Source organism: Ammoniphilus soli, from assembly GCF_040813775.1.
In genome coordinates this window covers 796,569-846,245 of the sequence record NZ_JBEGDL010000001.1, presented here as the reverse complement: position 1 = coordinate 846,245, position 49,677 = coordinate 796,569, and the positions used below count along the sequence as shown (strand labels likewise).

Sequence of the window (49,677 nt, the reverse complement as noted above, 5' to 3'; positions counted from 1 at the left end):
AAAGACTGGGCACTTTTTTCATTAGATTGATATCAGGTTACTTTCGAAATTCGGGATTAAGTAATTTTCGAGAGATTGAACATGGCCGACGAACGATTAGTAAGCATGATCCCAATGAGTTAAAGACCGTTTATCAGTCCTTAATTTTAGAGAAAGAGCAGCAAGAAATTCGACGTTGGGTTAAAGCTGCGGATTTAATCGATGCTTATTTGAAATGTGTGACAGAGGAATCCGCGGGAAATCGTGAATTTTCGATAGCAAAAGAACAGATTAAGAAAACCATCCAAGAATTAAATATCCGGGAAGTTTATTGCTTCCTTACTTCTTAGTTTACTTAAGGTACTTTCTCTCATTGATCATCCTATTTAGCAATATTCTCTTCAACCTCCAACCCTAAACTTATATGACGAGTTAAATCAGTAAAAATCAGGTTAAAAATCTATCAAAATTTAATATTATATGTCGAGTATATAACTGTTTTCCTCTTATTTAAGACATATAATGTAAATTATACGCTTAGTTTGTATGAACCTTTTGTCAATACATTATCATTAATTTATCTTCAAAATTCAAAATAAAACTAAAGCAATACTCCAGTCTTATTGTTCACTACCTCCATTTGTTCAACTTAAGTTTTTAATATGATTATTTATAAAAAAAAGATCTCTTTTAAAGAGATCTTTTTGGAAGGTAATGCAATCGTAGACTTTTCTAGTGATTTATTCCAAGGATACATCGTTTCTATGGATAGACTGCTGTGATTATTGAAATGGATAAACCAAAAATCAGCTCATTTTCTCACTGACTAAAGCGGTTTCAAAAGAAGCTTGTTGAGAATTTATACTATGTTTATCAGACTTAGCCAAAAACAAGAAGAAGAGACCAAAACCACCTAATAAAAGGGCACTGAGTAAGATGGATTGATTAAAACCAAGAGTGATGTTATTACCCGCAGAATTTGACTTTCTTGACCACCTGTTTTTTGTTTGTATTGCTTGATCCAGCCATGAAGAGTATTGGCAGAGATACCTAATTCTCGGGCCACCTGGGCTACGGATTTCCTCTGCTCAAGGATGTATTCGACGGTTTGGCGTTTATATTCTGCGTCGTAATTTTGCTTTTTCATGTAGACACCTCGATTTTAGGATCAATTTAATTATAAAGGATAGAATACTTTGGTCAAAGCCGGCGGCTCACTACGGAGCTACGTCCTCTTCCATTATTACTGGAACTCATATCCTATCCCTATGAATCTCTACCTATATTTAGACTACCATCAAATACTTATGTTTGAGATAAACGGCCTGATTATCGTAAGTAAGTCAGCAACATCTACAATCTCTTTTTCATAATCATAAAGCTGGCGGTGCCTATGGCTACCAAAATTTCATTTGAATCGTAGATTTCCGCTTGTCCGACTGCCAATTTCCCACCCCGGTTGTATAGCTTCGCTTTGGTATTCTATTTTCGTTTACAGATCTCTATGATCATATTCTCTATAAAATCAATCAATTAAGCACCTGTAAATTTAACAGGTGCTTAAAACATGAACGATTATTTGATTTAATTACACGATTCCTCTTAATCCTGAAGGTCCATAAATTACAAAACAAGTAAATGTAAAGAATACTAAAGAATTCAAATCTGGGAACCCAGCCACCGTTGGATTAACCTTTAAGCCTTAGGCTTTGCCTCCCCACTTTTCAGTTACGGCTCAGGTCTCTCTCTAGGTGTTTTATTAATAATAAAATAACCTATAATTAAAGTTAAAATTACTATGGCATAAAGCAAAGTATGAGTAGGATTGTGATGCTCGACAATAATTAATCTAATCATAGCTGTAATCCCTATATAAATAAAATATCTAAGCGGAAAATGATATTGGTCTCGAAAATATTTAACAGTCATAGATATAAACTCAAAATAAAGAAAAAATATAAGTATTTTCCCTAAGAAATGTTGATAGTCCGTATGTTCATCCATAATAATGGTGAATATTACGGCTAAACTTTTAATTAATGATACAGACAAAGTAAGGGCGAAACCAATCAAACTAAGGTTTAATACCCATTGTAATAAACGTGCAACGGGAAAGGTTCTACTAAAATATTCTATGCCTTCTCTTAACGGTTCTATAACATGCATGCCCTAAAAACACACTCCTTATGGACTTCAGAAATCTTAGTAATTGGATTAAGTAATGGTAGTCTAAATAGTAGACACAGATTTTAGAGATCGGATAGGAATAAGGTTCCTGTGAAAAGGACATAGCTGCGTAGTCAACCTTGGATACCCAAAGCTTTCTGTTGATTCTTTTTCAAAAACGCATTCTTTTGCCGATTAAATATTTAACCTACCGTTATTGAAGACAAGAAAAACACTCATCCACCAAAAAGGAACATGAGTGGCAACATCCCAAACTGACGAATTTTCAATTTATGCCCAACCACGGAAACGTGAAGCTTCAGCCGTTTTTCTGACTCCAACCATATAGGCCGCCAAACGCATATCCACTTGATAAGCCTGTGATGTTTGGTAAATCGTTCTAAAGGAATCTATCATTACCTTTCGAAGTTTTTCAGCCACCTCTTCTTCTGGCCAATAATATCCTTGATTATTTTGAACCCATTCAAAGTAAGAAACGGTTACACCACCTGCACTTGCCAATATATCTGGCACTAGGAGGACTCCTCTTTCATTCAGAATTTTTGTTACTTTAAGGGTTGTCGGCCCATTTGCTGCTTCTACTACAATCGAAGCTTTAATATGGTGGGCATTTTGTGCTGTAATTTGGTTTGAGATTGCCGCTGGCACAAGAATATCACATTCTTTTGCTAGTAGTTCCCTATTCGTAATTACATTAGAAAATTGATTTGTTATCGTACCAGCTATCGCGCCGGTCAAGTAAATCATTGATATCAAGCCCTTCTTGCCTCTTGTCCGTATCCGATAGATGTAATTTTCAAGTGGCTATCATATAAAATGATAGTTTTTATAACAATTTCATTAAACCGCTCATTTAGAGAACAATCCTTTAAGAGCAAAGGCTACATTTTGTGGCCTTTCTGCCAAACGGCGCATAAAATAACCAAACCAATCATTACCGAAAGGAATGTAAACACGTATTTTATACCCTTCTTTCACCAAACTGAGCTGCATATCTGTTCTAAATCCATACAACATTTGAAATTCAAATTGATCACGTGGTATCTGATGCTTTTGCGCGAATTCTTTTACTTTTGCAATAATATGGTGATCATGAGAAGCAATGGCCGTGTAACTTCCACTTAATAAATGTTCTTCGATGATTCTTAGGTAATTTTCATCTACCTTTTCCTTCTCTTGGTAAGCTACTTCAGGAGATTCTTTATAAGCTCCTTTAACTAAACGCAGAGAAATCCCTTTTAATTCTTTCACGTCCTGGTTAGCACGGTATAAGTAGGCCTGAATCACTGTTCCTACATTATCATACGTTTGGCGTAGTTCCCTTAGGATATCTAACGTGATTTGACAATGCGAGTGATCTTCCATATCGATTCGAACAAAATTGTTGTATTTTTTGGCTGTCTCAAGAATTCGACGCATATTTTTAACGCAAAAATCCCGGTCAATATCCAATCCTAACTGGGTCATTTTAACAGATAAATTACTATTTACTCCAGCTTTAGCGATAGCTTCTAACGTTTTGACGTTATATTCGGTTGCCTCTATCGCCTCTTCTCTACTTGAAACAAATTCCCCTAAATGGTCCATGGTACAGACTAAGCCTTTTTTATTTAAATCCTGAGCTTTTTTTACGGCACTCTCGATCGTTTCTCCCGCTACGACCTGTGAAGCTCCAAATCGAAGACCCCATTTTTTTGCAGCCTTATTCAAAGCTTTGCTTTGAGAAGCATAAAGGAATATATTTTTCGAAACTGCTGCTAGCATAGATTGTCCCCCCAAGATGATATGTTCCGGTTTTTCATTGATAGTCTTATAATGGGCAACTTAAAAAGTTGCCCATGTCTTCTTAAAGTGCTACGCTCGTTGTTTTCGCTTGCATATGCAAAATAAGGTAATCAGGTCCTCCTGCTTTTGAGTCTGTTCCTGACATATTAAATCCACCAAACGGCTGATACCCAACGATTGCTCCTGTACAACCACGATTGAAATAAAGGTTACCTACGTGGAATTCTTCCTTTGCTCGTTCAATGTGTTCAGGAGTATTGGAAAGTAACGCACCCGTTAATCCATAGTCTGTGTTATTCGCTATTTCCATCATATGATCGAAATCACGTGCTTTACAGAAAGCTACAACAGGTCCAAAAATTTCTTCCTGCATGAGACGTGCTTTTTCATCTACATCAGCAAAGATGGTTGGTTGAATAAAGTACCCTTTTGAGTCATCTCCTTCTCCACCCGTCATTAACTTGCCTTCTTCCTTACCAATTCCGATATATTTCATGATCTTATCGTAAGAAGCCTGACTGATAACAGGACCCATATAGGTAGTTGCATCTTCAGGACTGCCAACCGTTAACGTTTTTGTTAATGCCACTGCTTTTTCAAGAACTTCCTCATACACATCTTGATGTACGACCGCACGAGAACCAGCTGAACATTTCTGCCCTGAGAATCCAAATGCAGAATAAACAATAGATGATGCCGCTAGATCTAAATCTGCATCTTTATCTACAACAACCGTGTCTTTTCCGCCCATTTCAGCAATCACACGCTTTAACCAAAGTTGACCAGGATGCACTTTTGCCGCACGCTCATAAATCCGGCAGCCGACTTCACGAGAACCCGTGAAGGAAATGAATCGAGTTTTCGGATGATCAACAAGATAATCGCCTATTACCGCACCATCTCCCGGTATATAGTTCAGCACACCTTGAGGAAGACCTGCCTCTCTCATTACTTCAACGAATTTCGCTGCCACTACTGGGGTATTATCCGATGGTTTTAGAAGAATTGTATTTCCAGTAACAATAGCTGCAGCTGCAGTACCAGCCATAATGGCTAATGGAAAGTTAAATGGAGAAATAATGATCCCTACACCAAGTGGAATATAGTTGAATTTGTTTACTTCTCCTTCACGACTGAGTACAGGTACTCCGTCTTTTAATTTCATCATTTGACGAGCATAGAACTCAAGAAAATCAATGGCTTCTGCTGTATCTGCATCTGCTTCTTTCCATGGCTTTCCAGCTTCTTTAACTAGGTACCCTGAAAACTCATGTTTGCGACGACGCATGATCTCCGCTGCACGGAATAGGATGTTCGCACGTACTTCTGGATCTACTTTTTTCCACGTATTAAAAGAAGATAGTGCTACTTGCATGGCCTTTTCTGCTAAGTTTTTATCAGCTATAGAAACGCGGCCAATGACTTCCCCCTTATTCGCAGGATTAATCGATACAGTTTGGTCGTTGGTAGAAATATATTCGTCTCCAATGACAAGTGGATACTCTTTACCTAGCTCCGATTGTACAACCTTTAGCGCTTTTTCAAATTCTCTTTTATTTTCTTCAAGTGTAAAATCGGTAAATGGTTCATGCTTATACGCTTTGATATCGGTATTGTTTGTTGTAATCATCATTCTTTCTCCTTTATTTTGTACAAAATTAAACACTTAATTATTAAATTAAACAAATAATACCACACTTTTTATTTTTTGTATATAAAATATACAAAGATGTTCAAAAAAATTATTTGAACAACTATAACATCTGTACATTTAGGAAAAAACAAAGCGGTTATTTATTACCCATTAAAAAGGTAGTACTAAAATTACGGTAACTTGATCAAATGAAAAGTCACCACCCCGATTTAATAGAGGGTTGCTTACTTGTCACTAGAGCAAATTGTTCATTTTTAAACATATTTACATTTGGATTCTCTCTCTACTTATGATAAATTTATAACATAAAGATACTTGAAAGGATTTCATATAAATGTTCAACATTGGACATCTTCATTTTGATCGTACATTCTCATGTGTAAAACCTTGCACCAAATTGAGTGAAACAAAAAAAATCCTGGAATCATGTCACTATATAATCATTGAAGCCGATCAGTATTTTGTTGTAGATCAATCGGAAATATTGAACATGAAGGAACTAGATGATCAAATAACTATAGACGATTGGCTGCACCAAATGCAGTGGATTGCCTCATCAATAACTAGTATGTCAGATATATTCGATTCGGATTTGAATTGGAAACGCCCGGTGATTTTGTTTGAAGAAAAGCAAATCAAGGGAATTGTCACTGCGGACTGCTTTATCCAATACCTCTTAACCGAAAACAGACATGCTCACGCTTATGTATCCACTATGGCAGAAACCGTCAATGATGCCGTTACAGCCGTGAATCGGGACGGGGAAGTCATTTGCTGGAACTCTGTTGCAGAACAAACCTATGGGATCAAACGGGAGTCCATTCTGGGCAGAAGAATCGGGGAGCATTTTAAAAAAGAGTCAATCATGCTTCACCGCATTCTGGATGAAGGCCGGCCGGTCCGGCAAGTTTACCATCAACCGACTCCTGAAACCCATGTTCTGATCAATGCCTCGCCTATTTATGAAAAAAATTATGTAATCGGCGGAATTGCAACCGAGCGAGATATTACGCATATCGTTCGGTTGAACGAGGAGCTGTATTCCTCCGTTCCAATGCGTATCGAACAAGAGAGCCCTTTCTCTTCGCTCATCGGCATAGGGCAAGCAATGAAGCAATCTTTATCCATCGCCCAAAAAATAGCCAGAGCCGAGAAAGCCGTTCTTATCATTGGCGAACCAGGAACCGGTAAGGAAATACTTGCTCGAGCGATTCACTATACCGGAAACCGCAAGAATAACGAGTTTCTTAGCTTGAATTGCAGTGCCATCCCAAGCGGGTTATTGGAAGCTGAACTATTCGGCTACCAGGGTGCTACCTTTACCAAGAATGAACATGTAGGCAAATCTGGTAAGTTGGAACAAGCGGATGGAGGTACTCTTCTCCTTGAAGAAATCAATCAAATGCCTCTTGAATTGCAAATTAAATTTCATCATTTTTTACAATCCAAGACATTTTGCAGAGTAGGTTCAGATACTCCGATTCACGTCAATACCCGAATCATAGCCACATCTTCGGAAGACTGGCACAAACTTATGCAAACCGGCAAAATATATGAAGATTTGTATTACATGCTTAATGTTGCCAATATTGAAATTCCTCCACTTAGAGAGCGAACAGAGGATATTCCAGAACTTGTTCATTCATTCCTTAGGGAATACTCCTTGCAATACAAAAAACCTATTCCCAAGATCGAACCGACAGTCATGGTTACCTTCATGAACTATGAATGGCCGGGGAATATCAAGGAACTGAAAAATGTAATGGAGCGATTAGTATTATTAATTGAAAGCGATACGGTGACGCTCAAACTTCTACCCAAAAATATGCATTCTTATGTTAAAGAATTGCCTGATGAACCGTCGGATGACGATACTGCCGAGGAATCTATCCTGAAAACCCGCTTAACCAGCGAAAAAGAAGCAGAAATTATTGGAGAAGCCTTACAAAAAACGAATGGCAATAAAAGTGCAGCCGCTAAATTATTGGGAATTTCCAGAGGAACACTTTATAACAAACTAAGGGAATATGGCTTAGAGTAAAAATCAAGCAAAAAGTCTTGCCGACTGGTTACCGGCAAGACTTTTTTAGTTTCGAATAAGAAAGGGTTTATCCCCCTCTCTCTATAAAACTCTTTTAAATAAAACTTCAGATAGAACTTATTACCTATTTTCTCTTTCCAATAGCTATAACTTAAAAGTTAATATGAGTTCCTATTTTATTTTTAATAGCTTTGTCGTAAAAATACTTCGCAACTACAATATCTACAACTGCTAGTCCTACAGATTTAAATAGAGTAATTTCTTTGTTACTCTCTCTTCCATTTCGTTCACCATCTACAATTTGCCCGAGCTCTCCATAAATATCACCTGCCTTAAAAACACCTTCTTTTATTGGAACTTGCAAATCTCCAGTTTCTTCTAGAGCTGCTTCGCTTGATTCAACTACTACTTTGTGAGCTGAAGAAACAGCATAAGATGGCAATTCTTGCATCGTAGGTCTAAATGAACCTACTGCATTCACATGAACACCAGGTTTTAATGGTTCTGAAAAAACCGGGGTTGAAGAGTTTGTTGTTGTAACAATAATGTCAGCTTCACGTACAGCCTCATTGGAATCTGAATATACTTTTATACGTTTATTAAATGTTTTTCTCGCATATTCAGCAAACTCGTGTGCTTTTTGTTCGGTTCGGTTATAAAGAAAGATCTCTTGTATGTCTCGAACAGCTAGTATAGCTTCAACTAAACCTTTTGCTTGTTCCCCTGTACCGATAATACATAATTTTTCTGAATCCTCACGGGATAAATATTTCGTGGCTACACCTGATAAGGCGCCCGTTCTAACCATTGTTAAAAAGGATCCTTCCAAAAGAGCGATTGGTTCTCCTGTTTTAAAGTCTGATAACATCACAACTCCTGATATCGTTTTCTTACCCAACTCTTTGTTATTGGGTGCTACTGCTACTACCTTTAATCCACACTACCAAGTCCTTCAGCTACAGAAGGCATGATTAATGCTGTATTTTGACCATTATAAAATGGAAGAGCGGCACGGATAGGTGTAACTGTTCTTTCTGCTGAAAATTCCTTTAACGCAACAGCTACACATTCAATTATTTCATTCATGTCTACTAAACTTCTTTGTTCATCAGTGTTTATTACTAACATAATTGATCATCCTTATCCATTTTTATTTGAGTAGGACAGGACAGACATTTACTTCTCTTCTGAAAGCTTCATCAGCTTTAAATCTATAAACGTGGATACCCAATGGTTAGGGTCATTGAGATCTAGCCCACATATCTCTTGAATTCGTTTTAACCGGTAGGCAAGTGTGTTCGGATGAATATGTAAAAGTTGTGAAGCTAGATTCACTCTTCCTACACAATCTAAATAGACTTCTAATGTTTCCATTAAATGATTATGTGATTCTTTATCGTACTTCTTTAACTGCTGAAGACGAAAATTGATGAATTGTTCTTCTGTGTTCTTTTCCAATAAGGAAGGTAGTAACCGATAAATTCCTAAATCAGGATATCCATGAATGGATACGGTTTCCTTTGGGAGTAATCTCCTTATTCTTAACACCGCCATAGCTTGACGGTAGCTATGTTCGATATATTGGTAAGATTTATAGGGATTCCCATAGACTCCTGTCATATTTATGCTGCCAAAACGCTCTTGAAGCTGGCTTTTCAATTCCTGAATGAAGGATTGGCATAGAGAGTTAAAATTCTCCTGGTCATTACTCTCTCCGCCTAGCAGGATCATTTGCTTTTGATTAGTCACCCAAAGTGGAAATTCCCTAATGGAGAAGAAATCCTTCAAATTAGAAATGAGAAAGACGAGCTCTTTTTGGATAAGTTCAAACTCCGTATTCCTAAAATCAAAGACAAAAATCGCAAACTGCTTAGGTAAACTCAAGTTCAGATAATCTGCCCGGATCATGATGTCATGATGGGAGGAAGAACTACCTAGTAATAACTCCCAAAAAAAGCCCTTTTTCTTTTCTTCTTCTAATAGCCGCTTCGTTTGCCTGTAATGGAGCATTGGCACTGCGGCACGGGCGGCATGGCGAAGGAATTCGACTTCATCATCCCCCAGCGTCTGATTTAATTCTTGTACATAAATGTAACCCAAAACCGCATGGCTTTTTCTGATCGATATAGCTACCCGCTTCCCCAGGCCAACCTCAGTCTTTTCTTCGATTCGTATAGGTTTATCCTTCTCCATTAATTTCTGAAGAATGCCATCCTGCCATAGCTGGTTCAGTACGGGTTCCGGCACTCTCCGTTCCATAATCGTCTCCATTCTGGCTTTATCCGTCCAGTCTCCATGCTTGCTGTAGGCAATGAGTTGATGATTAAAATCCTCAATCGTAATAGGATTATTCACCTTTTTGCTAATCATTTCAGCCAGCTCTTCCAGATCCGCTGCATCAAAAGCTGAGGAATAGTCAGTCAAAGGTTAACCTCCTTTCTAAAATGAATCATGTCAGAACTCACTAGTTTGTTAACCCTCGTTTTTTACTCAACATCTTCATAAATTCCACAGAAAAAAGAAGAGATACGGAAATAACGATAAGAATGGACGCGATAGCTGCTAAGGTAGGATCAATCTCTAATCGGATCCCTTCCCACATTTTGACTGGCAAGGTTTTACTGAACGTATCGGAAACAAAAATAGAGATAATTAACTCATCGAACGAAGCAACGAAAGCGAACAATCCTCCGGACATTAAGGAAGGGGATATGATCGGCACAGTCGTCTTCATGAAAGCTTTAAAGGGATGAGCGCCTAAGCTTATGGGCTTAATCATGAAAAACTCTTAAATGTAAATCCGCATTTTCCTGTTGCTACCGCCACATGTCTGGAGTGTATGTTACGGTGTTTGCCCTTTGGTCTTAAACTTTATTTGCCTCTTGGCCTGCAATATTAGCACTCTCCGTTCCAAAATCGTTTCCATTCTGGCTTTATCCGTCCAGTCTCCATGCTTGCTGTAGGCAATGAGCCTATAAAATCCTCAATGTTAATGGGGGTTTTTCATCTTTTTGCTAATCATTTCAGCCAGCTCTTCCTAAGACATTGCATCAAAGTTAACTACCCTACAAGAAATCCCTCATGAAAAGGATCCTCTTTTTCAATAATAAATTGATGCATACCCGTTACCCATGCGGATCCCGAAATTTCCGGAATGACTCCTGAATATTCCCCTACGTTCTTTACAGAGAGACATCGTCCGATAAAGGAAGATTCAATCATGCTTTCATGAACAAAATGCTCTCCAATGCTCAGCTTGCCCTTCTGGTGCAACACCGCCATTTTCGCGCATGTCCCCGTTCCACACGGCGAGCGATCCAATTGCCCATTTCCGAAAACAACCACATTGCGGTAATGGACTCCAGGTTTTACGGAAGGAAGACTAAACTCTATCAAATCGATTTTATTAATCTCAGGCAAATACGGATGCTCATAGTAGAGTTGTTCGTTTGCCGCCTTTCTTATGGCCATGCCAAGTGAAACTAATTTTTGCTGTTCTTCTGTGACCAGTCTGAGATTAAACTGACGTGCATCCACAATCCCAAAAATACTGCCGCCATACGCAATATCCAGCGTGACCGTACCGATCCCTTCCACTGCGATCTTGGCATCTTGCTTAAAGACAAAAGAAGGAACATTCGTAAACGTTACTTGTTTAACTGAATGTTTATCCATCTCCACCCGGCATTCGATCACTCCTGCTGGGGTATCGACGCGGATTTGCGGTTTGGGCTCGACGATTCCAAGATTAATAGCCGTAGTCACCGTTCCAATCGTGCCATGTCCACACATATTGAGATAGCCCTTCGAGTCCATAAAAATGACACCTAGATCACAATCTTCTTTACACGGATCGGTCAAGATCGCTCCAAACATATCCTTATGACCGCGTGGTTCATTCATCAACAGCTTTCGTAGCCAATCCAGTCTAGTTTCCATATAAATCTTTTTTTCCATCATGTTTTGACCCAAGATTCGAGGGGCCCCTCCCGTGACAATTCGAGTTGGTTCCCCCATCGTATGTGAATCCACCGTTTGTATATAATGAGAAAATTGAATCATGTCAGACCTCCTAATTTGATAACCCTCGTTTTTTACTCAACATCTTCATAAATTCCACAGATAAAAGAAGAGATACGGAAATAACGATAAGAATGGATGCGATCGCTGCTTGCTCGATACGGATGTCAAAATTGCAACCGCATCCACTTATCTAATACACCTAGAGGTTAGTCCAACAAAAGAACCCTCTGAGTTATTCTCTATCTAAATTCTATTTCATCTTTTATGAATATTCATTGTGTAAGAAATACGAGATTCAGAAGGAATGTTTGTGTTGGAACAACAAAGCAGGGACAATCTCTTTTTGGATTGCCCCTTTTGTCTAGTAATGTTGACTAATATTTAATAAAAGCAAATCAATATACAGCATCACTCGCTGATCGATATCCTCGAAACTAATCGAGGTAAGCTCGGAGATTTTTTTAATTCTATAATTCAGCGTATTGGGATGGATATGAAGGGCTGCGGCCGTTTCTTTTATTTTGCAATGGTTGACCAAATAAATGTGAAGGGTATGAAGGAGCTCTGCATTATTTTCTTCATCATGCTTTCTGAGCCTTTCGATATCCGAGTTCAGATATCCGTCTTCTTTATTTTTTTCGTTAATAACCGATAAAAGCCTAAAAACCCCTAGTTTTGAATACACCACCGGAATGCTTAGCGTATTCTTGTGGAGAGATTTAGACAAATTGATGACTTGCAAAGCTTCGGCAAAACTGTTTTTGGCTTTGGTCAGTTGATCATACTCCTTCCCAATTCCCACGTGAACCTGTTTACCTAAGGAGGAATCCAGCTTTTTCAAGACATTTTCAACAAGCTCTATAGCCAATTTCGCAGAAGATCCTTCAATAAAGGAAGGACTGCCAACCAACACGATCAACTGTTGATCCTTTTCGATCCAGTACGTTGTTTTCCCGGCATAAATACAGTAGAGTTTGATAATGTTCCGCAACCGGTCTGGCCCAACCTCGGTAGGGCAGTAAAAAATAACAACAGAAAAAAGGGAAGGAAAATTCAAACCGGCTAAATCTGCCTCCATCTTTAATAACCGCTCATTGGTATATTTCCCTTGCAAGATCTTCAGTAAAAGATGATCCTTTGTATTATTTTTTGATTTACGATCCGAACTTTTATCGATAATAATTTTGGCTGCTATATGGACGACTTGCTTTAAGAAGCCAAAATCTTCTTCTGTTAGATTGCGATTGGTTTCTTGAACCCAAATATGTCCAAGAACAACCCCTTGATCTTCGATCCGCGTAGCTACTCGCTGAGAAAGGCCTACCTCTGTGTTCTGTGGGATACGTACAGGTTCTCCAGTCGATTCAATAAGATGCACATATCCTTTTTGGACAAGGTGATCCACAATTTGTATAGGAACACGTTTTCCGAGAATTGTCTCCCTGCGGACAAGGTCAAATTCCATAAGATTCGGACTATAAGCAATTAACTCAAAGTTATGAGCCTCAATCGTAACAGGATTCCCTAATTTATCGCTTATCAATTCGACTAACTGGTGCAGATCCGAAATGTCGGAAAATACATGGTCGGATGGAATAGGTATCACAGTCAGCTCATTCCCCCTTGATCCACATGATGTGAATCTATTTTCTTTATTATTTTAAATTTATCGTTTATTTTATCTGTAAGCAACTGTGAATATTTTCATTGATAAAATATCAAAGTAGGTGCTCATCATTTAAGGCTGTACAGTCTATTGATGTCATCACGGTAATATAAACTGGAGGTTTTTATGAAAGTGCCGCTTCGCTGCCGTCCTTGCCTATGGGACGACTGTTCTTGCTGTCATCACGAAGGGAAAATATAATGCAAAACTCACTCTACTAGTTCCGAAAGAAGAACATGTGGCAAAGTAATCTTAGAAATAAAAGCCGATTTTTCCTGCACTAAACCAGGAAGAATCGGCTTTTTTCGTCATGCATTTATGTGGTTAAAATATCGTGTTGCATAAAACACCTAAACTACTTTGATTATTGTTAATTTTCCCCAATTACTTTTGTCGTATACCACCTATAAAGGAATGATCTTGAATCATGGTGGCACGAGCAATTAAGAGAATGGGAGTGAAAAAATATGATTTTCTTTATAAATCATCACAATTTTTAAAAGGGGTTTTCGATTTGATTTTATTTCTGTTTTTCCTCCAAGTGCATGAGAAAGGTTCGATCGGCTACAAAGATCACCTTCACACCCTTTAACGAACCTCCGTAAAAGTCTTAATGTGCAGAGATATAGTTTATTAGACTAGTGCCGGTTTCTCAATGGAGGTTAGTTCCATCGTCCGTTCTTTGATTTTCAATGGATTCTCGGTATAACGGGCAACCCCAGTGTCAATCGCTGCTTGTGCTACATAGGCAGCAACATTGGGAGCAACCCTAGGATCAAAAGGATGTGGAATAACATAGTCAGGTTTTAATTCATTCTCCGGAATTAATTCCGCAATGGCATGTACAGCTGCCAATTTCATAGCTAAATTTATTTCTGAAGCCCGTACGTCCAAAGCTCCTCTGAATATTCCCGGAAATGCCAGTACATTGTTCACTTGATTCGGAAAATCCGAGCGTCCTGTCCCAATGACCTTTGCACCGGCTTTTTTGGCTTCTTCCGGCATAATTTCCGGAATTGGGTTTGCCATAGCAAAGATAATGGCATCTCTATTCATGCTTTGAATCATTTCTTGATTGATTGCCCCTGCTACAGATACACCGATAAAAACATCTGCTCCTTTCATCGCATCTGCAAGGGTACCTTTTTTATGCTCCTTATTCGTGATTTGTGCTATTTCTTCTTTCACTGGATTCATTCCAACTGTACGGCCTTCATAAATGATTCCCTTCGTATCACACAAGATAATGTCCTTGACCCCCATATAAGCTAATAGCTTAATGATAGCAATACCGGCTGCTCCGGCCCCATTGACTACGATACGAATTTGATCTAAGTTTTTATTTACGATTTTCAACGCATTGATTAATCCTGCTGCGGTAACAATGGCCGTTCCATGCTGATCATCGTGAAAAATCGGGATCTTACACTCTTTTTTTAATCTCTCTTCAATTTCAAAACAACGGGGAGCAGCAATATCCTCCAGATTTATCCCACCAAAGGTAGGGGCCATGGCTTTGACGATTTGAACGATTTGATCCACATCATCTGTATCCAAACAAATGGGAAACGCATCCACACCTGCAAATGCCTTGAATAAAACGGCTTTACCCTCCATTACCGGCATAGCCGCTTGGGGTCCAATATTCCCCAATCCCAAGACTGCCGTACCATCCGAAACAACCGCAACCAAATTTCCTTTTACGGTATACTCATACGCAAGCCCTTCATTTTGATGAATTTCTTTACAAGGTTGTGCCACCCCAGGGGAATAGGCCAGACTTAAATCTTGAGCATTTCGAAGGGGTACCTTGGAATGGACACCCATTTTCCCTTTATATTCTTGATGCATGGATAGGGCTTGCTTGTATATATCGGACATGATTCCTTTTCCTCCTTATTAGCTTGTAACATGATAAGCCTAATTTACCTGGAAATACAAGAAAATGATCATTTGGTTTGATCAGTAAGGTAGGCAACCAACTATGACTTCGTATCATATACTGAAAAAAACTATCCTTCTTTGCTAACTAACTGTTTCAGGCTTTTAACTGCATCCATCGCATCAGAGCCTTTAGCTGAAATAATCACCTCAGCTCCTGATCTAACGGCTAAACTCATTACGCCTATAATACTTTTTGCATTTAATTTTTTGTTTCCATCCCCAATACATATTTCTGAAGCAAAACGGCTTGCTACTTGAACAAAAAAAGCGGCTTGACGTGATTGAAGACCATTCTTCAATTTGATTAACACTTTCTCTTGAACCATTTTTTTCCTCCCTTTTTGGTTTTTTATATTTTAATACGAATACTACGGCACTAATAATCTAAACCATCATAATAGTGGCCCCCAAGAAAAGGAAGATAATCGGATCAACTAAATAATTTCATTAACAATGTTGCTAAAATAACAGTTGCAGCACCGCCAAGTCTTGTTGCAACTTGTGCAAATGGCATTAATGACATTCGGTTTGAAGCTGATAAAATGGCTACATCACCAGTTCCGCCCAGACCGCTGTGACAGCCAGTCACAATCGCCGATTCGACTGGGTGCATATTCATAAATTTCCCAACGATATACCCGGTTCCTACCATGGCAATCACAACGGCAGAACAAACGACAACATAAGCTGGCGTTACAATTTTCACCACATCTTCCAGCGGGATAAAGAGAAGGCCTAAACCAACCATCAGAGGCCACGTTAAGCTTGTCGAAATAAATTTGTATAAATGATAAGCGCCTTGTTCAATTTTTGCAGGCATCACTTTCAAGCATTTCACTAGTGTTGCACCCACAATCATGAGTACGGGACCTGGGATACCAAGAAATTTATGAGCTAGGCTGCCAAAGATAAAGAAACCGCAGGCAACCAATAATCCGGCTCCCATCAGGGAAAAATCGACAGGTTTATTGATAGTTGTTTCCTGAGTCATGGCATCGCCGCCTTTTGTTCTCAACAGTACGCCATTCCCAGTAAGTTCGGGTTTCTTTTCCCCTAAGCGTTTCATTAAACCAGCACAAATAATCGCTACGATATTTCCAATGATCGCCGCTGGAATCATTTGCGAAACAAATGATTCGGCAGGGGTTCCTAAAATTTGAGAATATGCCAGGGAAAGCGGTAAGATTCCTTCTCCGATTCCTCCACCAATGATTGGTACGACAATATAAAAAAATGTATGTTTCATTTCATATCCAAATAATGTTCCGACTAACACTCCCACTACCACAGAGGCTAGCGTTCCAAGCACGAGCGGAACAAACATGCGCGTGAACCCTTGCAATAAGGCTTTGCGGTTCATACCAAGAATACTTCCTGCAACTAAACATGAAATATAAAAATAAAGAAAGTTAGATGTTTTCATCAAGGTTGTCACCGCTTCCATCGAAGCAGGATTAATCAAATTGTAAAATACCATAACCGATGGAATTAAAAGCGCTAAAATCGCTGGGCCTCCAATATCTTTCAATATGGGAATTTTCATTCCTAAATCCCCAAGTAAAATTCCCATCACCATGATGACAGCAAAACCACCGATCATATCCGGCGGGAGCGAATTGTAAACGGATGCACCATAAACAATAAGCGCTAATGCCACATACAGAGGCAATGGAATAACTCCTACTTTAATACCTTTAATCTTGTTCAAAAAATTAGGATCATGGTCCAAATTGGGATTTGTAACGGGTTCCAACTTTCTTGCAGCTTGCATATGAACACCTCCTAAACTATTTGCAAATTCATAATAATATTTTTCAGATAAAGAATATAGCATATTAAACTTTATAAGTAATTTTGTAAACAAAGAAAAAATAAAGAAAGCGACCTTTCAGTCGCTCATTTACTAACACGTTTGTGAATTTAATTAAGTAGTTATAACAAAAAAATGACCATATGGCCACTTTTTATAGGTACTTTTTTAACGCATGTCTATTTACTTCGCTATATACATATAAATAGATTGGCCTTCCAATCGTTCCATACGTCATTCTTTCTCCAAGAACACCAATTTCCTTTAAAAACTTTAAATATTTTCGAACAGAAACTCTTGAAATATCCGTTCTTTCCGCAACATCCTCTGTAGAAAAAGGTTCACTTTTCAATTCCATTACCGCATTTACAACTACTTGTAAAGTAACTTGTGTTAAACCTTTTGGAAGGGATTCTGTGAATTCATCATGATCCTCACTAAGGAATTGCTCATCTAGTTCAGCTTGGCTGACTGTCTTCTGTTTGTTAAACAGTGTTCGCTTTTCCCTGTAGCTTGTAAGGGCTTGTTTAAAACGATCAAATTCAAATGGTTTAATTAAATAATCAAATACTCCATATCGCAATACTTTTTGAATGGTCTCTGTGTCAGAGGCTGCTGTAATAAAAATAACATCCGTGTCCTTATCCTCTTCTCTAATTTGCCGCAACAACTCCAATCCCGTTTCTCCCGGCATAAAATTATCTAAAAGTAACAAATCCACTTCCTTTTCTTCCAAAACTTCTAAGGCCTCTTGAACTGAATGTGTTATATCTAATAACGTAAACCCTTTAAGCTCATCTAGATAGCGTTTATTAAATTCTGCCACCATCGGATCATCGTCTAAAATAAGCACTTTAATCATCATCTGCCCCCCTTATTTCATAGGGAATTTCCACGTAAAAGACGGTTCCCTTTTCATGGAAAGAATCAACCATCAGATTCCCTTCAAGCTTATCGATACTTTGTTTTACTAAATATAAGCCATAGCCGCGATTCTGACCTTTCGTCGAAAAGCCTTTTGTAAAAATGGAAGCAAGCGTCTCCTCTTGAATTCCCTTGCCTGAATCAGCAACTTCAAGATAAAGCTTTCCCTTTCTTAACTCAAAATCCAACTTTACTTTTACCCTCTTTTCTGACCTTTTCCCGACTGCATCTATAGCATTATCTATTAAGTTTCCTAATATCGTGATCAGCTCATGGGTCGTTTCTACGTTCTTTGGCTCCGGTAAAGTATGCTTGCTTTCAAATGCGAGCTCTACTCCCGCTTCACGGGCATAGCTTAATTTGCCCAAAATGAACCCTGACAAAGCCGGGTCTTGGATGTTTTTAGTGACCCTTCCGACCTCTTCGTGAAAATGCTTTACAATTAATTTGGTTGATAAAACTAGTCAGTTTATCGTAGTAACCCATTTTGACCATTCCCAAGATGACATGAAGCTTATTCCTAAACTCATGGGATTGAGCTCGGAGTGCTTCTGCATATAATTTCACACCTGTTAATTGCTCCGCTAATTGGTTTACTTCCGTTTTATCGCGAAACGTAGCTATCGCCCCTGCGACTTGTCCATTTACGATTAACGGAACCCGGTTGACTAGTAAAGAAACCCCATTTATTGTCTGTTCTTCATCTAGCTCAGATTCCCCTGTTTTCAAAATATAATCCAGTCTCGAGGTTGGCATATAGTCACCAATATTCATCCCGATTGGCTCATCCGATAAGCCTGCTTTCTTGAACACACGCAAAGCCGACTTGTTTACTAGCGTAATGTTCGCCTCTTTATCTACGGCTACAATTCCTTCTCTCACAGAGTGTAGCATGGTGTTCCGTTCCTCTAATATCTTAGCAATCTCAAAAGGCTCTAGCCCATATAATGTTCTTTTTATAAAAAAGGCTAAAAGAGCAGCACCAATCACACCTGCCAAGAGCCCTAACACGGAACCCAAAAGCAAGATCCTGTGACTGGCCTCTACCGCTTCTTCTACATTTTCAAGTGATATCCCTACCACAATAGCACCTATTTGCTGTTTGTTGTCATCATAAACAGGTGTAAACGACCGTAAAGAGGTTCCTAATGTACCTTTCGAGATAGAGATATACTCTTTCCCTTCAAGAACGTGGGTCTCATCTCCCCCTCCAAACCGCTTTCCAATCATCTTTTCATTCGGATGCGATAGACGAATCCCATCCATATCCATTACCACTATGAACAATACACCCGTTGCTTCTAATATTTCCTCTGTATATGGCTGGACATTGAACTTGTCCTCCTCATCTATAAGACCGTCCTTTACTACCCTAGATTTTGCAACCATCCTAGCAATCATGGTTGCCTTTTCTTCTTGATTTTCCTTTATCGTTTCACTTACATTACGACTGACGAGTAGGTCTGTAATTAATAACGAAAGTAGGACTACTACACAAACCAACAATATAATAATAGGACGTAACTTAAATTTTTGTTGTAACAATCTATGTCAATCTCCTTCCTACAAGGTGCTCTTATAATGGTTATGTTTTTTTACGATACAGGAAAATCTGGGCGTTGGGAAAATTTAATTTTAGCGATTTTGTAAATAAAAAAGCAAGCGGCCTTGCGGCCGCTCATAAATAACGTTATTTTAGGGGGGAGATTCAACTCTTTACAAATACTCTTTTCGTCTTCCTACAGAAAAAATCTGTTGAAATGATAATTACATCATACGTGAGTTAGTAAAAGTTAAACAGGTTATGAAACTAAGCTAGAAGTTTTGCAACTAAAAAAATCAATTTATTGTAGAAGATAAACTCGCTGCCTACAGGTTTCCATCTTAGAAAAATCACTTACTAAGCGGTCAGATTTATCTCATTTGATTCCTTTATATCTTCTTGTGTCTTATCTTTTAGATTGTTCAAAATATAAGCAATAACACCAGCCATTGCGCTCAATATGAAGGACGGCTTTGCCAAGATCTCTTCACTAAGGAGTATGATGTCGCCGTTTTGTAAAATCACCCCTACCACTTGTCCAATTACTAACAAAGCACCGCTAATTAAAAACAGAATTAAGCAGATCATAAAAAGAAACTCTAGTGTTTTTTTCACACCCTCACCTCTCACATTAATTTAAGACTCTCGGAATTAAGTCTTCCTTGATGGCTCTAGTCTTTTGACTAGAGCTATTTATTGTTTCACCTCAAAAAGAGGCAGGAACAAACTTTCTTCTTGACAAATCAAAACCCCTACAAAATCGCCAGGAAGGTGTTAAGCCTACTAAGGACGATGGGGTGATGGTCATGATTTCAACTGTACGTTCTCACCACGACTATCTTCAATTTGTTACTCAAACGCTACATCAACACTACGGAGATTCGATCCACTTTCTCCAAGATTACTTTGCAGAAACGATCCTCTGGACGACTTCAATGGATCTGTCTCTTACAGCTTTTCTCATGAAGGATCGTTACTCGGCGAAAACTCAGGGTAGAAAACCGCATGATCCAGCGAATCTGCTTCGAAGCATTCTATTGATGACCAAACTTCATATGAGCGTAGATCAATGGGTCTACGCGATGCGAATCACGCCGGTCTATTCCATCCTTAGCGGTTTTCCTTCAGGGAAAACCCCGGGTGTTGGTACCTTCTACGACTTCTTTCGCCAACTCTGGCTGACGGATTCTCCTCATTTGACTAAACGAATAAAGCGCAACCTCCGTAAACCTCGAAAGAAAGGAAAGAAGAATCAGAAACAAGAACCAAAAAACCCTAAGATTACGGAAAAATTGGTTGCTCGTGCTCTTCGCTCCCATAAGATTCACTATACATCCAAAGCCCACGACCAACTTCAACGACTCTTCCAAACCTTGTTCGTGTTTCCCTCTGCTGCCAAAGGATTATTAGGGGATACCGAATCCTTTAGCGTCATCGGGGACGGTACTCCTGTTGTGACTGGAGGACGAGCCTATGGAAAATTCCTCTGCGATTGCCGCAAAAAGGGCAACTGGAAGTGTTCCTGTGACCGTCAATTTTCTGATCTTGATGCCGATTACGGCTGGGACAGCTACCGGGAGAAGTATTACTATGGCCGAACCCTTTACATGTTTAGTTCCGCAGACAGTCCATACAACTTACCGGTATATCCTAGGCTGCTAAAAGCCAGTCGGCATGATTCGGTATCTTGGATTTGCGGATACCAGGAACTGCGTCACTGGTATCCAAACTGGAAAATCGGGGAAGCGATCTTGGATTCCGCCCACGATGCCCTCCCCATCTATACCATGCTGGAACACGATGATGTTTCCGCCATCATCGACCTGAATCTCAGGCGTTCCGGCAAATTGGTATCCGGTGATATGAAAATTGGAACCGATGGTGTTCCTGTTTGCTCCATTGGCCGTAAAATGATCAACTGGGGCATGAATCGGAAAACTCATCGTAACAAATGGCGCTGTCCGGCCAAAGTCGGCAAGTGGGAGTGTCCCCATCCGTGTTCAACCTCCGAGTACGGGAGAACGTTTTACACATCAACGAAAGATAATCCTCGACTATTTCCACGTATTCGTCGCGACAGTGAAGAATGGAGACAAAGATACGCTTTGAGAACCGGAGTGGAACGCTGCATCAAGCGCCAAAAAATAGATTACAAACTTGAAGCTTCGAAGGGGCGTAGTTCCCGCCATTGGACCATTCGGGTTTACCTGATTGCCATGTGTCAGCATGCGGATGCCTGGTTGGGAGAAGCAAAGAAGGAGCAACTTCCTTCCATCGATCAATGGTTTGACACACATCGAGCAGCCTAATTTTTTTAAAATAGGTCCAGAAACATTTATTTGGCATGCATTTTTTTGAAAACTGCTTTCATAATGAGTCCCAAGAGCCAAAATAACTATCTTACCCCTAAGTCAGACCCAGAATTAAAACCTTAATTCCGAGAGTCTATTAATTTATATTGGGATGGGTAAGATCCCCATAGCAATCAAGTACCCTATAAGAAAAACAGGAATGACATAATAAAATACTAACGGAGCAAACGTCTTTTCTGGTTTTGCACCCGCTATTCCACATGCAATAAAAATAGGTGCAGAGGAAGGCGGTGAAGCACCTTCAGTTGATGCAAACATAAGGATAGCCACCACGGCCAATATGGGGTCTACCCCCGCAGAGACAAGCCCACTAAACGATACCATTCCAACAGCGGTTAACGTAGCCGTAAAAGATAGAGGGCCTGCAACCAACACAATTAACAACCCTATACTCAAAATCATTAACCATGGTTCCAAATTTAATTTCTCCATCAGAACAGTTAAATCTTCCGCTAAGCCAGTGTTCTTTGGTTTAAGCTTTTAAAACTGCATCTTTGGAATTTTCCTCGTTATAAAACTTTGGGCCTCACTGGTTATAGCTCCCTTCAATTCATTATTAAAACTCTAGTGCCTTTACATTCCCAAAAACAGATGCAGGGCCGTTAACCGGAGCAGCCCAACGAACAGCATTGGATAGTACTTTCATGATTTGCGGTTGGTGAAAGGTAGGATAAGTTTCATGTCCCGGGCGGAAATAAAAGATTTTGCCTTTTCCACGCTTAAATGTACAGCCGCTCCTGAATACCTCTCCGCCTTGGAACCAGCTAATGAAGATAAGTTCATCAGGTTCAGGAATATCGAAAAATTCCCCGTACATTTCTTCTCTATCTAATTCAATAAAAGATTCAATTCCTTCCACGATGGGATGTCCCGGATCTACGACCCATAACCGTTCTTTTTCATCAGCCACTCGCCATTTAAGTGCACAGGAGGTTCCCATCAGCTTCTTGAATATTTTTGAGTAATGACCGGAATGCAGAACAATGAGTCCCATTCCCTCTAATATCCTTGCATGAACCTTATCAATGATATGATCCTTCACTCCCTGATGAGCCAGGTGCCCCCACCAGATTAACACATCGGTTTGAGCAAGGACTTCGTCAGTTAATCCATGTTCCGGTTCATCTAAGGTTGCCGTATTTAATATAAAATCGTCCTCTTTATCCAAATATTGTGCAATAGTCTTATGGATCCCTTCAGGATAATTCATTTTCATTTTTTCTGTTTTCTGCGCATCTTTGTTATCTCGATTTTCATTCCAGACCAGTATGCGAACTGTTTTTTTCATAACCATGCCCTTCCCGCTCATCCTGTTATAATAAATCGGTTATCTTAACCCACTGCTTCGTATTTGATGATATTTCCACAGCTTCCAATACCGCTTGGTTTCTTACTCCATCTTCAAACGAAGGGGAAACTTGCTTATTTTCAGCAATTCCTTTCATGAGTTCATTCATCATACTTATGAAAGTATGCTCATAGCCAACACTGTGGCCGGCTGGCCAATAATTGGAGGCATAGGGATGTGAGTTTTCCGTTACATTAATGGTCCGGAACCCCTGAACCCCTTCTTCATCATCCGTAAAATAGACTTCCAGCATGTTCATATTCTCAAGATCCCAACGAAGCGTTCCTTTTGATCCATTGATTTCAAATTTATTTTTGTTTCGATTCCCTGCTGCAAAGCGGGTAGCCTCAAATACTCCAAAGGCTCCATTCTCAAATTCGGCAAGAAATGCTGTTGCATCATCGACATTCACGGTTCCTTTTATTCCTCCCGGTTTTTCGTCAAGAGGTCGCTCTTTGATAAAGGTTTTCATCATTCCTGTCACTTGGGCAAACTCTCCAACGAGAAATCGGGCTAGATCAATGATATGGGCACCAATATCGCCTAGAGCGCCTGAGCCTGTGACTTCCTTTTTCAATCTCCACACTAAGGGGAATTGAGGATCCATGATCCAGTCCTGCAGGTAAGAAGCTCTGATATGATAGATTTGACCTAAACGTCCTTCTTCTATAATACGTTTAGCAAGCTGGACAGCGGGAGAAAACCGGTAGTTGTGGGAAACCATATGAATGATTCCTTTATTTCTCGCTGCTTCAAGCATTTGTTTGGCCTCTTTCAGATTCATAGCAAGAGGTTTTTCGCAAATGACATGCTTTCCGGCCTCGATCGCAGCGAGAACAATTTCCATGTGTGAATAGTTTGGAGTTCCCACATCTATCAAATCGATATCTTCTCTGCGGATTAAGTCACGCCAATCCGTTTCAATCGATTCATACCCGAATTGTTCAGCGGCAGCCTTGACTCCTCCTTCATCCCGGCCGCAAATCGCTTTTAATACGGGGCGAATTTTAGAATTAAAATAGAAAGGAACATCGCGATAGGCATGGGAATGTGCCTTTCCCATAAATTTATACCCAATCATTCCCACGTTAATTTCTTTTCTTGTCATGCCCACCAAACCTCCTTAACCCTTTCCCTGATAATCAGGCTTTTAAGGTGAGCAACCGCTTTTTCAAATCCTTCTTCAATAGACATCAGGCTATCCTCATGTTCAATCGAGATGACCCCTTCATAACCTGCCGACTGGATCTTATCTAAAGCTTCATGCAGATACACGGTAAATACGCCAAGCTTCACCCATTCCACTCCTTCATTCATATTCGTAAAATAGTAAAGAGATCTATTGAATAACTTGACCGGCATTAATGCTGTAATACACTTTCGTTTATCAAGTGAGGCGTAATTTCACCTTTCAATGAACAAAGCAAGTTTTCAGCTGCAACATTCGCCATCCTCATTCTTGTCTGGATGCTTGCACTTCCGATATGAGGCAAGGTGACTACATTAGGTAGCGTAAGTAGAGGATGCTCCGGCGGTACAGGTTCTTGTTCAAATACATCTAGACCTGCCGCCCAGATGGTCCCGTTCTGTAGAGCCTCATAGAGTGCTGATTCGTTGACAATTCCACCGCGTGCCGTATTGACCAACACAGCTGACCGCTTCATCAGGGATAACTGATCTTTATCTATTAAATTTTTTGTCTCCGGAGAATACGGGGTCATGATGCAAACAAAATCTGATTCTTTGAGCAAGCCATTTAGATCCCTATAGGTAATCCCCAACTCATGTTCTGCTTCCGACTTGCGAGTACGATTATAATAGAGTACATTCATATCAAATCCTTTGGCTCTTTTAACGAGGGCCTCACCGATTCTCCCCAACCCCACGATGCCTAAAGTAGCGCCATACATCTTGCCCCGTAAGCTGCATCGGTGACCATGTATTCCATTTACCATATCTTAGATATTCTGATGCTTCTACTAATCGGCGTGCCGTTGCCATAAGAAGTGCAAACGTAAGATCAGCCGTTGTTTCCGTAAGCACCCCTGGAGTATTTGTAACCATGATTCCTCTTCTGGTCGCGGCATCGATATCAATATTGTTAAAGCCAACAGCCATATTACTGATCACTTTCAGCTTTTTGGCTTTTGCCATTAAGTCCTCATCGATTGTTTCGGTCAGCAAGCAGTATAATCCATCAATGTCTGCGATCTCCCTTTCCAAGACTTCGCGAGGAACAGGAATCTCTGTTTCTCCCCACATCCGTACTTCACAACATTCTGCGATCATGGCTACGATTTCTTCAGGAATGTTCCTAGTAATATAGACTTTTGGTTTCAACCGCTTCACAGCCTTTCATTCCATAATCCTACCTGCTTACCAACGATTTTCGGCCTAAGAACTGTTCGACTTCTTCAAAAGTCGGCAGAGCCTCATAATCCCCAATTCCGGTTACGGCGAGTGCTCCGGCAACATTAGCCAACTCCGCACACTCTCCAGGTTCCCATCCTTTCAGGACACCAGCCAGATACCCCGCACAGAATCCGTCACCCGCCCCTAGAGGGTCGATTTCATCCACTTGAAATCCTTTTACAAAAACTCGCTCATCCCGATTGGCTGTCATGCACCCTTTCGGTCCAAGTTTTAATATGACCTGGGGTACCCCCATATCGAGGAACGCAGAAATAAGCTGATCCGGTTCTATACTTTCCCGATTTAATAACAGCCTTGCTTCCTCTACACCAGGGAAGAACCAGTCAGCTTGTCTGATAATCGGCAGTAAGGTTTCCCTTGCTGCCTCTGCCGTCCACAACTTCAAACGCAAATTAGGGTCAAAGCTAATCTTGACTGAATGCTTCTTTGCCATGGCAATAGCAAATTGTACCGCATCATGACAGCTTGAACTTAAAGCCGGTGTAATCCCAGTAAGATGCAAGATCTTTGCTTGTCTTATCACATCTTCATCGATATCATCTTTGGAAAGAAATGATGCTGCGGAAAGCTTCCGATAGTAATGAACCTGAAAGTTCCCGCCTCTTCCTCGTTCTTTAAAGAAAATACCCGTTCCGGCACTGGGATCGATTTTCACCCTTGATGTATCGATTCGCTCGCCGTTTAACCGGTAAAGGATCTCCTCTCCAAACGGATCATTCCCCACTCTGCTAATCCAAGCAGCCGAATGCTTAAGTCTCGCCACTCCGATCGCGACATTGCTCTCTGCCCCAGCGATCGCTTTTGCCAATAAACCGGAGGTTTTGATTCTTCCATATTGATCCGGGGGGGTTAAGACCATCATTGTTTCCCCAAGGGTAACTAACTCTGCCATGCCATTCCTCCTAATCTTTATGTATGGATCTTAATGGACTCAGGCTGGTTGTTTGGATCGACGATCAATTTGTTTAAAAATTGAAGAGATAGCAGTAGTCCTTGACGGTCCCGTTCATTTTTAAATACTGGATCGTGCAGCCCTTCAATATCCAAGTTTCCTTCATAGCCGATTTCAATCAGCGTGGAGTACAATTTTCTCCAGTCACCTTATGTTTTAGTTTTTTATCAGGTCAGGCACCTTAATTTCCACTTGTCTGCCCGTTCTGGAAGATTCATAAATGGCATCAAGGATTAAATTAATAAACATTCCCTGCTCAGGGGTACATATTGGCTCCCTGTTATGTTCAATACAAGAGAGAAAATGGCGATGCATGTCTACTCTAGCTTCCAGATCATGATATTTAACCAATGGGAACTCATTGACAAGCTGGCCATATCGTTCCGAAAAGATCGATACCCCTTCCTCCCTATCAATGCTGGCTCCTCCATTTGTACCCATCAAATCCACAAACACTCTATCTTTCTCAATGTTCGCCGCCCAGCTGACATCAAGAGTTAAGGTTGCCCCATTATCCAAGCGAATAAATGCAGTCGCCAAATCCTCTACATTAAAGAATCCATCCTGGTTTGCAATGGTTGTGGAACGTAAATCTTTGCGGTCTGTGCTGCCGAATTTCATATAGGTAGAGCCTACTACTGATATGGGTTTAACATTTCCCATCAAATAGAGGGCCAAGTCCAGCATATGAATGCCCAAATCGATTAAAGGCCCGCCGCCGGATTGTTCCCGATTCGTAAACCAACCGCCCCAACCTGGAATACCGGCCCGTCTCATCCATCCTGATTTTGCATTATATATTTCACCAAACTCGCCATTTTCCGCATATTGCTTAATTAGCTGCACATCACGCCTAAACCGATTATTGAGTGCAATCATTAATTTTTTTCCGGTTTCTTTTTGGGCTTGCACCATGCGGTTTGCATCGATAGCATTAACTGCCATTGGCTTCTCGCACAGCACATGCTTTCCGGCATACAATGCGTCTATCGAAACTTGACAATGGATAAAGTTTGGAACTGAAATAATAACGGCATCTAATTCAGGCAAGGCTAATAATTCTCGATAATCATCATAAACTTTGGGTATGCCAAATTCTTCTGCTGTGTTTTGGGCTGCTTCCCATAAGGAATCTGCAATCCCCACGACATGAACTTCACTAATTTGCTGAAGTGCATGGAGATGATGTCTCGCAATTCTTCCAGCCCCAATAAGTCCAATGGCAAATCTATTTTTCATATGGCTTTCCACTCCTTAGATAGATTAGTCTTTTACCGCACCCGATGTAATCCCGCCAACAATATGTTTTTGGAGGGCTATGAAAATCAGAATAATAGGCAGAGAAGAAATCGTAGCAACCGCCATAAGATTATTCCATTGGGCTCCATACTCTGTAATGAACTTATAAAGGCCCATGGTTAACGGATGAATGGATTTATCTGTTGTAAAGATTAAGGCGAACAAAAAGTCTCCCCATGCATACAAGAAACACAAAGCACCGACTGTTAATATTCCGTGTTTAATGCACGGTACCATCACACGCCAAAAAGCGGAAAATTTATTGCATCCATCTATGAGAGCAGCCTCTTCCAACCCCTTGGGAACGGCTAGAAAATAAGGGCGCAGCATCAATACCGCAAAAGGTAATGTATGTGTTGTATTCGCTACAATCAAAGAGGTAAAGCTGTTGAGTAAACCTAACTTTGAAAATACAATAAATAGAGGCATAGCCATCATAATGCTGGGAAGCATTTGAATTGTCAGAAGTAAAATTAATATAATACTTAACCCTCTTAGTTTATATCGCGCCATAGCATAAGCGAATGGTGTAGCAAGAAGCAGGGTCAAAATTAATGTTCCAAATGATATAACCGCGCTGTTAAAAATGTACTTGAAAATACTCTGATCCTTTACAAAATTATCAATATATGCTTTCCATGTCATCTCGTAAGGAAACAAATGCGGCGGACTGCTAAACAACTCTGACATCGGCTTTAGCGATGTCACCACCATCCAATAGATGGGGAATAGAAAAAGAAACGTGGAAAGAATGGCAATGGCTGCAGCTCCGTAATTTCTGCCACCAAATAGTCTAGTGCCCATTATAATTGTTCCTCCTTTCGCATCAACAAAAGATAGAGGACAGCGATAGCAGCCAAAATGACGAACATAATTGTGGAAACAGCCGCTCCCAAACTAAACTCAAACCCGTCGAATGCCAACTGGTAGGCATAGAATGGAAGGACCATGGAGGAATTCACGGGGCCGCCGCCAGTCATAATAATAATCAGGTCAAATGCTTTAAACGTATAAATAATCCCTAGAATCAAAAGAATTAAAATAGTAGGCCGAATCATCGGCAATGTGATATGGAAGAATTGGCGAATGCGACCCGCCCCATCTATTTTGGCTGCCTCGTACAACTCTAAAGGGATCGATTGCAATCCGGATAAAAGAATTAACATATTAAAGGGAACTCCAACCCAAATATTTGCAATCATGGTTGTGGCTAAGGCAGTCCTTGTATCGCTTAACCATAAATGAGGCTCATCAATAATCCCTAACGCTTGAAGAATATAGTTAATAATTCCCGTATCATCTCCTGCGAACATCCATTGGAAAAGGGTTCCGACAATGACAACCGGCATCATCCAAGCCAACAAAATGATGGAACGCATGGTATCCCTTCCGGGAAATTTCAAATTGAAAAATAATGCAAAAGCAAACCCAATGACAAATTGCCCTAAAATACTTAATCCTGTATAAAGAATGGAGTTTTTAAAGGAACTTGAAAATAAAGGATCCTTTAAAACGGTTTGATAATTAGTCCATCCTATATACTCTTGAATGCCATTGAGATTCATAAGGGTTACATTTTTAAAACTGAGTAAAATATTATAAACAATCGGAAACACCATAAATCCCATTAAAAAAATCAGCCCGGGCAAAATGAATAAATAATTGGTTAATTGACTTATCTTTATTTTATTCATTTTGTATCCTACTTCATTTTTTATTGCCTGCTGATCCTTTATCGTATTCGTACGTTGCATCACAACCCCCCCTTTTTCTTAGATGAATAAATGAAGAAATATAAACTTTTTGGAATAAAGGGATGATGAAGCTCACTTCTTCATCCCTTATTGGATACTTTATTGTAATAGCGGCTTTATTTTTGCATTTGCGTCTTTCACTGCATCCTCAGGCGATTTCACACCTGTTAATACCGACTGAACCATTTCCTGGACTGCGCTGGAAATCTTAGGATAGTTTGGTCCGTATGAACGTGCTCTCGAATTTTCCATACTATCCGCAAATACCTTCATTATTTTATTGTCCTGCCAATTAGGCTCTTGAATCATATCCTTGCGGCTTGGAAGACGGCCTGAAGTTTTCACAAACTCTCTAATGTTATCTGGTTCGTTGGCAAACTTAATAAAGTCCCAAGCTGCCTCCTTTTGTTTCGATTGGGAAGTGATGGCCCAGTTAAAGCCGCCTAGAATCGTTGCACTCTGTTTATAGCTTGGAAGAGGAACCGCATTCCATTCAAATTTGGCATCTTTTAAATCGCTTCCAAGATTCCAAGTACCATTGACCATCATCGCTACCTTTTGGGATGCAAATTGCAAACTCAAATCACCATGCTTTAGATTGATGACTTCTTTAGACATATATCCGTTATCTACTAGATCCTTCCAAAATTTAATAGCATCAATAGTTCCTTGACTATCAAAACTGTTTAAGTCTGATCCCGCTTGCCATATCCAAGGCAATAACTGGAAGGTTGCGGTTTCATTTTGTTTAGCGGCTACGCCGAGACCATATACTCCGGATTTGGTTAAATTTTTTGCAGCTTCCTTTAATTCATCCCAAGTTTTCGGAGGCTGAATCCCTGCATCCTTCAACATTTTCTCATTGTATATGAGGGCTAAATTATTACTGCTAACAGGAACCCCATAGCTTTTATCCTTGAGTACCGTTGAAGACCATGGGCCCTCAAAGTATTGATTCGATTGTCCCCATTCTTGAACTTCTTTTGTGATATCAGCAAGAATGCCAGCTGCTGCGAAAGATTGATGATCCGGATTATCTAGCCAAACAATATCCGGGAGCTCATTTCCTACACTGCTAGTTAAAAGTTTATTTTTAATGTCACTAAATGGAACAAAGGATTGTTCGATTTTTACGTTGGGATTCGCCTTTTCGTATTTTGCTACCAGATCATCTAATGCTTTGGCTTCAGCCTCATCATCTACGGAGTTCCACCAAGTAACTGTAATCTTCTCATTTCCGGGTTTGCCAGTACTCTCCGGGCTGGCCGTTTGGGTTGGATTGGATCCGCAAGCAACAAGGAATGATAACGATAAAGCGGTTAAAATTGAACTGAACTTCTTGATCACAATGAATCCCCCTTTTTTTATTAAAAATGATGTGCGTATTTGGCCTAAGACCCATTCATCTTCGTGTAATGGAATCCCCCCTTTGGATTTTGATGTCAAGATAGTATATTGGAATCGCTTGCAAGCGAATGTCCACAGGACTAACGGATGATCAAATCATCTTTAAGCATAATTGGAGATTTCTTTATTGATGTAAAGGTTTACATTCTGTTAAAAGAGAACTCACAATGGACATAAGGGATATGAGAGCGGAGGATACCTTTCTATCTCTGATACGATTGAGCTTAGAAGGTATCCTCGTTTCCCTCTTTGAAATAGTTATACAAAGGGGGAATCATCTCATTATCGTTTAGCGTGTGATGCCGCATGCTTGTGGATGATCATCATTCACCAATGCCAAATCTGCCGCTTTGGCATTTGATTCTACTTGCTCCACACTTTTGCATCCGGGTATCACGCAAGTGACAGCAGGATGCTGAAGGCACCAGGCGAGAGCCCATTGAGCCATATCAACACCTTTAGGAACTTCCGAGCGTTTGATTTCTTAGACCAAGCGAAGTTGTTCTGCCTTTTTGCCTTCTGGACCCCAATCCCAATTGGACCGATGATCTTTTGATCCGAATGCGGACCCGGAACCATATTTGCCGGTTAACAATCCACTTGCAAGCGGAACACGTGCCAAAACGCCAAGATTTTGTTTTCGACAGGAAGGAAATACTTGTTCCTCAGGGATTCTGTCCACGCGATTATAGACAACCTGGATTACTTCCGCATTAATCTTTCCTGCTGAATCGGTTTGATGCAGATTATCGTTGCTCCCGATTGAAATTCCCAAGGCCTGATTTTTCCCGCCTGTACTTGTTTATCCAAAGCTGTCCACAGGTCATCTTGATCAAACGCTTCATTACTTCCGGAATGGAATTGGTAGATATCAATATAGTCAGTACGCAGGGCTCTTAATGAGTCATCCAATTGCTGCAACACCTCTCCTGGAGACCAATGATCCGTACGATTGAAATCTCCATGAAAATGATGACCAAACTTGGTTGCAACAATCCAATCCCCACGGTTCCGCTCAATTGATTTTCCGATAAAAGCTTCCGAGAGATGGTCTCCATAGCACTCTGCCGTATCAATCAAATTGATTCCTAATTCCTTTGCACAGCCTAATATTTGATCAACCTCTTGTTGGGTAAATTCCTTGCCCCATTCTCCGCCGAACTGCCAAGTTCCAACGCCTACGACCGATACTTTTAATCCTGTTTTTCCAAGAGTGCGATATTTCATATGATCTACTCCCAATTCACCTATTTATTAGAGACTTGTCTTATAAATTCTCTCATTAATCCCGGCAAGTCGGGCCAAGCATGGCCGGATATTAAGTTTTTATCAACATGCAAATTTTCTGAAACATAGGTAGCTCCCATACTCTCCACTTCCGGTTTGCAAGCGATATAAGCGGTCATTTCTCTTCCCCGTAACTGATCTTTTAAAGTGGCTAATACCAAAGTTGCATGGCATACGATCGCAATAGGCTTATTCGTTTCAAAGAAATGACTGACAATCCCGGGGAGATGTTCATTCAGGCGGATATACTCAGGTGCCCTTCCACCGGGTATGATCAAGCCATCATACTTACTTGGGTCTACTTCCGAGAAAGATATGGTGGCTTCAATTTGATATCCCCTTTTCTCCGTATATGTCTCCCAGTCTTCCATATCATGAATGACGGTATGTAACATTTTTTTATTAGGGGCAGCAATTGTGGTTTCAAAACGTTCTTCCAAACAACGGTAGTAAGGATAATAGATTTCTAATGCTTCTACAGCATCACCGGAAACAATTAATACCTTAGACATAACAACACCTCATTCATCTTTTTGTATTTACGGCAGAACTCGTGTAATCGATTCCACACCTGTTAAAAAAATTTAAAAGCTTGATTTTAGGTTATATAACTTTGTTTCTAAAAAAGTTTGCCCCGTGATCAACCATCCCCTTTCAATTGGCCTTCATTATCTTCATTACTTAGCCCAGATGTGTGTAATCGATTCCACGCCTATTAAAAAAATATATAAGCTTGATTTTAGGTTATTTAACTTTGTATCTAAAAAAGTTTGCCCCGTGATCAACCATCCCCTTTCAATATTGGCCTTCATTATCTTCATTACTTAGCCCAGATGTGTGTAATCGATTCCACGCCTATTAAAAAAAATTCAAAGCTCTAGATTCAGGTTATTTAACTTTGTATTTGAAGATATTTTTCCCGTGCTCGATCATGTCCCATCTCTAAATTGTGTAATCGATTCCATACGCAATAAAAAAAATTTTATAAAACGCTTGATTCCCGGATGCATAATTTTGTATCCAGAATGATTCTCTGATGATCAACCATATCACCATTCTCCAAACAGCCTATCAACTTTTCCATCGATTTCAACCCAATTAGAAAGATAGGCTGATCAATGGTTGTCAATTTCGGACTGACAACCGTGGCCATCGGGTTATTATCAAACCCTACAACCGCCATTTCTTTTGGGACATGGACTCCATATTCCTGCAGGGCTTGGATGACTCCAACAGCCATATCGTCATTCGCAGCAAAAATCGCTGACGGCCGGTCTTTTAACTGGAGAAGATTATTGGTGCACTGATACCCGCCTTCAATCGTAAAATCGCTATGCTGGATCCATTCTTCGAAAACGGTTAAACCATTTTCCTCAAGGGCTTGTATGTACCCTTTTTTTCGATCACGGCACAAAGTAATATGCTCAGGTCCATTGATAAATGCGATTCGTTGATGTCCCAACGAAACCAGATGTTCGACAGCCATCCTGGCGGCCTTGGTATCGTCGATTACAACAGCGGGAATGCTGTCATCATCCGTGTATCCGCAAGCTATTACAATGGGTCCATACTGCAGGTAAGCCTTCACCACATCTGGAGAATTATTTAATCCCGCCATTATTAACCCGTCCACTTGCTTTTGCTCCAGCATGCGCAAATATCGCATTTCTCGGGCCGGATCCCCTCCCGTATTGCAAAGAATAATATTATAGCCCTTTTTAATTGCTACTTCTTCCATCCCATACAGTAAATTGCCATAGAACGGATTTGAGACTCTAGGAATAAGAACAGCTATTAATTTGGTTTCTTTCTTCCGAAAGTTCCGTGCAACATTACTCGGTTGATAATTTAATTTTCGTATAACATTAAGCACATTTTTCCTTGTCGCTTGATCTACCCGAGGACTGTTATTAAGAACCCGTGAAACGGTGGTTCTTGATACTCCAGCCTCCTTAGCAACATCCATAATCGTTGCCACACCATTCACCTCTTAATCATAGTAAACCATAACTCTAAAACAATGACAACACCATGGAATCGATTCCTTATTTAATTTTCTTTTATTATCTTAACTTTTCGCGATTTATCTAACATTTACGCATTTTATGTATTTTTGGGTATTATCTAAAAAAATAACTTTCTACCTGTTTAATTCTGTATTCATGAAAGCTATTATAGGATAATAGATGGAATTCATGTTGCTATCGATATTGCGACCAGGTTGATTTTTACCCATATAGATCAATCCTACGCCAGTAGGAAATAGAATTCGTGACCCAAAACATACTTGTAATATCACAAAAGAGCAGGAGTGGGGATAATCCTGCTCTTTAAAAAATGGTATATTCTGTTGTATTTTCAACGTGTGCAAATCAAGGTTGCAAATTTACGATGGATCAAGCACTCAAACGTGCTCTCAAGTAGAACAATTCATAAGTGACCCAGCGTTTAATGAAATAAGCACTTTCTCCGTTAATGAAAGGACCGTACCCCCTGGAGTCGTCTCCTCCTTCGGGTTGTTCGATCTTGTTAACTTCCGTCCCTAGATCGGCCAGAACCATGGAGGCGTAAGGGCCAGCCAGCGCCCTTGTCAAATCCAGCACACGAATCCCCTGCAAAGCTTTTGCCACTCATCCTTCCCCCCTTGCCAGCATTTTCCTCTATTCCTTTTAGTGCAACCCGTTGGGAGACTTGTGAATGAACATGTAATTGAATTTCTTTAACCTTTCTTCTGGAGAAGGCGAGACCCCCGGTTTTGCTTCCCTTAATCTACCATTTTCCACAGCCGGGTCATCCAATCTAGCAGATAATACATCAGCCAATTTCCTTCTCCATTCCTGCAGGATAAAATCTTTTTCAGAAGACAAATTCCTCATCTCATGGGGATCCTCTTGAATATGGAAGAGCAGTTCTTTTCCATCTTCTTCATACCAAATATATTTCCATTTCCCATCGGTTAGCATCAACGACCGTTTTCCCAAATTTCCAAACTCGCCAAGAATCACTTCACGAACGGATTCCGCAGGATCCTTCACCATGGCAACTAAGCTTTTCCCATCAATCGATTCAGGACATTGAGCCTGACCAATATGTAAGCATGTTGGCATAATATCCTGTAAACCAACGACCGATTCATTTACGGTTCCAGGCATCCAAGCAGGTCCCAAAGCATGTAACCAATTCTCCTTTTCTAAAGGGGGAGCGATAATTAATGGAATATTGCAGGCCCCTTTAAGAAAGCTTCCCTTTTGCCACAGTCGATGGTCGCCTAGATTGTCCCCATGATCCGATGTAATTATAAACCAAGTGTTATCGAGTATCCCTTCCTCATGAAGCGTTCCGATGATCCTTCCAATTTGTCGATCTACGTGGGTAATCATCGCAAAAAAGGATCGATATGCGAGATCCAACTTTTTATCTGAACTTAAATCCCCATAACGAATTAGATTTGTCTGATGAAACTCCGCATGCTCTCGATCATTAGCCCAATCCCCAATATGCGGCTTTGGCATTTCATCCCGGTCATACATATAAAGGTCCTTCAATAAAGGCGTCAACGGCGGATGAGGGGCGGTAAAGGAAGCCCACATAAACAACGGCCTTGTCCAATCACGACGTTTAATTTCCTTGCAGGTTTGGTGACCGATCCATTCCGTAGGATGCAAATGGTCAGGCAGATGCCATGGAGTAGCAGCATACTCATTAATCGCCATGCCATGCGCATGGGCTAGTCCAGGATACCCCTGCTCAGCTAGCCATTGCTCGTAATCATCATACCCCCGGTTTTCTCCATAGGGCTTGCCTAATAAGCGTCCCTCTTCACAAAGAAGCATAGTCTCAAAGCCGTAATGACGGCGCTCTGGGTAAACATGCATTTTTCCCACCACTTTGGTTTGATAGCCTGCATCGTGCAATTGCTGAGGCAACGTTTCTTGAACCGGGAGCTCAAAGCCCGACCGGAACTCCGTTAGCCCATGCGAATGTCCCTCAAGGCCCGTCATAATCGTAGCTCGAGCTGGAATGCAGATCGGAGTCGGTGAATAAGCCTGCGAAAAACGAACTCCTCTTGTCGCCAGCTGATCAATGTGTGGGGTCTGAATAATCGGATGGCCCGCACATCCCAAAAAATCGCCCCGTAAGTGGTCACAAGTAATGAGAACAATGTTCGGTTGCTTGCTTTTCAGCTTCATCATCTCCCCTGGAAGGATTTAGCGCACTAGTATGATTTTATAATTCGATGTCGCTTGCCAACATGGATCGCTTGCTTCTCATACCGCTGACAATGCTCAAAACTAAGATGAGCAAAGCAATTCCCATGATTGTTGCCGAGATAGGACGTGTAAAGAAGATGTAGATGCCGTTATCTGAGGTAGCCAGGGATTGCAATAACGAAGTTTCAATCTGTGCTCCCAACACAAAGGTCAGCATCGTTGCGGCAATGGGGATATCCAATTTTTTCATCATGTATCCGATAACGCCGCAAATCACCATCATCACCAGATCCCACATACTATTGCGAACACTGTAGGTTCCTATTAAAGTAAGGATCAAAACGATAGGGAACAAAAGCTTATTGGGAATGGTAGAAATCTTAGCCCACATACCGGCTAAAGGCATATTCATGATTAAGAGAATGACATTTCCTACAAACATGCTGGCAATAACGCCCCATACAAAGTCAGGATTACTTCTAAACAGGGCAGGTCCCGGGGTTAAGCCATGCATAATAAACGCACCAAGCAAGATAGCAACCGTGGGTGAACTCGGCAAACCTAAGGTAAACAAAGGAATTAAAGCCGCACCACTGTGGGCATTGTTGGCTGTCTCTGGACCTGCAATCCCTTCAATGGCCCCTTTTCCAAAACGAGACGGGTCTTTGGCTAATTTCTTCTCCATGGTATAAGACAAGATGGAAGCAATAACCGAGTTTGCTCCGGGAATCAATCCGAGAATCATCCCGATTCCTGTTCCCCTCCCGATCGATTTCATGGCGGGCTTCCACTCTTCTCGACGAGGAAGCAGGCCATTTATCTTTCCTGGCTTATCCATATTGGAGGGATTTTCCATATTGATCAAGATCTCTGATATAGCGAATAATCCCATCGCCACAACAGCGAAATCAATTCCGTCCAATAGCTCCAGTCGGTTAAAGGTAAAACGATTGACCCCTGACATGGGGTCTGCGCCAATCATCGATAAAAGCAAGCCAATGGATGCAGCGATCAACCCTCGGACAAGAGATCTTCCCATTAAGGCAACCAACATTAACAAGCCCAGTAACATAATGGAAAAGAACTCCGGCGGACCAAACCGAAGCGCAAAGCTAGACAGCGCCGGGCCGATAAACGTTAAACCCAGGATTGCTACAATCCCTCCAATAAACGATCCGATAGCCGACACACCAAGCGCTACCCCTGCACGTCCTTGCTTAGCTAATTGGTGCCCATCGATACAGGTAATAAGGGATGCTGCCTCACCAGGCACATTGATGAGAACAGAAGTAATCGTCCCTCCATACATGGCTCCGTAAAAAATTCCTGAAAGCATGATGATCGCGGACACGGGCTCCATCCCGAAGGTAAGCGGGATAAGAAGAGCCGTTCCCGCCACGGGTCCCAGTCCCGGCAAAACACCGATAAACATGCCAACAGATACCCCAATGAGACAGTAGAGAAGATTCCACCAGGTAAGCGCCGTTTCAAATCCATGCATTAATGACATGAGTGAATCCATTCTGCCGCCTCCTTAAAATAAAATTCCATTCACCGGTAATGGGACACTTAGTACATTGTTAAACAGCCAAAACAGGAAAAGGGATATCCCCACAGACAGGGCAACATTGATGTACCATTTATACCCTTTGAAGAATACTAGAAACAGGAAGACCATACTCGCTGCGATCATCCCTGCCAGGTAAAAAAGAAGGAGAAAAACAACCAGACATCCCAGTACGGATAAAACATTTTTTAACGCCTCTCCCTTGGGCCATTTTTCACTGCTGACATTCTTCCCCTTTACGGATTCAAAGACATAGAAGATGGATAGGATCATAAGGATACCGCTTAGATAAAGAGGAAAAAAACCAGGTCCGGGTCCTACATTACTAGAATAGTCGTAGTCAAATGATAGAATGAAAAATAAGAGAGAGAACAGGAATATAACCATTCCAGCCCATAACCCCGCGTTCCTTTTGGTTCTTGCTTGATTTATGGGAACCGCCTTATCTGCTTGGTTCGGCCTCGTTTCGGAGATCATTGTTTCTTCTCTTGCTAATAATTCCCCTTGATTGATACTCATTGCTTTCCCTCCTTTTTCGATTCACTGCTAGGGAAGAGGTATTTGCTCTCCCCTACACCTTTTACTTAATTAACCCTGTCAGTCTTAGGGTTTCTCCATCAATGTTAAAGTTGTTGGTTAAGTCCTTCTGAAAATCTTCAGGACCGCCATAGTAAGGTTCAAGTGCAAGGTTCTTGAACTGTTCTGTCACTTCCGGATCTTCTAACGCTTTCTTAAAGGCATCGTGAAGAATCGTCAGTTCTTCCTGCGGTAAGCCCTTAGGGGCTATAATCCCGGACAGCTTGTTTTCCTCAATGTTGAAGCCCTTTTCCTTTAATGTCGGAATATCTCCTGCACTAGTTCCTGATGATGTAAATAGCGGACGAATCTCACCTGACTCCAACTGAGCTTTCACAGCACTAGGAATAGCGACCGTACCCTGGACATGCCCTCCAAGAAGGCCTGTTACTGCAGGAGCGAAACCATCGAACGGAACAATCTTCATCTGAATGCCTGCATCATGGTTTAATCTTTCAAGCAGTCCTTTGGCTCCGGCGACAGTGGCCACCTTGAACTGTTGCGGGTTTTGCTTGACATATTCCAACCATTCCTCAAAGTTTTTCCACGGCGCATCTGCTTTTACATACAGAAATCCATCCTGGCGATAGATTCTCATAACGGATTGAAAACTGTCGTGCGTATAGGGTGTGTTGCCAAAATGCGGTTCAGAAGTGATGGTGGACGATGGGATAAAACCGAGAGTATATCCATCCGGCTTGGATTTAAAAACCTCGGAGACACCAATCGTATTACTTCCTCCTGGTTTATTCACCACGACAACAGATTGTCCATTCGGAAGATACTTCGGGACAACCTTGGCAAATACACGAGCAATGGTATCTGTACTGCCACCCGGTGGGGTAGGCACAATTAACTGAATCGGTTTTTCTGGAAAACTCGCTGCTCCTGATGGTTGAGCAGATTGCGAACATCCGCCTAACAGGAGGGATAAACTCATTAAGGAAAATAGTAGCGGTCTCATTTCAGCATGACATCCCTTCAATCATTGTCTCAAGTATTCTCACGACTCTTTGTTCTATTTTTTAGGAAAGGGGAGAGGAGAAATTTCTAGCCTGTCCTCTCCCGCCTTTCGATGAATTACTTAATCAAACCCATTTCCCTCAAATTATCCCCGTCAATTTTGAAGTTATCTTCCAAGTTTTTCTGGAATTCTTCCGGACCGCCATAGTACGGCTCATATCCAAGCTTACGCATCTGATCAACCACTTCAGGATCTTCTAGCGCTTGTTTGAACGCATCGTGCAGAATCTTTAGCTCTTCCTGCGGCAATCCTTTCGGAGCAATAATCCCTGTATATTTGTTTTCCTCAATCTTGTAGCCTTTCTCCTTCAACGTAGGAACATCCCCTACATCTCGGCCTGAGGTACTGAACAGCTGTCGGATCTCGCCCGACTCAATCATTGCCTTCGCTTCAGCCGGAACGCCAATCGTAGCATCCACATGGCCGCCTAAGAAAGCGGTCAAGGCAGGACTGCTGCCATCAAATACAACAATCTTCATCTGAATCCCTAAATCACGGTTAATTCTCTCCAATACAGGCTTGGCTCCAGCAACCGTAGAAACCGAAAATCCTTCCGGGTTTGCTTTAACATAGTCAAGCCATTCTTCAAAGGTTTTCCAAGGTGCATCCCCTTTCACGAGCACAAAGCCGTCAGCCTGCATGGTCCTCATGATCGTTTGGAAACTGTCATAGGTATATGGCGTATTTCCGTGATGAGGATGGATCGTAATGGTAGATGAAGGAACATAACCGATGGTGTATCCATCCGGTTGGGCTTTGAAAACTTCTACGACTCCCAGTGTATTACCGCCACCAGGTTTATTGACCACAACGACCGATTGTCCATTCGGGAGATACTTCGGAGCCACTTTGGCTAACGTACGGCCAATCGTGTCATAAGCCCCACCAGGAGCAAATGGCATGACCATTTGAATCGGTTTATTCGGGAAATCGCTCTTAGGCTTCTCTTCTTGCTTTCCTTCAGCCGTTTGCTCGGCGGGTTTAGCTACCTCTGCTTGTTGGGTGGATTGAGAGCATCCACCAACGATAAGAGAAAAGATCAACGTAGACAACATGGCAAGTTTTTTCAATTTAACAGACCCCCCACTTGTGGTTAAAGAACTTCTTCCTTTCTATTACCGTCATGTCATGACCAGCTGTGATAGACAAAAGTTAAAAATCTTCGAGTTTCTCGTATCACCACAAATATTCTGAAATCTGTGCCGCTCGATTTGCAACATGATGTATTCCGCCGCAAACGAATTGAAAGCGATTCCATATACTGGAGATGGAAATCGCCAATAAATGACGATGCCCCCCCGTTCCATTTAAGCAACATTCTGATCTGACGTGACTTCCTTCCCTGCCTTAAAGTGTCGGCGATACAATAAGGCTATTGTAAACATGAGGATAGCGCCCAAAGCGATGGCAGCACTATTCAAGAAGAAAAGTTGCCTAATGGATAGATTCGATGATAACAGTATTCCTCCAACGATCGGACCTGAGATGGAGCCAATCTTTGCAATGGACATCGCCATTCCATTCGCTTTCGAACGGTACGAAGTAGGATAAAAATTGGGAGTTGTTACCGTTAAGACCATTTGGGTACCGATAACGAAGAATCCAGCAGCAGATACCAAGCTGATCAGGAACATCACTGGCATGGGATATCCTAAAAGGGCAACGACCAAACAAGCTGCACCCGGGAAAATGGTACATGCCAGCATCCCCCGTTTATCGAATAGCCAACCGACAACAAAGCCGCAAACAATCCCTGCAAGTTGATACATCGAGGTAGCAACGGATGCATTTTCCAGTGATAAACCCGACGAAACGAACAAATGCGGCAACCAACTATTTAGGAAATAGATGACAAACGAACTAAGGATATAAAGGATCCAAATGAGCGGTGTCAACATGCGTAAAGACCCCTGAAACAACAACCTTGGAGAGAAATTCATGCTTTTCGTTTCTTCTTCCAAGACAATCTCCGCATCCGGACGAATCTGCAAATCCGGCTTTAGCGATGAAACCAGTTTCATTATTTTTGAACGCTTACTATTTTTAAGAACTAGAAATCGAAGAGATTCTGGCAACATGAAAAGTAAACCGATGATCAAGAGCAAGGGTGCGATTCCGCCGACTAGAAAGATCGACTGCCATCCAAAAGCAGGGATAAGCCAAGCTGCTATCAAACCGCCTAAAGCATGTCCTACCGGAAAGCCCGTAAACATAATCGAAACCCACTTTCCTCGTGATCCTAGCGGCGCATATTCATTTACATGCACGATGGCGAGAGGTACAGTACCTCCTAGTCCGATACAAGCGAGGAATCTCATATACATCAAACCTGTAGGAGAGCTAGCCCAGCTGGATGCAAGGGTGAAAAGGGAGGCCAGCAGGATACTGCAAATCAGCGCTTTTTTTCGACCTAGTCGATCCCCTAGAAATCCAAAGATGAGACCTCCAACCATGAGCCCAAAGGTTCCTGCTCCAAAAATGGCCCCAAAAGTACTTTCCTCCACCTGCCATTGCTTGATTAGGACAGGAGCTGCATATGAAATGACAGTGTAATCAAAACCTTCAAGGATCATAATGAGAAATGTCCATAAGATCAGATTAATGGCAAATCGGTTGCTTTTCCTCTTCTCAATGATCAACGACACGTCCCATTTTTGTGGAGCCCCTTTCGCTTCCCCTGCAATCGGTTTCATCCGCTCACCCTCCTTGCTTGCCTTCGTCCTTCTGCTTAGTTCCTATCAAGCATCGTTTCGTATTTCTTACCCATTACTGAGCTCACCGGATGTCCTTCCCTTATAGCTTTCGCCATCAGGGCTTCCTGTTCTACAATTTGTTCCGCAGCCTCGATTACGGATTCGGCCACCGAGCTTGGAATGAACACGATTCCGCTGCCATCGGCAATAACCAAATCTCCCGGGTCCACCTCGACGTCAGCTACGACAATTTTTTCATTGAAGGAATGCTCTACAATTCTTCCTCTGGCGGTGGTGGGAACAGCGGCACGCGCATACACCGGAAAATCCAAAGATCGCATTTCATCCACATCCCGGCACGCACCGTCAATGATCACGCCGCTTATCCCCCGTTGGATCGCAGCAATGCACAGATTGCCTCCCCAGCCGGCGACATCGCTGCGCCCATGCTCGACAACGATAACATCTCCGTTGGAAGCAGCCTCAATAGCTGCAGTTCCCAGATGACGTTTTGACTCTTGTGTCCCTTTTGCAACCAATTTAACCGTCACTGCTCTTCCGCAGATCTTTTTCTGAACGGAAACCTGCTGCAGACCGGTCACAACACCTTTCATCTGTAAAGAGTCTAGAGCATCCGATACGGCACATGTATCCAAATTATACAAACGTTCTATCAAAGATTCTAGTGACAATTCATTCCCTCCTATCTATAACACAGCGATAAGTTCTACTTGCGCACACATCCCGTTGTGCAGATCAGCTAACGCAATGTGTCTGGCTGGACGATTTTTTGGATCTGGAAACATCTTTAGCCACTCTTGATTGAACAGCTCTCTCAGACTGTTGTCCTTGAGATAAACAGACATCCGGATGATGTTCTCCGTTGATCCTCCAGCTTCCTTCATAAAGCTTTCGATGTTCCGATAAAGAAAATAAATTTGTCTTTCTGCATCCATAGGAAGCTCATCAGAGCTTGGATCTTTACCCATAATCGCCGATGAATAAACAACAGATCCGATTTTGGCACCCATGGGAATTGGTGCCTTCCCATGAGTAACTCCAGGAATCTCAATAACTTCTCTCTTTACCATCATTGTACTTGTTCCCCCTTGCCTAAACCGAAATTAGCTTTTCCGTCATATCATCCATCTACCTATGCAGATTGGATGGATGACATAACCGGAGTTACCCTGGTATTTCTACTGTCCCACCCCCCTCCTCGCATGTTCCTCGTATCCTGTATTAATATTTAGGGGCAAGTCGCCAGTCGGTATCCGCCGGAAGAACGGCATTGGTTGAGCGGATGCTTGGGTAATCAATTTCTTGGTCAAGACCCTGAGGAACTTTACCTTGTTCAATATCACGCACTGCGCTTAATAGATGCCAACGAATCTTTGTGATGAAGGAATCGCTGGATCCGAGATATTCTTGTGAGCGATCCGAGATCGGTCCCATGCTTTCTGCTATCACATAGTCCTCAACGAGTACACCATACATGCCTGTGAAATTTTCTTTCATTTTCGTCCGATCTTGTTTCCAACGTCCGTCGCGGTTGCCTTCATAGAAGTTATCCGGAGAAAGGTTCGGATCAATACCAAACTGCTTTTCTGTAATCGCGATGTCTTCAAAGGTTAATGCACGCTCATGGTTGTAAAACACAAACCACTGAACACAATGTTCATCATCTACTGGGATGACAAAGGCCGCAACATGATTTTCCTCAGGAGATTTAGGGATAAAAGAATACCACGGCTGAACATATTCAGAAATCCTCACATATTTAGATCCATCCGGCATATTGCGAAGTGCTCCCGCTCGGTATCCATAAGGCTGAGGATCAACTTCATAACGCGGTGCAGCGTCATATTGTGTCTTCGAAACCGACGCCCCTACCTTTTTCGTCCACGTACTGTGAAGCACCGAAACGTGAGCCGAATCTAGTGTACCCTCCAGTACTTGGAGCCAATTGCAATCAATTTCCGCGATACGAATTAATAGATTGGATTCTGGCAAACTATTGAATTCAAATTCCGGAAATTGTCCAGGTTCCCCTCCACCGAGCCATACCCAGGCAATACCGCCAGCTTCACGAAGCGGATAGCTTTTTAAAGGAACTTTACTGCAAAAGGCAGCCGCCTTATCTGCAGGCTCAGTTGGAACGTCGACGACCTTTCCCGTAACATGGAACTTCCATCCATGGTATAAGCAAGTCAGCGCATTGTCTTCATTCCGAGCTAAAGTTAACGAAGCGCGACGGTGCGGACAAGCTTCATCAAAGAAACCGGCCTGTCCATCTGTCCCTCGGAAAGCCACATAATTTTTGCCGAATAATCGGACTCGAATGGGTTCCCCATCAGCCTCTAGGCGAGCCGAACGTACAGCCGGCACCCAAAATTGACGCATATACTTCCCCATCGGAGCGTCTCCTGTCACTTGTGTCAGTAGTGCATTATTCTCTTTACTTAACATTCCTAATTCCTCCCCATTTTTTTATAGTTCAAAAATTCAATCCATCCCCAACTGCTATTTCCAATAGACAAATCCCATGCCGCACCCCGTACCTGCCATCGAGCGATAGGTAGGTACATAATCAACAACTTGCATATTCAGGCCTGCTCCTTGCAAAACCCCTGCAGTAGCAATCCAATTGAGAATCTCGGAGGTCCCGGAAACAAATCTCTCTCTTGGTATGGTGATTAACGACTCTTTATCTTCATTTTTAAGTGCGTTTAAAATTCTCTTATCTAACTCTTCATCAATTTCGAAGTGGGTTAACCCTCCCGAAGCGATTACCGCGACGGTCTTATCGCTATCCCAAGAATCGATCGCCTTGCGAATCGCCTGGCCAAACTCATAGCATCGCTTCGGACTTGGCACATTGGGAGCAAAGAACGTATTAATCATAACTGGAACCATTTGAATCATGGGCTTATCTTTCAATAGCCTGCGACGGATAAAGGTGTGCGCATGCCCAATGGAACGGCCTTCCGGCTGTTCGGAAAACTGGGAAACGTCAAACTCCTGATGAATTAAGCTTTCGATAATGTGGCGGCCTAAACTAGCTTCGGTCGGATAAGCTTCGACCTCTTCACCATGCCTTGCCCACAACGCAGGACGGATGGACGGCGGAAGTTTTTCGGGATCCTGCGGGAGATCATAGATTTCCTTTCCCCAGAAGACAGAGAAGGCCGGCATGTTATCTCGCAAGAACAATTCCTTCTGATCGTCCCCGATGACCACTAAAATGTCCGGTGAAACTTCCTCCAGTACGCGGCCCAACTCAAGAATCGCCGTTTCGCAAGCATCATACTTCTTCTGCCATACTTCCGGCGTTAGGTGGTCCTTTAACCATTCAGGCGCATTACTTGCTAGTCTATCAAAATCAATTTCCGGATTATTCCGATCTCTTTCACCATGCTGGGCCCATGTTTCCGCCGGGGTGCTTAACTGCGGACTATGGGATACACCCATACCAAGCACAATCTTAGCCATACCTTCTACCTCCAATATTAGGAATTTAGTGTTTATTAAAGATTGAGTTTATATAATTTTTTAGCATTATCTTCATACACTTTTTTGCGGTCTTCATCCGTTAAGAATTCGATGCTGTCAATGATCGGCTTCAAATCATCGAACGTTCTTCCTGTAAGAGGATTCATCACCGAACCTGTACCTGGATTTTCCGTACCAAACAGCAGGTTATCTGTTCCAAGCACTTTGAAAGCTAGCTCCAGGGCTTCTTTTGAATAGTTCACCGTATCGAAATAAAGCTTCTTGATCGCTACATCAAAATCTTCTCCCCCGGAACGGTGACGCCAAGCGCGGAATCGGCCCATGTGAAACGGAATTGCTCCTCCTGTATGGGATACCACGACCTTCAAGGTTGGAAAATCATTGAAAACATTCGAATCTAGCAAAGACATAATGGCAATGCTTTCTTCGTTGATAAAGTGCAGCGTGTACGACTCCCTTGGAGAGCAGCAAGCAGCGGAGTGAATCAGTACAGGAACATCAAGCTCCACTAATGCTTCGTAAAGCGGATACCAGTATTCGCTGCCGAGTCCAGGAGGTTCAGGATATCCGCCTTCCATTGGATCCGGGTTCAGCTGCGCCCCTACGAAACCTAACTCCTTAATGGCACGTTTCAATTCAGGGATGCAATCGCGAATATCGGCTCCTGGAGATTGCGGCAAACCCGCTACTCCACGAAAACGAGTAGGATGCAGTTTCACTTGCTGGGCAATCACGTTGTTCACAAACTCCGTCCACTTGTGAACCACTCCTGCCGGTTGAATCGAATGCATAGCAAGATAGGGGCGAGGAGAAATCAACTGCAAGTCTGTACCGACACTATCAAGAAGGTTAATGACCTTCTCTAAATGCTTTCCGATTTTCTCATCACTGATTTGCGGGAATTTATCAAAGGGGTAACCTCTGCTGCCTAGCAAACGGGATTGGAATTCGTAAACTTCAGGTGGAGCAACGGTATGGCCGTGAATGTCGATGATCATTATGATAACTTCCTTTCTATTGGCAGAATTTTAGTTAACAACTTATATTTCGATAAAGTTAGGGGAGCGCTTTTCTAAAAAGGCCCGAACCCCTTCTTTATAGTCAGCTGATGCAAAGGAGCTAGCCACTAACTGAGCGATTTCTTCGGTTTCCACCGTGGAGCCGTTTAGGATTTCTCCAATGATTTTCTTTGCGCCTTTAATCGTTTTTTGGGCTCGTTTGGTAAGCAATTGCGCATAGCCATAAGTCTGATTGAGGATCTCTTCACTGGAATACACGCGATCGATTAAACCGTAATCATAAGCTTCTTGTGCGCTGACTTCCCGTCCCGAAAACAAGATATCCTTTGCCCTTGCAGGACCAACGAGATCAACCAGGTTTTTAGTTCCTGAAAAAGTATAAATAATACCTAATTTCGCTGGTGTGATCCCAAAGATTCCCGTATTGGAGCTAAACCTCATATCGCAGGCTAGAGCCAGTATGCATCCGCCGCCGATACAATATTTTTGGATCATTGCAATCGTTGGTTTTGGGAAGTTGGCTAAAGCAGCTTCTGCCTTGATAACCGCTTCATTGTAGATCCGTTCCCCTTCTTCTGTTGAACGCAGTGTCGTAAATTCGCTGATATCGGCACCGGCAACGAAAGCGGTATCATCAATACCTCTAAGAACTAGCATTTTCGTTGCATCATCTTGTTCTAAGTCTTTTAAAATGCCAGGAATGGCTGCCCACATATCAAAGTTGAAGGCATTTCTTTTTTCGGGGCGGTTAAAAATCAGTGTGGCAATGGGTCCATCTTTTTCAACAAACAAGTAGTCCTTTTCCATTTCCCATTCTCTCCCATACCATGTTTGTCTCGATGCTTTTAGATAATATCTTCTTGTTTGAAAGCGCGGATCTCTTCTTCCGAGTAGTTAAGTTGCTTCAATATGGATTCGCTGTGCTCTCCTAACATCGGTGCCGGGAGTCTGAATTGTGCTGGAGTTCTCGACATTTTTGCCGGGAAGCCGAGCGTCTTCAACGTTCCGGCTACAGGATGCTCATACTCAAGTATCATTTCGCGATGGTGGATTTGCTCATGCTTCATCACCTCATCGTAGGTATGAATCGGTCCACAGGGGATTCCCTGTGCCTCTAAACGTTCTAGCCAGAATTCGGAAGGCTGTTCCATAAAGACCGACTCAATGCACTGTTCCAACTCTTCCACATGAGCTATCCGATCGTTTCCTGTTCTAAATCGCGGATCCGAGATCCACTCTTCTCTTTCCGCTACATTCTTGCAGAATCGCTCCCATAATTTCTGATTCACTACTCCTACCAGGACGTACCCTGTTTTGGTGCGATAGCCTTGATAAGGCGCAATTCTTCGATGTCGCGAACCATTGGGTGAAGGAACTTCCCCTTCGCCAAAATAGGCGGCAGCTTCCCAGACTGTCCAAGCCAAACCAGAATCGACCAGTGAGACATCAATGTACTGTCCCTCTCCCGTCTTCATCCGGTGTATGTAGGCGAAGAGGATATGGTAAAGGGCTGTAATCCCTGCCCCTACGTCATGAATGGGAATGCCTACTTTAACAGGCCGCCCATCCTTTTCTCCAGTCATGCTCATGATCCCTGACATTCCCTGAGCCATAATATCTAGCCCGCCTTTTTGACTATGCGGACCCGTTTGGCCGTACCCGGAGACGGAACAATAAATCAACTTCGGATTGATTTGTTTCAATGTTTCATAGTCAATTCCAAGCTTTTTGGTTACGCCTGGTCGGAAATTCTCTACAAATACATCAGCTGTTGCTACTAAGCGATAAAGGATTTCTCTTCCTTTTTCAGTAGTCAGATTTAATCTTAACCCTCGCTTGTTCCGGTTGATCATGGTAAAGCTATAACTGACCCCGTTTCGATAAGGTCCCGTTTCTCTGATCAAGTCTCCGTTGGGGTATTGTTCGACCTTGATTACGTCTGCCCCCATATCCCCCAAAGCCATGGTGCAATAGGGACCAGCCAGCACATGGGAGATATCTATTACCTTTACCCCTGTAAGTGGTTGCATCTTTTCATTCCCTCCTTTCACTCTTTAATAAAGCAATTTCTGTGCCAACAATAAAACCTTTAAAAATCCACATTTCCTCATCTCGATTGCAAGTTATTTGTTTCGGCTGAAACAAATTAAGTTTCATTTGTTTCAAAGTGTTTAGAATTAATGTATAATTAAGTCAGTTTATGTAGAAATCCGTGGAGGTTAAATAGCATGAATCCAAAAATCGTGATTGTTGGTTATCGATCCTTTTCCAATCTGGCCAAGCAGGCTCTCATAGACCTCCCACCCTGGGTAGAATATGAAATTACGGAAATGCCCCTCCAGTTCCTCACTGCTCCTGACTCCGTTCAGAACTTACAATCCTTTTTTGAGACTGGAACCATTGTTATTTGCGGGGACCGCAGTGCATCTTACCTGAGGAAGATTATTTCGAACTTTGTTGTTCAAATTAAAGTAACTGGTTTTGATTTACTTGAGATCATAAGCCAAATCGGCTCCAAAGAAATCGTTGTGTTGAACTTCCGTGAGGGGTTAGACAGTATTGAGAAAATCGCAAGCCTCCTCAATGTACGTATTCGTCAAATTCAGTTCCAAGACTTTGAGGAAGCTTCCGCTATTTTGGAAAGCTTGCAAGAGGAAGGGATTACG

Annotated in this window: 43 protein-coding genes and 6 pseudogenes (1 of these 49 cut by a window edge); 4 read left to right on the top strand and 45 right to left on the bottom strand. The window is 41.8% G+C overall.

What is annotated here, in order from left to right; translation table 11 throughout:
- Positions 1-329: YfbR-like 5'-deoxynucleotidase (locus ABLT31_RS04660; RefSeq protein WP_367749320.1), on the top strand; the 329-nt coding region annotated here is incomplete at its 5' end.
- Positions 330-892: 563 nt separating this feature from the next.
- Here the strand turns inward: ABLT31_RS04660 and ABLT31_RS04655 are convergent.
- The 5 genes and pseudogenes from ABLT31_RS04655 to pruA form a co-directional block, all read right to left on the bottom strand.
- The gene (locus ABLT31_RS04655) at positions 893-1,126 is read right to left on the bottom strand and encodes a transposase (RefSeq protein WP_367749319.1); all 234 of its coding nucleotides are present in this window, start codon (positions 1,124-1,126) and stop codon (positions 893-895) included.
- Positions 1,127-1,707: 581 nt separating this feature from the next.
- Positions 1,708-2,145 carry a phosphate-starvation-inducible protein PsiE gene (psiE, locus tag ABLT31_RS04650; protein WP_367749318.1) on the bottom strand — a complete coding sequence of 146 codons (438 nt, stop codon included), beginning with the start codon at positions 2,143-2,145 and terminating at the stop codon, positions 1,708-1,710.
- Positions 2,146-2,436: 291 nt separating this feature from the next.
- Positions 2,437-2,929 (bottom strand): annotated as a pseudogene (locus ABLT31_RS04645) (Glu/Leu/Phe/Val family dehydrogenase); the annotation flags it as partial.
- An 86-nt stretch (positions 2,930-3,015) separates the two neighbouring features.
- Positions 3,016-3,930 (bottom strand): proline dehydrogenase family protein, encoded by a 915-nt coding sequence (locus ABLT31_RS04640; protein WP_367749317.1) that lies wholly within the window; start codon positions 3,928-3,930, stop codon positions 3,016-3,018.
- Between the two features lie 82 nt (positions 3,931-4,012).
- Positions 4,013-5,581: an L-glutamate gamma-semialdehyde dehydrogenase gene (gene pruA / locus ABLT31_RS04635; protein WP_367749316.1), complete on the bottom strand. Its 1,569-nt coding sequence runs from the start codon at positions 5,579-5,581 to the stop codon at positions 4,013-4,015.
- A gap of 421 nt (positions 5,582-6,002) precedes the next feature.
- Here pruA and ABLT31_RS04630 point away from each other — a divergent pair, with 421 nt between their 5' ends.
- Positions 6,003-7,646: a sigma-54 interaction domain-containing protein gene (locus ABLT31_RS04630; RefSeq protein WP_367749315.1), complete on the top strand. Its 1,644-nt coding sequence runs from the start codon at positions 6,003-6,005 to the stop codon at positions 7,644-7,646.
- Positions 7,647-7,797: 151 nt separating this feature from the next.
- Here ABLT31_RS04630 and ABLT31_RS04625 read toward each other — a convergent pair.
- The 12 genes and pseudogenes from ABLT31_RS04625 to ABLT31_RS04570 form a co-directional block, all read right to left on the bottom strand.
- Positions 7,798-8,774, bottom strand: a pseudogene (locus ABLT31_RS04625) (ornithine cyclodeaminase family protein).
- A 48-nt stretch (positions 8,775-8,822) separates the two neighbouring features.
- Complete coding sequence (locus tag ABLT31_RS04620) at positions 8,823-10,070, bottom strand: PucR family transcriptional regulator (RefSeq protein ID WP_367749314.1); 1,248 nt, start codon at positions 10,068-10,070, stop codon at positions 8,823-8,825.
- Between the two features lie 40 nt (positions 10,071-10,110).
- Positions 10,111-10,425, bottom strand: coding sequence for an ABC transporter permease (locus ABLT31_RS04615; protein WP_367749313.1), 315 nt, complete (start codon positions 10,423-10,425; stop codon positions 10,111-10,113).
- Between the two features lie 281 nt (positions 10,426-10,706).
- On the bottom strand, positions 10,707-11,708 hold the full coding sequence (locus tag ABLT31_RS04610; RefSeq protein WP_367749312.1) for a proline racemase family protein: 1,002 nt from the start codon (positions 11,706-11,708) through the stop codon (positions 10,707-10,709).
- 322 nt (positions 11,709-12,030) lie between these two features.
- The gene (locus ABLT31_RS04605; RefSeq protein ID WP_367749311.1) at positions 12,031-13,275 is read right to left on the bottom strand and encodes a PucR family transcriptional regulator; all 1,245 of its coding nucleotides are present in this window, start codon (positions 13,273-13,275) and stop codon (positions 12,031-12,033) included.
- Positions 13,276-13,968: 693 nt separating this feature from the next.
- Positions 13,969-15,216, bottom strand: coding sequence for an NAD(P)-dependent malic enzyme (locus tag ABLT31_RS04600; protein ID WP_367749310.1), 1,248 nt, complete (start codon positions 15,214-15,216; stop codon positions 13,969-13,971).
- 131 nt (positions 15,217-15,347) lie between these two features.
- Positions 15,348-15,605 carry an HPr family phosphocarrier protein gene (locus ABLT31_RS04595; protein WP_367749309.1) on the bottom strand — a complete coding sequence of 86 codons (258 nt, stop codon included), beginning with the start codon at positions 15,603-15,605 and terminating at the stop codon, positions 15,348-15,350.
- 104 nt (positions 15,606-15,709) lie between these two features.
- Complete coding sequence (locus ABLT31_RS04590; protein ID WP_367749308.1) at positions 15,710-17,050, bottom strand: 2-hydroxycarboxylate transporter family protein; 1,341 nt, start codon at positions 17,048-17,050, stop codon at positions 15,710-15,712.
- 193 nt (positions 17,051-17,243) lie between these two features.
- Positions 17,244-17,951, bottom strand: coding sequence for a response regulator (locus tag ABLT31_RS04585; protein ID WP_367749307.1), 708 nt, complete (start codon positions 17,949-17,951; stop codon positions 17,244-17,246).
- Positions 17,944-18,396: an ATP-binding protein gene (locus tag ABLT31_RS04580; protein ID WP_367749306.1), complete on the bottom strand. Its 453-nt coding sequence runs from the start codon at positions 18,394-18,396 to the stop codon at positions 17,944-17,946. The genes ABLT31_RS04585 and ABLT31_RS04580 overlap by 8 nt, the downstream gene beginning before the upstream one ends.
- 19 nt (positions 18,397-18,415) lie before the next feature.
- Complete coding sequence (locus ABLT31_RS04575; RefSeq protein ID WP_367749305.1) at positions 18,416-19,558, bottom strand: PAS domain-containing protein; 1,143 nt, start codon at positions 19,556-19,558, stop codon at positions 18,416-18,418.
- A 355-nt stretch (positions 19,559-19,913) separates the two neighbouring features.
- A complete protein-coding gene (locus tag ABLT31_RS04570; RefSeq protein WP_367749304.1) occupies positions 19,914-20,171 on the bottom strand; it encodes a hypothetical protein in 258 nt (85 codons plus the stop codon).
- 191 nt (positions 20,172-20,362) lie between these two features.
- Between ABLT31_RS04570 and ABLT31_RS04565 the strand changes: the two genes are divergently transcribed.
- Positions 20,363-21,865: a DDE transposase gene (locus ABLT31_RS04565; RefSeq protein WP_367749303.1), complete on the top strand. Its 1,503-nt coding sequence runs from the start codon at positions 20,363-20,365 to the stop codon at positions 21,863-21,865.
- A 144-nt stretch (positions 21,866-22,009) separates the two neighbouring features.
- Here the strand turns inward: ABLT31_RS04565 and ABLT31_RS04560 are convergent.
- From ABLT31_RS04560 to ABLT31_RS04425, 28 genes and pseudogenes are all read right to left on the bottom strand, one after another.
- Positions 22,010-22,378, bottom strand: a pseudogene (locus tag ABLT31_RS04560) (TRAP transporter large permease subunit); the annotation flags it as partial.
- A gap of 106 nt (positions 22,379-22,484) precedes the next feature.
- Positions 22,485-23,216, bottom strand: a complete 732-nt coding sequence (locus ABLT31_RS04555; RefSeq protein WP_367749302.1) for a ThuA domain-containing protein — start codon at positions 23,214-23,216, stop codon at positions 22,485-22,487.
- 25 nt (positions 23,217-23,241) lie between these two features.
- Positions 23,242-24,384 carry a Gfo/Idh/MocA family protein gene (locus ABLT31_RS04550; RefSeq protein ID WP_367749301.1) on the bottom strand — a complete coding sequence of 381 codons (1,143 nt, stop codon included), beginning with the start codon at positions 24,382-24,384 and terminating at the stop codon, positions 23,242-23,244.
- Complete coding sequence (locus ABLT31_RS04545; protein ID WP_367749300.1) at positions 24,381-24,593, bottom strand: hypothetical protein; 213 nt, start codon at positions 24,591-24,593, stop codon at positions 24,381-24,383. Before ABLT31_RS04545 ends, ABLT31_RS04550 begins: the two co-directional genes overlap by 4 nt.
- A gap of 44 nt (positions 24,594-24,637) precedes the next feature.
- Positions 24,638-25,616: pseudogene (locus tag ABLT31_RS04540) on the bottom strand (2-hydroxyacid dehydrogenase).
- 28 nt (positions 25,617-25,644) lie between these two features.
- Entirely contained in the window at positions 25,645-26,601 is a 957-nt protein-coding gene (locus ABLT31_RS04535) for a sugar kinase (RefSeq protein WP_367749299.1), read from the bottom strand.
- 17 nt (positions 26,602-26,618) lie between these two features.
- Positions 26,619-26,795 (bottom strand): hypothetical protein, encoded by a 177-nt coding sequence (locus ABLT31_RS04530; RefSeq protein WP_367749298.1) that lies wholly within the window; start codon positions 26,793-26,795, stop codon positions 26,619-26,621.
- A gap of 22 nt (positions 26,796-26,817) precedes the next feature.
- Positions 26,818-27,900, bottom strand: coding sequence for a Gfo/Idh/MocA family protein (locus ABLT31_RS04525; protein ID WP_367749297.1), 1,083 nt, complete (start codon positions 27,898-27,900; stop codon positions 26,818-26,820).
- Between the two features lie 24 nt (positions 27,901-27,924).
- The gene (locus ABLT31_RS04520) at positions 27,925-28,764 is read right to left on the bottom strand and encodes a carbohydrate ABC transporter permease (RefSeq protein ID WP_367749296.1); all 840 of its coding nucleotides are present in this window, start codon (positions 28,762-28,764) and stop codon (positions 27,925-27,927) included.
- Positions 28,764-29,714, bottom strand: a complete 951-nt coding sequence (locus ABLT31_RS04515; protein ID WP_367749295.1) for a carbohydrate ABC transporter permease — start codon at positions 29,712-29,714, stop codon at positions 28,764-28,766. The genes ABLT31_RS04520 and ABLT31_RS04515 overlap by 1 nt, the downstream gene beginning before the upstream one ends.
- 99 nt (positions 29,715-29,813) lie before the next feature.
- Positions 29,814-31,061: an ABC transporter substrate-binding protein gene (locus tag ABLT31_RS04510; RefSeq protein ID WP_367749294.1), complete on the bottom strand. Its 1,248-nt coding sequence runs from the start codon at positions 31,059-31,061 to the stop codon at positions 29,814-29,816.
- Positions 31,062-31,410: 349 nt separating this feature from the next.
- Positions 31,411-32,348, bottom strand: a pseudogene (locus ABLT31_RS04505) (aldo/keto reductase).
- 20 nt (positions 32,349-32,368) lie between these two features.
- Complete coding sequence (locus ABLT31_RS04500; RefSeq protein ID WP_367749293.1) at positions 32,369-32,920, bottom strand: DJ-1/PfpI family protein; 552 nt, start codon at positions 32,918-32,920, stop codon at positions 32,369-32,371.
- A gap of 470 nt (positions 32,921-33,390) precedes the next feature.
- On the bottom strand, positions 33,391-34,386 hold the full coding sequence (locus ABLT31_RS04495) for a LacI family DNA-binding transcriptional regulator (RefSeq protein ID WP_367749292.1): 996 nt from the start codon (positions 34,384-34,386) through the stop codon (positions 33,391-33,393).
- A 472-nt stretch (positions 34,387-34,858) separates the two neighbouring features.
- A pseudogene (locus tag ABLT31_RS04490) lies at positions 34,859-35,038 on the bottom strand (CoA transferase); the annotation flags it as partial.
- 39 nt (positions 35,039-35,077) lie between these two features.
- Positions 35,078-36,601, bottom strand: a complete 1,524-nt coding sequence (locus tag ABLT31_RS04485; RefSeq protein WP_367749290.1) for a sulfatase-like hydrolase/transferase — start codon at positions 36,599-36,601, stop codon at positions 35,078-35,080.
- 34 nt (positions 36,602-36,635) lie between these two features.
- On the bottom strand, positions 36,636-38,141 hold the full coding sequence (locus ABLT31_RS04480; RefSeq protein WP_367749289.1) for a tripartite tricarboxylate transporter permease: 1,506 nt from the start codon (positions 38,139-38,141) through the stop codon (positions 36,636-36,638).
- A gap of 12 nt (positions 38,142-38,153) precedes the next feature.
- Entirely contained in the window at positions 38,154-38,705 is a 552-nt protein-coding gene (locus tag ABLT31_RS04475) for a tripartite tricarboxylate transporter TctB family protein (protein ID WP_367749288.1), read from the bottom strand.
- Positions 38,706-38,766: 61 nt separating this feature from the next.
- Positions 38,767-39,726 (bottom strand): tripartite tricarboxylate transporter substrate binding protein, encoded by a 960-nt coding sequence (locus tag ABLT31_RS04470; RefSeq protein ID WP_367749287.1) that lies wholly within the window; start codon positions 39,724-39,726, stop codon positions 38,767-38,769.
- Positions 39,727-39,842: 116 nt separating this feature from the next.
- Positions 39,843-40,856 carry a tripartite tricarboxylate transporter substrate binding protein gene (locus ABLT31_RS04465; protein ID WP_367749286.1) on the bottom strand — a complete coding sequence of 338 codons (1,014 nt, stop codon included), beginning with the start codon at positions 40,854-40,856 and terminating at the stop codon, positions 39,843-39,845.
- 237 nt (positions 40,857-41,093) lie between these two features.
- Entirely contained in the window at positions 41,094-42,479 is a 1,386-nt protein-coding gene (locus ABLT31_RS04460; protein WP_367749285.1) for an MFS transporter, read from the bottom strand.
- A gap of 35 nt (positions 42,480-42,514) precedes the next feature.
- Positions 42,515-43,171 carry an RraA family protein gene (locus ABLT31_RS04455; RefSeq protein WP_367749284.1) on the bottom strand — a complete coding sequence of 219 codons (657 nt, stop codon included), beginning with the start codon at positions 43,169-43,171 and terminating at the stop codon, positions 42,515-42,517.
- Positions 43,172-43,186: 15 nt separating this feature from the next.
- Entirely contained in the window at positions 43,187-43,573 is a 387-nt protein-coding gene (locus ABLT31_RS04450) for a RidA family protein (protein WP_367749283.1), read from the bottom strand.
- 148 nt (positions 43,574-43,721) lie between these two features.
- Positions 43,722-44,948, bottom strand: coding sequence for a Rieske 2Fe-2S domain-containing protein (locus ABLT31_RS04445; protein WP_367749282.1), 1,227 nt, complete (start codon positions 44,946-44,948; stop codon positions 43,722-43,724).
- Between the two features lie 54 nt (positions 44,949-45,002).
- The gene (locus ABLT31_RS04440) at positions 45,003-45,971 is read right to left on the bottom strand and encodes a DODA-type extradiol aromatic ring-opening family dioxygenase (RefSeq protein WP_367749281.1); all 969 of its coding nucleotides are present in this window, start codon (positions 45,969-45,971) and stop codon (positions 45,003-45,005) included.
- A 35-nt stretch (positions 45,972-46,006) separates the two neighbouring features.
- On the bottom strand, positions 46,007-46,990 hold the full coding sequence (locus ABLT31_RS04435) for an amidohydrolase family protein (protein WP_367749280.1): 984 nt from the start codon (positions 46,988-46,990) through the stop codon (positions 46,007-46,009).
- Between the two features lie 42 nt (positions 46,991-47,032).
- Positions 47,033-47,818, bottom strand: a complete 786-nt coding sequence (locus ABLT31_RS04430) for an enoyl-CoA hydratase-related protein (RefSeq protein ID WP_367749279.1) — start codon at positions 47,816-47,818, stop codon at positions 47,033-47,035.
- Positions 47,819-47,856: 38 nt separating this feature from the next.
- Positions 47,857-49,041, bottom strand: coding sequence for a CaiB/BaiF CoA transferase family protein (locus tag ABLT31_RS04425; protein WP_367749278.1), 1,185 nt, complete (start codon positions 49,039-49,041; stop codon positions 47,857-47,859).
- Between the two features lie 198 nt (positions 49,042-49,239).
- Between ABLT31_RS04425 and ABLT31_RS04420 the strand changes: the two genes are divergently transcribed.
- On the top strand, positions 49,240-49,677 hold the start of the coding sequence (locus tag ABLT31_RS04420) for a sigma 54-interacting transcriptional regulator (RefSeq protein WP_367749277.1). 1,443 nt of this gene lie beyond the right edge of the window; only the first 438 of its 1,881 coding nucleotides appear in the window; the start codon lies at positions 49,240-49,242; its stop codon lies off the right edge, out of view.

Bases quoted from the DNA above. Each gene is read 5' to 3' on its own strand.
- ABLT31_RS04655 (WP_367749319.1), bottom strand. From the start codon at position 1,126: ATGAAAAAGCAAAATTACGACGCAGAATATAAACGCCAAACCGTCGAA.
- psiE (WP_367749318.1), bottom strand. From the start codon at position 2,145: ATGCATGTTATAGAACCGTTAAGAGAAGGCATAGAATATTTTAGTAGA.
- ABLT31_RS04640 (WP_367749317.1), bottom strand. From the start codon at position 3,930: ATGCTAGCAGCAGTTTCGAAAAATATATTCCTTTATGCTTCTCAAAGC.
- pruA (WP_367749316.1), bottom strand. From the start codon at position 5,581: ATGATTACAACAAACAATACCGATATCAAAGCGTATAAGCATGAACCA.
- ABLT31_RS04615 (WP_367749313.1), bottom strand. From the start codon at position 10,425: ATGATTAAGCCCATAAGCTTAGGCGCTCATCCCTTTAAAGCTTTCATG.
- ABLT31_RS04610 (WP_367749312.1), bottom strand. From the start codon at position 11,708: ATGATTCAATTTTCTCATTATATACAAACGGTGGATTCACATACGATG.
- ABLT31_RS04600 (WP_367749310.1), bottom strand. From the start codon at position 15,216: ATGTCCGATATATACAAGCAAGCCCTATCCATGCATCAAGAATATAAA.
- ABLT31_RS04595 (WP_367749309.1), bottom strand. From the start codon at position 15,605: ATGGTTCAAGAGAAAGTGTTAATCAAATTGAAGAATGGTCTTCAATCA.
- ABLT31_RS04590 (WP_367749308.1), bottom strand. From the start codon at position 17,050: ATGCAAGCTGCAAGAAAGTTGGAACCCGTTACAAATCCCAATTTGGAC.
- ABLT31_RS04585 (WP_367749307.1), bottom strand. From the start codon at position 17,951: ATGATTAAAGTGCTTATTTTAGACGATGATCCGATGGTGGCAGAATTT.
- ABLT31_RS04565 (WP_367749303.1), top strand. From the start codon at position 20,363: ATGATTTCAACTGTACGTTCTCACCACGACTATCTTCAATTTGTTACT.
- ABLT31_RS04555 (WP_367749302.1), bottom strand. From the start codon at position 23,216: ATGAAAAAAACAGTTCGCATACTGGTCTGGAATGAAAATCGAGATAAC.
- ABLT31_RS04550 (WP_367749301.1), bottom strand. From the start codon at position 24,384: ATGACAAGAAAAGAAATTAACGTGGGAATGATTGGGTATAAATTTATG.
- ABLT31_RS04545 (WP_367749300.1), bottom strand. From the start codon at position 24,593: ATGAATGAAGGAGTGGAATGGGTGAAGCTTGGCGTATTTACCGTGTAT.
- ABLT31_RS04535 (WP_367749299.1), bottom strand. From the start codon at position 26,601: ATGGCAGAGTTAGTTACCCTTGGGGAAACAATGATGGTCTTAACCCCC.
- ABLT31_RS04525 (WP_367749297.1), bottom strand. From the start codon at position 27,900: ATGAAAAATAGATTTGCCATTGGACTTATTGGGGCTGGAAGAATTGCG.
- ABLT31_RS04520 (WP_367749296.1), bottom strand. From the start codon at position 28,764: ATGGGCACTAGACTATTTGGTGGCAGAAATTACGGAGCTGCAGCCATT.
- ABLT31_RS04515 (WP_367749295.1), bottom strand. From the start codon at position 29,714: ATGCAACGTACGAATACGATAAAGGATCAGCAGGCAATAAAAAATGAA.
- ABLT31_RS04500 (WP_367749293.1), bottom strand. From the start codon at position 32,920: ATGTCTAAGGTATTAATTGTTTCCGGTGATGCTGTAGAAGCATTAGAA.
- ABLT31_RS04485 (WP_367749290.1), bottom strand. From the start codon at position 36,601: ATGATGAAGCTGAAAAGCAAGCAACCGAACATTGTTCTCATTACTTGT.
- ABLT31_RS04480 (WP_367749289.1), bottom strand. From the start codon at position 38,141: ATGGATTCACTCATGTCATTAATGCATGGATTTGAAACGGCGCTTACC.
- ABLT31_RS04475 (WP_367749288.1), bottom strand. From the start codon at position 38,705: ATGAGTATCAATCAAGGGGAATTATTAGCAAGAGAAGAAACAATGATC.
- ABLT31_RS04470 (WP_367749287.1), bottom strand. From the start codon at position 39,726: ATGAGACCGCTACTATTTTCCTTAATGAGTTTATCCCTCCTGTTAGGC.
- ABLT31_RS04460 (WP_367749285.1), bottom strand. From the start codon at position 42,479: ATGAAACCGATTGCAGGGGAAGCGAAAGGGGCTCCACAAAAATGGGAC.
- ABLT31_RS04450 (WP_367749283.1), bottom strand. From the start codon at position 43,573: ATGATGGTAAAGAGAGAAGTTATTGAGATTCCTGGAGTTACTCATGGG.
- ABLT31_RS04445 (WP_367749282.1), bottom strand. From the start codon at position 44,948: ATGTTAAGTAAAGAGAATAATGCACTACTGACACAAGTGACAGGAGAC.
- ABLT31_RS04440 (WP_367749281.1), bottom strand. From the start codon at position 45,971: ATGGCTAAGATTGTGCTTGGTATGGGTGTATCCCATAGTCCGCAGTTA.
- ABLT31_RS04435 (WP_367749280.1), bottom strand. From the start codon at position 46,990: ATGATCATCGACATTCACGGCCATACCGTTGCTCCACCTGAAGTTTAC.
- ABLT31_RS04430 (WP_367749279.1), bottom strand. From the start codon at position 47,818: ATGGAAAAGGACTACTTGTTTGTTGAAAAAGATGGACCCATTGCCACA.
- ABLT31_RS04425 (WP_367749278.1), bottom strand. From the start codon at position 49,041: ATGCAACCACTTACAGGGGTAAAGGTAATAGATATCTCCCATGTGCTG.